This is a genomic window from Silvimonas amylolytica, from assembly GCF_014645555.1.
In the GTDB taxonomy this organism is placed as follows: Bacteria; Pseudomonadota; Gammaproteobacteria; order Burkholderiales; family Chitinibacteraceae; genus Silvimonas; species Silvimonas amylolytica.
Window position 1 is genome coordinate 383154 of the sequence record NZ_BMLY01000001.1, and the last position, 57671, is coordinate 440824.

Annotated in this window: 49 protein-coding genes and 1 pseudogene (2 of these 50 cut by a window edge); 21 read left to right on the forward strand and 29 right to left on the reverse strand. The window is 56.8% G+C overall.

The window, feature by feature from the left end:
* A protein-coding gene (locus IEX44_RS01735; RefSeq protein ID WP_188688091.1) for a [protein-PII] uridylyltransferase crosses the window boundary here: on the forward strand, nt 1-1701 show its 3' portion. The gene continues 867 nt to the left of window position 1, outside the view; only the last 1701 of its 2568 coding nucleotides appear in the window; its start codon lies beyond the left edge, outside the window; its stop codon occupies nt 1699-1701.
* A gap of 94 nt (nt 1702-1795) precedes the next feature.
* On the opposite strand, the gene IEX44_RS01740 is transcribed toward IEX44_RS01735, so the two are convergent.
* The 3 genes from IEX44_RS01740 to IEX44_RS01750 form a co-directional block, all read right to left on the reverse strand.
* Nucleotides 1796-3250: an MltF family protein gene (locus IEX44_RS01740; RefSeq protein ID WP_188688093.1), complete on the reverse strand. Its 1455-nt coding sequence runs from the start codon at nt 3248-3250 to the stop codon at nt 1796-1798.
* Nucleotides 3251-3390: 140 nt separating this feature from the next.
* A complete protein-coding gene (locus tag IEX44_RS01745) occupies nt 3391-3639 on the reverse strand; it encodes a hypothetical protein (RefSeq protein ID WP_188688095.1) in 249 nt (82 codons plus the stop codon).
* Nucleotides 3640-3763: 124 nt separating this feature from the next.
* A complete protein-coding gene (locus tag IEX44_RS01750; RefSeq protein WP_188688097.1) occupies nt 3764-4024 on the reverse strand; it encodes a hypothetical protein in 261 nt (86 codons plus the stop codon).
* A gap of 289 nt (nt 4025-4313) precedes the next feature.
* Between IEX44_RS01750 and IEX44_RS01755 the strand changes: the two genes are divergently transcribed.
* The 9 genes and pseudogenes from IEX44_RS01755 to IEX44_RS01795 all read left to right on the forward strand — a co-directional run bounded on the left by IEX44_RS01755 (nt 4314) and on the right by IEX44_RS01795 (nt 17622).
* Nucleotides 4314-6215 (forward strand): ATP-binding cassette domain-containing protein, encoded by a 1902-nt coding sequence (locus IEX44_RS01755; protein WP_188688098.1) that lies wholly within the window; start codon nt 4314-4316, stop codon nt 6213-6215.
* Nucleotides 6216-6222: 7 nt separating this feature from the next.
* Complete coding sequence (locus IEX44_RS01760; protein WP_188688100.1) at nt 6223-9129, forward strand: PAS domain S-box protein; 2907 nt, start codon at nt 6223-6225, stop codon at nt 9127-9129.
* A 56-nt stretch (nt 9130-9185) separates the two neighbouring features.
* Nucleotides 9186-10778, forward strand: a complete 1593-nt coding sequence (locus IEX44_RS01765) for a peptide chain release factor 3 (protein WP_188688102.1) — start codon at nt 9186-9188, stop codon at nt 10776-10778.
* Nucleotides 10779-11134: 356 nt separating this feature from the next.
* The gene (pflB, locus tag IEX44_RS01770) at nt 11135-13450 is read left to right on the forward strand and encodes a formate C-acetyltransferase (protein ID WP_188688103.1); all 2316 of its coding nucleotides are present in this window, start codon (nt 11135-11137) and stop codon (nt 13448-13450) included.
* Nucleotides 13451-13529: 79 nt separating this feature from the next.
* Nucleotides 13530-13703, forward strand: a pseudogene (locus IEX44_RS01775) (glycine radical domain-containing protein); the annotation flags it as partial.
* Between the two features lie 116 nt (nt 13704-13819).
* Nucleotides 13820-14611 (forward strand): pyruvate formate-lyase-activating protein, encoded by a 792-nt coding sequence (gene pflA / locus IEX44_RS01780; protein WP_188688107.1) that lies wholly within the window; start codon nt 13820-13822, stop codon nt 14609-14611.
* Nucleotides 14612-14744: 133 nt separating this feature from the next.
* Entirely contained in the window at nt 14745-15980 is a 1236-nt protein-coding gene (locus tag IEX44_RS01785) for a lipoprotein-releasing ABC transporter permease subunit (protein ID WP_188688108.1), read from the forward strand.
* A complete protein-coding gene (gene lolD, locus IEX44_RS01790; protein ID WP_188688110.1) occupies nt 15973-16698 on the forward strand; it encodes a lipoprotein-releasing ABC transporter ATP-binding protein LolD in 726 nt (241 codons plus the stop codon). The genes IEX44_RS01785 and lolD overlap by 8 nt, the downstream gene beginning before the upstream one ends.
* A 15-nt stretch (nt 16699-16713) precedes the next feature.
* Entirely contained in the window at nt 16714-17622 is a 909-nt protein-coding gene (locus IEX44_RS01795) for a histone deacetylase family protein (protein WP_188688113.1), read from the forward strand.
* A 7-nt stretch (nt 17623-17629) separates the two neighbouring features.
* On the opposite strand, the gene IEX44_RS01800 is transcribed toward IEX44_RS01795, so the two are convergent.
* Complete coding sequence (locus IEX44_RS01800) at nt 17630-17935, reverse strand: hypothetical protein (RefSeq protein WP_188688115.1); 306 nt, start codon at nt 17933-17935, stop codon at nt 17630-17632.
* A 166-nt stretch (nt 17936-18101) separates the two neighbouring features.
* Entirely contained in the window at nt 18102-19340 is a 1239-nt protein-coding gene (tyrS, locus tag IEX44_RS01805; protein WP_188688117.1) for a tyrosine--tRNA ligase, read from the reverse strand.
* Nucleotides 19341-19517: 177 nt separating this feature from the next.
* On the opposite strand from tyrS, the gene IEX44_RS01810 reads away from it, so the two are divergent.
* From IEX44_RS01810 to IEX44_RS01820, 3 genes are all read left to right on the forward strand, one after another.
* A complete protein-coding gene (locus tag IEX44_RS01810) occupies nt 19518-20621 on the forward strand; it encodes an anhydro-N-acetylmuramic acid kinase (protein ID WP_188688119.1) in 1104 nt (367 codons plus the stop codon).
* Between the two features lie 187 nt (nt 20622-20808).
* Complete coding sequence (locus IEX44_RS01815) at nt 20809-22848, forward strand: methyl-accepting chemotaxis protein (protein ID WP_188688121.1); 2040 nt, start codon at nt 20809-20811, stop codon at nt 22846-22848.
* A 107-nt stretch (nt 22849-22955) separates the two neighbouring features.
* Complete coding sequence (locus IEX44_RS01820) at nt 22956-24842, forward strand: MFS transporter (protein ID WP_188688123.1); 1887 nt, start codon at nt 22956-22958, stop codon at nt 24840-24842.
* Nucleotides 24843-24905: 63 nt separating this feature from the next.
* Here IEX44_RS01820 and nirD read toward each other — a convergent pair whose 3' ends face one another.
* From nirD to IEX44_RS01840, 4 genes are all read right to left on the reverse strand, one after another.
* Entirely contained in the window at nt 24906-25223 is a 318-nt protein-coding gene (nirD, locus tag IEX44_RS01825; RefSeq protein WP_188688125.1) for a nitrite reductase small subunit NirD, read from the reverse strand.
* A gap of 14 nt (nt 25224-25237) precedes the next feature.
* Nucleotides 25238-27655: a nitrite reductase large subunit NirB gene (nirB, locus tag IEX44_RS01830; protein ID WP_188688127.1), complete on the reverse strand. Its 2418-nt coding sequence runs from the start codon at nt 27653-27655 to the stop codon at nt 25238-25240.
* A gap of 347 nt (nt 27656-28002) precedes the next feature.
* Nucleotides 28003-28368: a YbdD/YjiX family protein gene (locus IEX44_RS21135; RefSeq protein ID WP_188688129.1), complete on the reverse strand. Its 366-nt coding sequence runs from the start codon at nt 28366-28368 to the stop codon at nt 28003-28005.
* Entirely contained in the window at nt 28361-30430 is a 2070-nt protein-coding gene (locus IEX44_RS01840) for a carbon starvation CstA family protein (RefSeq protein WP_188688131.1), read from the reverse strand. The genes IEX44_RS21135 and IEX44_RS01840 overlap by 8 nt, the downstream gene beginning before the upstream one ends.
* Before the next feature lie 246 nt (nt 30431-30676).
* On the opposite strand from IEX44_RS01840, the gene IEX44_RS01845 reads away from it, so the two are divergent.
* Nucleotides 30677-32437: a SulP family inorganic anion transporter gene (locus tag IEX44_RS01845; RefSeq protein WP_188688133.1), complete on the forward strand. Its 1761-nt coding sequence runs from the start codon at nt 30677-30679 to the stop codon at nt 32435-32437.
* A 14-nt stretch (nt 32438-32451) separates the two neighbouring features.
* On the forward strand, nt 32452-33267 hold the full coding sequence (gene ppk2 / locus IEX44_RS01850; protein WP_188688135.1) for a polyphosphate kinase 2: 816 nt from the start codon (nt 32452-32454) through the stop codon (nt 33265-33267).
* 18 nt (nt 33268-33285) lie between these two features.
* Here the strand turns inward: ppk2 and IEX44_RS01855 are convergent, their stop codons facing one another.
* From IEX44_RS01855 to gluQRS, 14 genes are all read right to left on the reverse strand, one after another.
* Nucleotides 33286-33615, reverse strand: coding sequence for a DMT family transporter (locus IEX44_RS01855; RefSeq protein WP_308423780.1), 330 nt, complete (start codon nt 33613-33615; stop codon nt 33286-33288).
* 188 nt (nt 33616-33803) lie between these two features.
* The gene (locus IEX44_RS01860; protein WP_188688136.1) at nt 33804-34988 is read right to left on the reverse strand and encodes an O-succinylhomoserine sulfhydrylase; all 1185 of its coding nucleotides are present in this window, start codon (nt 34986-34988) and stop codon (nt 33804-33806) included.
* A gap of 121 nt (nt 34989-35109) precedes the next feature.
* Complete coding sequence (purF, locus tag IEX44_RS01865; protein WP_188688138.1) at nt 35110-36642, reverse strand: amidophosphoribosyltransferase; 1533 nt, start codon at nt 36640-36642, stop codon at nt 35110-35112.
* Nucleotides 36643-36709: 67 nt separating this feature from the next.
* Nucleotides 36710-37201, reverse strand: a complete 492-nt coding sequence (locus tag IEX44_RS01870) for a CvpA family protein (RefSeq protein ID WP_188688140.1) — start codon at nt 37199-37201, stop codon at nt 36710-36712.
* Nucleotides 37202-37261: 60 nt separating this feature from the next.
* Complete coding sequence (locus IEX44_RS21140) at nt 37262-38104, reverse strand: SPOR domain-containing protein (RefSeq protein ID WP_188688142.1); 843 nt, start codon at nt 38102-38104, stop codon at nt 37262-37264.
* Nucleotides 38085-39374: a bifunctional tetrahydrofolate synthase/dihydrofolate synthase gene (gene folC, locus IEX44_RS01880; RefSeq protein WP_188688144.1), complete on the reverse strand. Its 1290-nt coding sequence runs from the start codon at nt 39372-39374 to the stop codon at nt 38085-38087. Before folC ends, IEX44_RS21140 begins: the two co-directional genes overlap by 20 nt.
* A 6-nt stretch (nt 39375-39380) precedes the next feature.
* Nucleotides 39381-40256, reverse strand: coding sequence for an acetyl-CoA carboxylase, carboxyltransferase subunit beta (gene accD, locus IEX44_RS01885; RefSeq protein ID WP_188688145.1), 876 nt, complete (start codon nt 40254-40256; stop codon nt 39381-39383).
* Between the two features lie 16 nt (nt 40257-40272).
* Nucleotides 40273-41076, reverse strand: a complete 804-nt coding sequence (gene trpA, locus IEX44_RS01890; protein WP_188688147.1) for a tryptophan synthase subunit alpha — start codon at nt 41074-41076, stop codon at nt 40273-40275.
* A gap of 94 nt (nt 41077-41170) precedes the next feature.
* Nucleotides 41171-42382 carry a tryptophan synthase subunit beta gene (gene trpB / locus IEX44_RS01895; protein ID WP_188688149.1) on the reverse strand — a complete coding sequence of 404 codons (1212 nt, stop codon included), beginning with the start codon at nt 42380-42382 and terminating at the stop codon, nt 41171-41173.
* Nucleotides 42379-43002: a phosphoribosylanthranilate isomerase gene (locus tag IEX44_RS01900; RefSeq protein WP_188688151.1), complete on the reverse strand. Its 624-nt coding sequence runs from the start codon at nt 43000-43002 to the stop codon at nt 42379-42381. Before IEX44_RS01900 ends, trpB begins: the two co-directional genes overlap by 4 nt.
* Nucleotides 43003-43072: 70 nt before the next feature.
* Entirely contained in the window at nt 43073-43855 is a 783-nt protein-coding gene (truA, locus tag IEX44_RS01905; RefSeq protein WP_188688153.1) for a tRNA pseudouridine(38-40) synthase TruA, read from the reverse strand.
* Nucleotides 43852-44400, reverse strand: coding sequence for a hypothetical protein (locus IEX44_RS01910; RefSeq protein ID WP_229678685.1), 549 nt, complete (start codon nt 44398-44400; stop codon nt 43852-43854). The genes truA and IEX44_RS01910 overlap by 4 nt, the downstream gene beginning before the upstream one ends.
* 121 nt (nt 44401-44521) lie before the next feature.
* Complete coding sequence (locus IEX44_RS01915) at nt 44522-47248, reverse strand: motility hub landmark protein FimV (RefSeq protein ID WP_229678786.1); 2727 nt, start codon at nt 47246-47248, stop codon at nt 44522-44524.
* A gap of 254 nt (nt 47249-47502) precedes the next feature.
* Nucleotides 47503-48474 carry a tRNA glutamyl-Q(34) synthetase GluQRS gene (gene gluQRS / locus IEX44_RS01920; protein WP_188688159.1) on the reverse strand — a complete coding sequence of 324 codons (972 nt, stop codon included), beginning with the start codon at nt 48472-48474 and terminating at the stop codon, nt 47503-47505.
* A gap of 166 nt (nt 48475-48640) precedes the next feature.
* Between gluQRS and fdxA the strand changes: the two genes are divergently transcribed.
* The 6 genes from fdxA (at nt 48641) to IEX44_RS01950 (ending at nt 52504) form a co-directional block, all read left to right on the forward strand.
* Nucleotides 48641-48964 (forward strand): ferredoxin FdxA, encoded by a 324-nt coding sequence (fdxA, locus tag IEX44_RS01925; protein ID WP_188688161.1) that lies wholly within the window; start codon nt 48641-48643, stop codon nt 48962-48964.
* 144 nt (nt 48965-49108) lie between these two features.
* The gene (gene rpsF, locus IEX44_RS01930) at nt 49109-49474 is read left to right on the forward strand and encodes a 30S ribosomal protein S6 (protein ID WP_188688163.1); all 366 of its coding nucleotides are present in this window, start codon (nt 49109-49111) and stop codon (nt 49472-49474) included.
* A gap of 24 nt (nt 49475-49498) precedes the next feature.
* Entirely contained in the window at nt 49499-49804 is a 306-nt protein-coding gene (priB, locus tag IEX44_RS01935; protein ID WP_188688165.1) for a primosomal replication protein N, read from the forward strand.
* Between the two features lie 12 nt (nt 49805-49816).
* Nucleotides 49817-50044: a 30S ribosomal protein S18 gene (rpsR, locus tag IEX44_RS01940; protein WP_184097521.1), complete on the forward strand. Its 228-nt coding sequence runs from the start codon at nt 49817-49819 to the stop codon at nt 50042-50044.
* Between the two features lie 16 nt (nt 50045-50060).
* Nucleotides 50061-50510: a 50S ribosomal protein L9 gene (gene rplI, locus IEX44_RS01945; RefSeq protein WP_188688167.1), complete on the forward strand. Its 450-nt coding sequence runs from the start codon at nt 50061-50063 to the stop codon at nt 50508-50510.
* Nucleotides 50511-50692: 182 nt separating this feature from the next.
* Nucleotides 50693-52504, forward strand: a complete 1812-nt coding sequence (locus IEX44_RS01950; protein ID WP_188688169.1) for a sensor domain-containing diguanylate cyclase — start codon at nt 50693-50695, stop codon at nt 52502-52504.
* A gap of 59 nt (nt 52505-52563) precedes the next feature.
* On the opposite strand, the gene rfaE1 is transcribed toward IEX44_RS01950, so the two are convergent.
* The 6 genes from rfaE1 to IEX44_RS01980 all read right to left on the reverse strand — a co-directional run.
* Nucleotides 52564-53529 carry a D-glycero-beta-D-manno-heptose-7-phosphate kinase gene (gene rfaE1, locus IEX44_RS01955; RefSeq protein WP_188688171.1) on the reverse strand — a complete coding sequence of 322 codons (966 nt, stop codon included), beginning with the start codon at nt 53527-53529 and terminating at the stop codon, nt 52564-52566.
* A complete protein-coding gene (locus tag IEX44_RS01960) occupies nt 53507-54823 on the reverse strand; it encodes a UDP-glucose dehydrogenase family protein (RefSeq protein ID WP_188688173.1) in 1317 nt (438 codons plus the stop codon). The genes rfaE1 and IEX44_RS01960 overlap by 23 nt, the downstream gene beginning before the upstream one ends.
* 3 nt (nt 54824-54826) lie before the next feature.
* Entirely contained in the window at nt 54827-55525 is a 699-nt protein-coding gene (pyrF, locus tag IEX44_RS01965; RefSeq protein WP_188688176.1) for an orotidine-5'-phosphate decarboxylase, read from the reverse strand.
* A 100-nt stretch (nt 55526-55625) separates the two neighbouring features.
* Nucleotides 55626-56801: a lipopolysaccharide assembly protein LapB gene (gene lapB / locus IEX44_RS01970; protein WP_188688178.1), complete on the reverse strand. Its 1176-nt coding sequence runs from the start codon at nt 56799-56801 to the stop codon at nt 55626-55628.
* A gap of 62 nt (nt 56802-56863) precedes the next feature.
* Nucleotides 56864-57172 carry a LapA family protein gene (locus IEX44_RS01975; RefSeq protein ID WP_188688180.1) on the reverse strand — a complete coding sequence of 103 codons (309 nt, stop codon included), beginning with the start codon at nt 57170-57172 and terminating at the stop codon, nt 56864-56866.
* Between the two features lie 284 nt (nt 57173-57456).
* Nucleotides 57457-57671 carry the 3' portion of an integration host factor subunit beta gene (locus IEX44_RS01980; RefSeq protein ID WP_184097507.1) on the reverse strand. The gene runs 70 nt beyond the window's last position, so 215 of the gene's 285 nt are visible here — the last part of the coding sequence; its start codon lies beyond the right edge, outside the window; its stop codon occupies nt 57457-57459.

Sequence of the window (57671 nt, forward strand, 5' to 3'; positions counted from 1 at the left end):
GCCGCGCGTATCGTTAGCCAATTAACGCCGTTGCTGGTGCGAGCGTTGCGTACGCAGATTTTTTCGCAGATTGGGGTTGAGGTCACGCCACTGAACGAGCGGTTCCAGTTGCGTGGTCCGGTGCTGGAAATCACCCGCCCGGATGTTTTCCAGCAAGACCCATCGGCCATTCTTGAATTGTTCCTCGTTTTCGAGCAAGAAAACTACGCGGCCGACATTGCGCCCGAGACGCTGCGCGCGCTGTGGCATGCCCGATCACGCATTGACGATGAATTCCGCGCCAATCCACGCAACAAAGAACTGTTTATCGATTTATTCCGTCAGCCTGCGGGGCTGACACGCATCATGCGGCGCATGAACCAGTACGGCGTGCTGGGGCGGTACATCCCCGAGTTTGGCAAGATTGTCGGGCGTATGCAGCATGACCTCTTTCACGTGTACACCGTGGACGAACACACGCTCATGGTGCTGCGTAACGTGCGCCGCTTTGCGGTTGCCGCATTCACGCACGAATATCCGTTCTGCTCCCGGCTGATTGCCGAGTTCGACCGACCCGAAACCCTTTATATTGCCGCCTTGTTCCATGATATCGGCAAAGGCCGTGGCGGCGACCACTCTGAACTGGGCGAGAAAATTGCCGCAGACTTCTGTAACGAGCACCCGATTGATCCGGAAGACCGCAAACTGATTCCGTGGTTGGTGAAGCATCATCTGGTTATGTCATCGTTCGCGCAGAAACGTGACGTGTACGATCCGGAAGTCGTGGAAGAATTTGCCAATCTGGTCGGCGATCAGCGCCACCTGGTTGCGCTCTATCTGCTGACGGTCGCCGATATTCGCGGCACCAGTCCCAAGGTGTGGAACGCCTGGAAAGCCAAGCTGCTGGAAGACCTGTACAAAGCCACCCAACGTTTCCTCTCTGCCCGCAGCATGCCTGTGCAATCCTGGCTGGAAGACCGCCAGGCCGAAGCGCTTCGCCTGTTACGCCTGTATGGGCTGCGTGATGACGCGCATCAGACGTTCTGGGATCAACTCGACACGATCTACTTCCTGCGCCATGACGCGCGCGAAATCGCCTGGCACACACGGCAGCTGTTCTCCCGTATTGATACCGACGTGCCGGTGGTGCGCGCCAAATTGTCAGAATCGGGTGAAGGTCTGCAAGTCCTGGTATACACCAAAGATGCCGCAGATCTGTTCGCACGCATTTGCGCTTTTTTTGAGAAAGCCGGTTACTCGATCTTTGATGCACACATCCACACCACACGCCACGGCTACGCGCTCGATAGCTTTTATGTGTACATCCCTGATCATCAGAAGGATGGCTATCGCGATCTGATCGGCTATGTCGAGTACGAACTGGCCAACCAGATTGCCCGCCAGGCCCCCCTGACGCCGCCCGGTAAAGCGCGCTTGTCACGGCAACTCAAACACTTTCCGATTCAACCACGTGTGGAAATCAGCGCGGATGAACGCGGCGGCAAATATCAGGTACTGTCAATCACCGCAGGTGACCGCACAGGTCTGTTGTCGACCATCGCCGGCATCCTGGCAGCCAACCGGATTGAGATCCAGTCGGCCAAGATCATGACGCTCGGTGAGCGGGCTGAGGATAACTTCCTTATTTCTGGGCAGATTCTGGGCGATGAGCGCTCCGTGCGACACCTCGAAGGTGATTTGCTGGCGGCACTGCAACTGTAGTCCAGCGGTCCAGCCGTCATTCAAGGCACAAACAAAAAAGCTGCATCACCCGATGCAGCTTTTTTGTTGATGGCGCAACCTTGGCCAATGATACTCAGCGATCTTTGTCCGCCACGGCCGAGGCAACTTCATCCTGGGGTACAGAAGCAGCATGAGAAGCCCCCTGGTACGCCAGGTAATAGCGGTTGACGGTAGAGACGTAATCCAGCAGCTTGCCGCCCATCGTTTGCCGGGCGACTTTCTCTACGTTGCCTGACCAGCGATTTGGATCCAGTCCCTGCGCTTGCGCTTTCTTGCGCAGTTGCTGAACGCGCCCTTCACCCGCATTGTATGCGGCAATCATGAACGCCAGCTGATCATCCGGTTCAATATCTGGCGATTTGAACATGTCGCGCAGGTACACCAGATAACGTGCCGCCGCAGTGACGTTTTGCTCATTGTCATGCGGATTGGTCACGCCCATTTTGCGCGCGGTAGACGGGTTGATCTGCATGATGCCAGTCGGGCCATTCTTGCGGATCACCGGATGCAGCGTGCTTTCACGCTGGCCAATGGCTGCCAGCAACATCCAGTCCATATTGTTGGCAGATGCCACCAACTGGAACATAGGCGCAAAAAAACCCAGTTTATCCACGGCACTCAACTGATTGGGGTTGCTGATCTTGGCATCACTGGACAAATACCGCTGGGTTACCTTGAGTGCACGTTGCGCCATGCCGGCACCGCTACCGCTAATGAAACGGTTGAGTTCTGCCAGCAACTGCGGCTTGCTCTGGTCGATCGCCCACGCTACGTCAATCGATGGCTGAATACAGGCATCGCCACGCAAGCGGGGGTATTTCTTGCCCCACAAATCAGAGACATAACGACTGGAAAGCGTGGCGATACTGTCATCGGTCTGGATGCTGCCCAATACGGCCTCTGCAGTCGTGCCGGCTGCGGCATCCCGCGTAATGACTTTGGGATAATCCAGCAACAGACGACGGGCATAGCTGCCGCTGGCCAGCGTCAGCGTTTTACCATCTGCATCTTTGATGTCACTCATGACCTGAGTATTCGGGTTTTGTACCACGCACCACTGGTCGCGCAGATAAGGCTGAGTGAAGGCGACCAGTTGTTTCGAGCCCTCATTCACCGGCATCAACCCGGCCGCGATATCTCCTTTGCCGGCCCGTAGCGAAGGAATAAGTTCACCGCTATCTACCGGCACAAACATCAATTTGAGCGGTGATGCGTTTTTGGACCGGTTACGGTTCAGGAATTTTTCCAGTTCCAGCAGCATGGCGTATTCCACGCCATGCGGACGACCGTTCTGGAAGAAAAAGGTGGAGGGCCCCAGCGCGACCAACACCCGCAACTGGCCAGGCGGGTTGGCTGGATCATAATCCTGGTCGCCCAGTTCGGTCTGACTGTTGAGCGCCGGGTGTTCACCTTTCTGGCTGGCCACAGCACGCGCTCTTTTGGGGCTGTGGTTAGCGGCAAGTGCATTGCCGCTGCCAATAACAAAGATAAACAGCAGTAGGTAAATCAGGGATTTGGCCTGGTTCATGCGCCGCATTTTAGGAGGCGATGTAAGTTTTATGCCAGTACCAAACTCACAAAAGGCCTGTTTTGCGGGATTGCCGCATGCCTTTTGCATGCACCCGACCCATCCGCACGCAGCCCGCAGGCCTGCGCTGATGTGCTTGCCTAGTGGGCAAAATCGACAGCAAAACGGTGCGCCCAGCCGGTATCTCCCTCATCAAAGGTATAACGGCCAGTCTTGCCATCAGCGCGGCGCTGGACGGTCAGCCGCGCCATTTGCCCGGCCACCCCGTCCAGCCAGGACTGGCCTTCCAGATGAAAATCGAAATCTTCGTGATCTTTGGAAAGCGTCTGCAACGCGACATCCAGCGCAATGCGCTGATCCCACGGCAAGTTTTCAACGACATCAGACATCCATCACTCCTTGGGCGGCAATCAGGCCTGGGTGGCCCGTTTTGCCGGACCGGATATGACATCACCGGCGCCCAGGCGGTGCGCCGGTGATGAGGTAACAACGCCTGAACGTCGCCGGGGTTGATCACATTTGCGAGAAACTACCCCGCGCCAGATCCGTTTCGAACTCGCGCAACCAGCCTATGGGGCCTTCACTGCCCAGATACATGCGGATGCGGTCAAATCGCGCCACGCTGATTTCGCGCTGGTGTTCACCTGCGCCATTGAGCAAGGCATCGTTTGCGACCACGTCAAAATCCTCGTACACATAACCATGACGCTCGCAAGCACTGATGAATTCATCCTGTTCGTTGGGATCGAATTGATAAAACAGTTTTTGGGGCATGGTGAGTCCTCCAGGTGGGCCATCGGGACCAGCATAGACTACCTGAGGGGTAGCCCGTTGCCCGACTTGCTGCGGGAGGAGGGTTTTATCCCTCGTCAGAGGGACAGCGACTACCCAGCGAGCTGCACCGGATAACCCGCTTTACCGCGTAAAAGCTTCAAGTGCGCGAGCGAACAGGTAAAATGGCCAGCCGTGCCTGCCTTGCCATCGCCGCCTGTCGCCTGATGCTGCTGGCCGACAACCGGAACCCGCCACCCATTCGGCACCCTTAGCTGTCCAGGAATCGTTCATGCCTTTGCTTTATGTAGAAAACGCCAGCCTTGCCTATGGCCACTGGCCCTTGCTTGATCACGCCACATTCGCTGTCGATGAAGGCGAGCGTGTGGGGCTGATTGGCCGTAATGGTCAGGGTAAATCCACGCTGCTCAAGGCCATTGCCGGGTTGGCGGTGCTGGACGATGGCGACATCCGGATCGCACAGAACGCGCGAATGGCCTTTGTCGCGCAAGAGCCGGAGTTCCAGCCTGGCCAGACCGTTTTTGAAGCGGTGGCTGAAGGCCTGGGGGACCTGCGCCAGTTGCTGGTCGACTACCACGCCGTCGCTGATGCCCAGGACGGCAGTGAAGAAAAACTGGCACACCTGATGCAACTACAGCATGACCTGGAAGCCAGGGATGGCTGGCGTTTCGATGTGTTGATCTCAGGGACACTCAGCCATCTTGGCCTGCCGCCGCAAACGCCCGTGGCAGATCTATCTGGCGGCTGGAAGAAACGCGTCGCCCTGGCACGCGCGCTGGTCAGCGAACCGCAGATTCTGCTTCTTGATGAACCCACCAACCATCTGGACGTTAGCGCCATCGAATGGCTGGAAGGCCTTTTGAACAATTTCACCGGCAGCGTACTGTTTATTACGCATGATCGACGCTTCCTGGATAACGTGGCCAACCGCATCATTGAACTGGATCGTGGCCATATCACCAGTTTTCCTGGCAATTTCTCGACCTTTGAAACGCGCAAGGCTGAACTGCTGGCCCAGGAAGAAACGGTCAATCGCAAGTTCGACAAATTCCTGGCGCAGGAAGAAGTATGGATTCGCAAAGGTGTTGAAGCCCGCCGCACCCGCAATGAAGGCCGCGTGCGTCGACTGGAGCAACTGCGCAGGGATCGTGCCGCACGGCGAGAGCGCATCGGTAATGTGTCGTTCCAGCTGGATGCAGGCGATCGGTCAGGCAAGCTGATTGCCGAGTTCGAGCAGGTCAACAAGGCCTTTGCCAATAAGGTCATCCTGAAAGATTTCAGTACACGCTTGATCCGTGGCGACAAGATTGGGCTGATTGGCCCCAATGGCGTGGGCAAGACCACTTTCTTGAAGCTGGTCCTGGGCGAACTTGAACCCGATACCGGCACGATCCAGCGCGGCACCAAGATTGAGGTCGCGTATTTTGACCAGTTCCGCGAGCAACTGGATGAAAACGCGACAGTCGCCGACGTCGTCAGTCAGGGTAACGAGTACGTTGAGATTGGTAACTCGCGCAAACACATCATGGGTTATCTGGAAGAGTTCCTGTTCCCGGCCGAACGTGCCCGCAGCCCGGTGCGCTCGCTCTCGGGCGGAGAGCGCAATCGCCTGTTGTTGGCGCGATTGTTCACACGCCCCGCCAACGTGCTGGTGCTGGATGAACCGACCAACGATCTGGACATCGATACGCTGGAGCTGCTGGAACAACTGTTGATTGATTATCCTGGTACCGTGTTTCTGGTGTCCCACGACCGGGCATTTCTTGATAACGTCGTCACACAAGTTGTTGCTTTTGAGGGTGAGGGTGTTCTGCTGGAAAACGCGGGCGGATATAGTGACTGGCAACAAGCGCGCGAACGCATGCTCAAAGCCCGCGCAGCAACGCAACAAGCGGCGGTCCGCAAAGAGCCTGTCGCTGAAAAATCACAAGAACGCAGCCGTCAGCGCCCTGCCCGGCTAAGCTTTAACGAACAGCGTGAGCTGGATCGGCTACCCGATGAGATTGCCGCGCTGGAACAAGAACAGACTCAGTTGAACGAAGCGCTGCTTAACCCGGACATTTACCGGACTGACCCACATAAGGCACGTGAGATGCAAATACGGGTAGAAACCATCGAGACCAGTCTGCTGGAAAAGCTGGAACGCTGGGAACAGCTGGAAGCACGACGCTAACCGGTTCATGGACTGGCCTTTTAGCTCACGCGGACAAACGTTGCCGCGCCAATCGTCGCTGCGCCCGATGCGAGTCGGGCTGGTGTCGTTTTACGTCATTCTGCTCTTGGGGTGCAGCATGGCGCTGGCGTGGCTTACCCTGCGTGATTACGACGCCAGTCTGGATGAAGCGCGCCGACAGAATCTTCTTCTGGCGCGCTCGCTGGACGAACAAACCACTCGCACATTCATCAGTGCAGAACAAGCCATTCAGGGTGCGGTAGACAAACTTGAGGTCGCAGGCGGTGTCACCAACGCCGACCCGCAAGATGTCTCGCGCGAATTGCGCAACCGGCTCCGGCTCACGCCGCAGGTCAGCGATATTGTGACCGTCGATGAACACGGCATGGTTCACAGCAGTGGCGCGCATCCGGGCATCCACGACATTGATTATTCGGATCGTGCCTGGCTGCAATACCATCGCGACAGTGCCGACCCGCGCTTTCTGGTTTCCGCCCCGGTTCTGGGCAAGATTTCAGATAGCTGGATGATCCCTGTGTCGCACCGCGTGGATCGTCCTGATGGCAGCTTTGGGGGTGTGGTCGCCGCCGGCGTGCAACCCGATTATTTCAATCGCTTTTACCGCTCGCTCAAGCTGCCGCCTGGCACGCATATCAAGCTCCTGCGCAGTGATGGCATCTTGCTGCTCAACTATCCGCTGGATGCACGCGAACTGGGCCGCAATCTGCGGGCGGGTGATGCCACGCGTTTTGATCAAAGCCGTCAGAACCACGGCGCGTTTTATACCGATAACACTCAGCCAGGTAGCGAAAAGCTGGTTACCTTCCTGGTGTCCGAGGGCGAATTACCGCTGATCGTCATGGTGACATCTGATCTGGATGTCGTGCTGGAGAAATTTCACAGCGACCTGCTGGGGCGTACTGTTTCGGCGCTACTGCTGATTCTGGTCGTCAGCGCCCTGCTGTTCTTGCTGCTGCGCCAAATCCGCCGGGTCGAGCAGATTGAATCCCGCCTCTATCTGACCCAGTTCACCGTCGATGAAGCACCGGATGTCATCTTGTGGGCAGACCGCCAGGCATTTGTGCGTTACGCCAACCGGGCCGCCTCTGCCATCACGGGTTATCACCACGACGAACTACTGCGGATGCGCTTTCTGGATCTGTATCCGCACATTACCGATCCACAGTGGCAAGAGTTCTGGCAGCGCCTGCGGCTGGAAAAACGCATGGTGCACATTACCCATCAACGTAACCAGGAAGGTGCGTTGCAACCGGTGGAAATCACGTTTAACTACGTTGAGTTTTTCCAGGAAGCGTATATCTGCAGCACGGTGCGTGATATCACCGAGCAACAAAATTCCGAGCGCGAACTGCGCCGCCACCGCGACCACTTGCAAGACCTGGTGCTGGAACGTACGGCAGAGATCCGGACCGTGCTGGATGCCAGCCCGCTGGCAATCATGCTGTCTGTGCGCAATACCATTCGACTTGTGAACCCCGCGTTTGAAATCCTGTTTGGGTACGCCGCCAGCGACATCATCGGCCTGCCTACGCGCGTCATTCATGCCTCCGAGGCGCGCTACAACGAACTGGCCACCACGATCTGGGCCCGTATCAATACAGGCGGCGTGTTCCGCGGAGAAATCGAACTGTTCCGCCGTGATCATTCCGGCTTCTGGGCCATGTTGTATGCCAAGGCACTGGTCCCAGGCGACCCTTCCAAAGGCATGATCATGGTGATCGAGGATGTCACCGCACAGCGAATCGCCGCCCAGGCACTACGTCAGTCCGAGCGACTGAAGCGGACAATTATTGATACCACGGCCGATGGTTTCATCCTGATCGATACGCACCGCCATATCGTCGATGTAAATCATGCGTTCTGCCAGGTATTGGGCCTGCGCCGCGAAGACCTGATTGGTGAGCAGCCTGCCGCCATCTGGGGTGAGCCGGCTGACCGGATTTTCCCGGCGCCGCTCTCCACCGAAAGCGCCAATGAAAACCGGCTCTCTGAAGTCACCCTGATTGATGCCAATGGCGAGCCGCTGCCGTTCCTCGTTAGCTCTGCGGCCATTCTGGATGACCAGCACAGACTGGAATATGCCTTTGCATTCCTGACCAACATCTCGCACCTCAAGGACATTGAACGGCGCCTGGTGGAGGCCAAAGACTCAGCCGAAGAAGCCAACATCTCCAAGTCGGCCTTCCTTGCCAATATGTCCCATGAATTGCGCACGCCGATGCACGCCATTCTGAGTTTCTCGGAAATGGGGATATCCAAGGCGCAGCGTGGTGAACCAGGCGCATTGGCCCGGTATTTCGAGCGCATTCACTCCAGTGGCAATCGTCTGCTGGTGCTGCTGAACGATCTGCTGGATATGTCGCGCCTGGAAGCCAACAAGATGCGCTATGACAAGTCCCGCCACTGCCTGCAGGTGGCGGTACAAGGTGCAGCGGCAGAAATCGCGCCATTGCTGAGCTCGCAAAATCTGCGCCTGGATATTGAAGAGGACACGCCAGCGCTCTATGCCGTTTTCGACCAGGCGCGCTTGATGCAGGTTGTGGTTAACCTGCTATCGAACGCGATCAAGTTCAGCCCGGCCGGGGGCGTCATTGAAATCCGCTTCCTTGGCGAAGCCATGCTGACCGGCGGCGCGTCGGCAGTCGGTTTGACGGTCCGGGATCATGGCCCGGGTATTCCAGAGGGTGAACTGGAATCCATTTTCGACAAATTCATCCAGAGCACGCGGGTGCGTGCCGAAGCAGGCGGGACTGGCCTGGGCCTGGCCATCAGCAAGCAGATCATGGAAGATCACGGCGGCACCGTCACCGCAGGCAATCACCCGGAGGGTGGCGCCGTCTTTACCGTGTTGCTGCAAACGGAACCACAACTGGCAGCGACCGCCGCCAGTTAGCCCTGACGGGGCGTTTGCAGTAGAATGCACGGTTTCGCTCCTCCACCTCGCAGACCATGCCCGATATTGCCCGCGAAGTAGCGCGCCGCCGCACTTTCGCCATCATCTCTCACCCTGATGCCGGTAAAACCACGCTCACTGAAAAGCTGCTGCTGTTCTCGGGCGCCATTCAGATGGCAGGTACCGTCAAGGGTAAAAAAGGCGGTAAGTTCGCTACCTCTGACTGGATGGATATCGAAAAGCAGCGCGGCATTTCGGTGGCCTCCTCCGTCATGCAGTTTGATTACCGCGAGCACGTGGTCAACCTGCTCGACACCCCGGGCCACCAGGACTTCTCTGAAGATACCTACCGCGTGCTGACGGCTGTGGACTCGGCCTTGATGGTAATCGATGCCGCCAAGGGTGTGGAAGATCAAACCATCAAGCTCTTGAACGTTTGCCGTTTGCGTCATACGCCTATCGTCACGTTCATGAACAAGTACGACCGCGAAGTGCGCGACAGCCTGGAACTGCTGGATGAAGTCGAGTCCGTGCTCAAGATTCGTTGTGCGCCGGTGACCTGGCCCATCGGTATGGGCAAGACTTTCCGCGGCGTGTATCACATCCTGAATGACCAGGTTTTGTTGTTCACTGCTGGTGCCGAACGTGATAGCGATGTCACGGAAGTCATCGACGGTCTGGACAACCCGCGCCTGGATGAACTCTTTCCGCTCGAAATCGAACAAACCCGCATGGAACTGGAACTGGTGCGTGGCGCCTCGCACCCGTTCAATCTGGAAGACTTTCTGGCGGGCACGTTGACGCCGGTGTTCTTTGGGTCTGCCATCAACAACTTTGGTGTGCGCGAGATTCTGAACGCACTGGTCGATTGGGCTCCCGCACCGGGCGCCCGGGATGCTACGGTGCGGCCGGTGGCACCCTCCGAGGGCAAGTTCTCTGCATTCGTGTTCAAGATCCAGGCCAATATGGATCCGAAACACCGCGACCGCATCGCATTCTTGCGCGTGTGTTCGGGCCACTTTGAGCGTGGCATGAAATTCAAACACCTGCGTCTTGGTCGTGACATCGCCGCCAACTCCGTGGTGACGTTTATGGCACAAGGCCGTGAGCAAGTCGAAGAAGCCTTTGCCGGTGACATTATCGGTCTGCCTAACCACGGCAACATCCAGATTGGCGACTCCTTCTCTGAGGGCGAAGCGCTGGCCTTTACCGGTATTCCATACTTTGCCCCGGAAATGTTCCGCGTGGTTCGTATCCGCAACCCGCTCAAGATCAAGCAACTGCAAAAAGGCTTGCAGCAGTTGGGTGAAGAAGGTGCGGTGCAGGTGTTCAAGCCACTGAATGGCGCAGATCTGATTCTGGGTGCGGTCGGCGTACTGCAGTTTGAAGTAGTTGCCAGCCGCCTGGCCAATGAATACGGCGTAGACGCCATGTTTGAACCGATCACGATCTACACCGCCCGCTGGGCTTCTTGCCCGGATGCCAAACGACTGGCGGAGTTTGAGCGTGCGCTGGAAAACAACCTGGCTCGCGATGCGGCTGACAGTCTTGCCTATCTGGCCACCAGTCGTGTGAACCTGGAATTGACCCAGGAGCGCTGGCCGGAGATCGTATTTCACGAAACCCGCGAACACGCAGTCACGCTCTAACCAGTCTGTTTTGTCTGAAATAAAAAAAGCACCGGCCATCCGGTGCTTTTTTTATTGCGCTTGCAATTTATCCAATCTGATCAAGCCTTAGAGAGGCGCAATAGAAAGTCAGTAAATTCCCGCAGCAAAACTACGAAACAAAACTACAGATTTATCTATTCTGCATCAAACTCCAAGCCAAAATTTTGATCTAGATCAAATATTTTCACAAGACATAAGCTATTGATCCGTGTAGATATTTGCCAGGATTCAAGTGTCTCGCGGTGCTATTCTAACTGCACCAAATCCCTGTGGCGAACCCAGAGGGAAACTGTGCAGGTCAATTGTCAAACAGGCAGTCACCAAGGAGCATCACCATGAACGCACCGGAAGTTAATCTGCAACTTGATGCATGGCGTGGTTTTTCCGCCGGCGAGTGGCAGAAGAAAGTCGCTGTACGCGACTTCATCCAGGAAAACTATACCCCGTACGAAGGTGATGACAGCTTCCTTGCTGGCCCGACTGAACGCACCACCCAACTGTGGGATGAACTATCTGTTCTTCTGAAGGAAGAACGCAAACGCGGCGTGCTGGAAGTCTCCGCCCAGGTTGGTTCGTCCATCACATCCCATGCCCCGGGTTATATCAACAAAGACCTGGAAACCATCGTTGGCCTGCAAACCGACGCCCCACTGCGCCGCGCGATCATGCCAAACGGTGGTCTGCGTATGGTGCAGAACTCGCTGGCTGCATACCACTTCGAAGAATCGCCGCTCATTGCCGAAATCTTCACCAAATACCGCAAAGATCACAACATGGGCGTGTTTGACGCCTATACCCCGGAAATTCTGGCCTGCCGTAAATCCGGGGTGATTACCGGCCTGCCGGATGCCTATGGCCGTGGCCGTATTATTGGCGACTACCGCCGCGTCGCACTGTACGGCGTTGACTTCCTGATCGCCGACAAGAAGCGCGAAAAAGCAGAGCTTGATGATGTTGCCTTCACCGAAGACGTGATCCGTCTGCGTGAAGAACTCTCTGAACAGATCAAGGCGCTGGGCGAACTCAAACAAATGGGCCAGTCCTACGGCTTTGACCTGGCTCGCCCGGCACAAACCGCACAAGAAGCTATCCAGTGGCTGTATCTGGGCTACCTGGCCGCCGTGAAGGAACAAAACGGCGCGGCCATGTCGATTGGCCGGACTTCCACTTTCCTTGACGTATATATCGAACGCGATATCAAGGAAGGTCGTATCACCGAAGCCCAAGCGCAAGAAATGATCGATCACATGGTCATGAAGCTGCGTATCGTGCGTTTCCTGCGCACGCCGGAATACGATGAACTGTTCTCCGGTGATCCGACCTGGGTTACTGAATCCATCGGCGGCGTTGGCAAAGATGGTCGTTCGCTGGTCACCAAATCCAGCTTCCGCGTGTTGCACACCCTGTACAACCTGGGCCCGGCTCCGGAACCAAACCTGACCGTGTTGTGGTCCACCGCGTTCCCGCAAGGCTTCAAGGAGTTCTGCGCCAAGGTCTCGATCGACACCTCCGCCATCCAGTACGAAAACGACGATCTAATGCGCCCGGAATGGGGTGACGACTACGCGATTGCATGTTGCGTATCCGCCATGGCCGTCGGCAAGCAAATGCAGTTCTTTGGTGCCCGTGTGAACGTGGCCAAGGCCATGCTGTATGCCATCAATGGCGGCGTGGACGAAAAGAGCGGTAAGGTCGTCGCCAAGGGCTTTGAACCGATCAAGGGTGACGTGCTTAACTATGACGAAGTCGTCGCCAGTTACGACAAGATGCTCGACTGGCTGGCCAAGACCTATGTCACAGCGCTGAACTGCATCCACTACATGCACGACAAGTACGCTTACGAGCGTGTCGAAATGGCGCTGCATGATCGCGACATCCTGCGCACCATGGCGTGCGGTATCGCCGGTCTGTCGGTGGCTGCGGATTCACTGTCTGCCATCAAGCACGCCAAGGTGCACGTGATCCGCAACGAACAAGGTCTGGCTGTTGATTACAAGATCGAGGGCAGCTACCCGGCTTACGGTAACAACGACGACCGTGTTGATGACATCGCCGTCTGGATCACCGAAGCCATGATGGCCAAGATCAAGGCTCAGCCAGCGTTCTACCGCAATGCCATGCCGACCCAGTCAGTACTGACCATCACTTCCAACGTGGTGTATGGCAAGAAGACCGGCAATACGCCAGATGGCCGCCGCGCAGGTGCCCCGTTCTCTCCAGGTGCCAACCCCATGAACGGTCGTGATGAAAACGGCTTTATTGCTGCCGGTTTCTCGGTATCCAAGATTCCGTACGAAGCTGCACTGGACGGGATTTCCTGGACGGCCTCAATGACACCTGATTCGCTGGGCCACAACCAGAAAGATCGTGTGCGTACGCTGGCAGCCTCGATTGATGGTCTGTTCGGTCCGCATGGTGAGGGTGGCGGCTCTGTCTGCAAGGCCACCGAAGCCGTAGAAAGTGCGATGGATCAACTGTTCCATCTGAACATGAACGTACTCAACCGCGACACGCTGACGGACGCGATGGAACACCCGGAAAACTATCCGCAACTAACGGTGCGTGTATCCGGTTACGCCGTGAACTTCGTGAAGCTGACCCGCGAACAGCAACTTGACGTGATCAGCCGTACTTTCCACGAACGCGTGTAATCGTGGTATCCCGGGCGGTGCAACCCTGCCGCCCGGTTCTCAGGTAACAAGCAACAAGGCAATTATCATGGCTCAACTGTTTCATCTGAACATGAACGTACTCAACCGCGAAATGCTGGAAGACGCGATGGCAAACCCGGAGAAGTATCCGCAACTGACCGTTCGCGTGTCCGGTTACGCGGTGAACTTCGTCAAGCTCACTCGTGAGCAACAACTGGACGTGATCAGCCGTACATTCCACGAAAAAATCTGAAAAAAATCTGATACTCAATGTATGTCGGCAATGCCGGCAGCATGAGACCCATGACGGACCGGTGGAGCCCATGCCTGCCGGTCCGTTTTTATTGATACCACTGGCAGAACATCATCATGGAAACCATCGAGCTGAAAAAGGTGGGCGAAATTGCACCGCCGCTCTTTAACGACGCCGGTCTGCCGGCGGGGTTTGTGCATTCAATCGAAACCGGTGCTGCGGTAGACGGCCCCGGCATGCGTTTTGCATTGTTTGTGAGTGGCTGTCAGTTCAGGTGTCTGTATTGCCACAATCCGGACACCTGGAAGCTGCATAACGGCAAGTTCTACACAGTGGATGAAATCATTGCCGAAATCCGTAAATACGCCAGTTTCCTGCGCGTGGCGGGCGGCCTGACCATCTCTGGTGGTGAACCAATGATGCAGGCCCACTTCACAGGAGAGATATTCCGCCGTGCCAAGCATGAACTGGGTTTGCATACAGCGATCGATACCCAGGGCTATCTGTCTGGCAACCTGCCTGATGAATGGTTTGAACCGATTGACCTGGTGCTGCTGGACATCAAGGAATTCAACAGTGAACGCCATGAACGGCTGACCGGCAAACCCAATGAACCGACACTGCTCTTCGCCAGGCGCCTTGCCGCTATGAAAAAACCAGTCTGGTTGCGATATGTACTGCTGCCAGGTTTTTCAGACTTTGAAGAAGATGTCGAAGGTCTGGCGAAGTTTGTCGCCGGACTGGGGAATGTGGAACGGGTTGAAGTGCTGCCCTTTCACAAATTGGGTGAGTCCAAATGGCAAGAACTCGGCCTTGCTTACGAATTGACCGAGGTGCGTCCGCCTTCACCCGAACTCGTCCACCGCGTGCGCGAACAGTTCCGTAGCCACGGGCTGGAGACCTACTAAACCAGCCTGTTCATTGCACTGCACAAAAATCTGCCGGAAAAACCGACCAGACGCCTTGCCAGGCGCGGTTTTCTGGCAGATTTATGGTCTTGACGTGGTACACTCGCCAAGCCTTGAACAAGTCCCCCTCCTCATGTACGAATTCCTCATCGGACTACGTTACACCCGCGCCCGGCGACGTAACGGTTTTATCTCTTTTATCTCTCTGATTTCCATTCTTGGCATCGCGCTGGGTGTTGCCGCACTCATCATCGTGCTCTCCGTCATGAATGGGTTTCAGGGCGAAGTGCGTGATCGCATTCTCGCCATGGCTGCGCATGTGCAGATCAGTGGCGCGGACAACCATCTGACAGACTGGCCTGCGGTAGCACAACAAGCAGCCAAAAACCCTCACGTAAAAGCCACCGCCCCTTACGTGCTGGGCCAGGGACTGCTAACGGCGGGTGGCCAGGTCAAGGGCGCGCTGATCCGTGGGATTGACCCGGCCCAGGAGCCGGGGGTGAGCCCGGTCATCGCCAATGTCGCTGGCGGGCAGCTCACAGACCTTGTGCCAGGCCGTTTTGGTGTAGTGCTGGGTTGGCAACTCGCTAACGATCTGGGCGTACGCTCTGGCGACAAGGTCACACTGATCACACCTGACGGTCAGGTGACGCCAGCCGGTATGATCCCGCGGTTTCGCCAGTTCACTGTGGTCGGTGTATTTCGGGCTGACTACTACCCTTATGACGCTGGCGTCGCGCTGATCCAGATCGGCGATGCGCAAAAACTGTTCCGGATGGGCGATTCAGTTTCTGGTGTACGCTTGCGCCTGGATGATCCGCTGCTCGCGCGTAATGTGGCTATTGATCTGGGTAATCAGATGACCAATGCCTATGTCAGCGACTGGAGCATGGAAAACCCGACGTATTTCCGCGCGGTGGAAATCGAAAAACGCATGATGTTCCTGATTCTGACCCTGATTGTTGCAGTGGCCGCTTTCAATCTGGTGTCTACGCTGGTGATGGTTGTGACGGACAAGCAGGCCGACATTGCCATTTTGCGCACCCTGGGTGCGTCGCCCGGTTCAATCATGAAGATATTCATGGTGCAAGGCGCGGTATCCGGTTTCGTTGGCACCTTCACGGGCGTATTTGGCGGCGTCATCATTGCGCTCAACATTGGCACCATCGTGCCGTTTATTGAACGGGTGCTGGGTACACATATTCTTTCGCCAGATGTGTACTTGATCGCGGAACTGCCTTCCAAGGTGGAATGGAGTGACGTCAGCAGCATTGGCCTGATCTCTCTGGTTCTGGCTTTGCTGGCCACTATTTATCCAAGCTGGCGCGCGTCACGTATCAACCCGGCCGAGGCACTCCGTTATGAATAATCCGGCTATCAATGACCCGGCAAGCGACGTCGTACTGCAAGCAATCGGGCTGTCCAGGCGTTACACCGCGGGCAAACTTGAAACCCCGGTGCTGCATGAGGTTGACCTGACTCTGGGCAAAGGCGAAACGGTTGCCATCGTCGGGGCATCGGGCTCCGGTAAATCAACGCTGTTGCATTTGCTCGGCGCCCTGGATCAGCCCAGCAATGGTCAGGTGCGTATTCTGGGTCAGGACCCATTCACCCTGCCGGACGCCAAACGTGGTGAACTGCGTAACAAACACCTCGGTTTTGTTTATCAATTTCACCATCTGTTGCCAGAATTCACCGCCGCAGAAAACGTTGCCATGCCGTTGATGATCCGCCGCATGCCCAAAGAAGCGGCGCTTCTGCAGGCGCAAACCATGCTGGAGCAAGTTGGCCTTGGCAAGCGCAGTCATCACAAACCCGGCGAGATGTCCGGTGGTGAGCGCCAACGTGCCGCCATAGCACGGGCATTGGTCACCAGCCCTGCCTGCGTATTGGCCGACGAACCAACCGGTAATCTGGATCGCGGTACAGCGGAGACCGTGTTCGGGCTGATGCTGGAACTCAATCGGCAACTGCAGACCAGCTTCATCATCGTCACCCATGATGTGACTTTGGCGCAGCGCTGTCAGCGCCAGTTGCAATTGACTGATGGCCATCTGCACGAATTGGTCAGCGGACCGGCTCTGTAGCCGGCAGACCCAGCCGTGCTGATCTACCGCACCGATCAGTACCCGCTCCCGCTACCGCCGGGGCATCGTTTTCCAGCCAGCAAATATGCACTTTTGCGCGACGAAGTAAGCAATTTCGCCGCGCATTTGCTCGAAGACGCGCCCGCCGCCACCGATTACGAAATCCTCACCGCACATACCAGTGCATATCTGGACAAACTCAAGAACGGCACCCTGTCAGAAGCAGAGCAACGGGTCATCGGGCTACCCTGGTCGGCGGCATTGGTAGAGCGCTCCCGTCGCTCCACGGGCGCTACGCTGGCCGCTTGCAGAACCGCGCTGTTGCAAGGGTGCGGCGTCAATCTGGCTGGCGGCACGCATCATGCCTGCGCGGATCACGGTAGTGGCTTTTGCGTGTTCAATGATAGCGCTGTCGCACTCCGCGTATTGCAAGCAGAAGGTGCGCTTCGTCGCGCGTTGATCATTGATCTGGATGTGCATCAGGGCAACGGTACGGCACTGATGCTGGCCGGCGAGGCCACCTTGTTCACCCTCTCAGTACATGGCGCCAACAACTTTCCGTTCCGCAAGGTTGAGGGCGATCTGGATATTGAACTGGCCGATGGCACAACGGATGCCGCGTATCTGGAGATCTTGCAAAGCACCCTGCCCGCCGTGCTGCAAAAGCAGCGGCCGGACCTGGTGATTTATCTTGCCGGTGCGGATGCCTGGGAGGGAGACCGTCTGGGCCGCCTGGCACTGACACCGCAAGGGCTGCAAACACGGGATGAGTATGTGCTGCGACTATGCTTGCAAGCAGATATCCCGGTTGCAGTGACCATGGGCGGCGGCTACGGGCGGGACATCCAGGGCACGGTGGCGATCCATGCGGCCACGGTCAAAACGGCGGTGAGTCTGTTTGATGCGCAGCGTGCGAAGGGTTAGTCGTTAGTCAGCCAAAAAAATGGACATACAAACGCTGCGACCAACTCAAGCGTTGCCACCAGCGCTCGCCTTCTTCAAGCACCAATGTTCCTTTCTCAGAGAGATCCCAGGCGCGAACACCGTTGGTCCATTCGTGGCTTTCCACCCACCCGTAGTGATTGAAGAAACTCAACCACATGGCCGCTTCCTGGCCACAACCATCCTGCCAGGTCGTCAGGGAGGAAGGCCCGGCCTCCAGGATTGGAAACCCGTCTTTCATGCGACGCATGACGCCCAAGGCGCGGCGTGGGCGAGGAATGGAGAGCGAACTCATGATGCATAACCGCTGTTTGTTAGTTAACTACAATAATACTCTTGATAAATTCGTAGTTAAGTAACAAAATACACAACTGTCATATATGTAAAAGCCCATGACTGCGGTCGTCAGACATAAAAAAAGCGGAGGAAATCCTCCGCTTTTTTTATGTCAGATCAGCAACTTACTGAACGGTCACTTTGGCAAACTTGCGCTTGCCCACTTGCAGCACGACGGTTTCGCCTTTTGCCAGCAAGAGATTCTTGTCGGACACCTTCTCGCCATTAAGTTTGACTGCGCCCGCCTGGATATCCCGGAATGCCTGGGAAGTCGAAGGGCAAAGCTGGGTTTCTTTCAGCACGGTACCGATCGCCATACCCTCGCCTTCGGCGTTCAGCGTGAACTCAGGGATGTCATCCGGAATCGCACCCTTCTGGAAGCGCGTTTCGAAGTCTGCCAGGGCCGCTTCCGCAGCCGCTTGCGAATGGAATCGCGCCACCAGTTCCTGTGCCAGCAGCACTTTGATATCACGCGGATTACGGCCGCCTTCGATATCGGTCTTGAACTGTTCGATCTCTGTCATCGGACGGAACGACAACAGTTCAAAGTAACGCCACATCAGCGTGTCAGATACGCTCATGACCTTGCCGAAAATCTCGTTGGCCGGCTCGTCGATGCCGATGTAGTTGCCCAGCGACTTGGACATCTTGTTAACGCCATCCAGGCCTTCCAGCAACGGCATCATCAACACTACTTGCGGCGCTTTGCCATGTTGCTGTTGCAGCATGCGGCCCATCAACAAGTTGAACTTCTGGTCGGTGCCCCCCAGTTCCATGTCGGCATCCATCGCCACCGAGTCATAACCTTGCAACAGCGGGTACATGAATTCGTGCACGGCAATGGGCTGATTGTTGGCAAAACGCTTGGAGAAATCATCCCGCTCCAGCATCCGCGCCACAGTGATCGAGGCTGCCAGCTTGAGCATGCCGGCCGCGCCCAGTTCGTTGTGCCAGGTCGAATTGAACATCACTTGTGTCTTTTCGCGATCCAGAATCTTGAAGACCTGACGCTCATAAGTCTCGGCATTCCGTTTGACGTCTTCTTCCGTCAACGGCGGTCGCGTCGTGTTCTTGCCTGTCGGGTCTCCAATACGGCCGGTGAAGTCTCCAATCAAGAACTGCGCCGTATGGCCAAGATCTTGCAACTGACGCATCTTGTTAATCAGCACGGTATGGCCCAGATGCAGATCAGGCGCTGTCGGATCAAAGCCGGCCTTGATCTTCAGTGGCACGCCAGTGGTGCGACTTTTTTCCAGCTTCTTGATCAGTTCATCTTCCGGCAGGATTTCATCCGCGCCGCGCTTGATAATCTGCAGCGCAGCCAGAGTGTCCGGATGCAAAGGCGCTTTGTCTTGTTCAGTCATGGTGTTCGATCTGCTGTCCGGAAAAACCGGTTGATTGGCACAGGCAGGCGGCTTTGCTACGCTGTGGCTGCGACGCCTGCCGGGAAATTCGGCAAAGGCGTGATTTTAGCGCAAAAATAAACCATTACGCATTTACAGATTCCCGCCGTTTTTCCCGGCTTTTGAAGCACACCGCTCATGACCCAGACTCCCGAGTACTACATTGGCTTGATGACCGGCACCAGCCTGGACGGTGTTGACGCCGCGCTGGTTGATTTTGCAGGCGAAAAACCACACTTGGCCGCAGCACTATCGCTCCCTCTGCCTGGCCCCTTGCGCGCGCAATTGATGCAGCTACAAAGCCAGTCGCCCGATGAATTGCATCTTGCGCAACTGGCCAGTAACGCGCTGGCAGATCTGTATGCAGAAGCCGTTGCGCGCTTGCTGGTGGAATCTGACCTGGCTGCCGGCAATATCCGCGCCATTGGCAACCACGGGCAAACCGTGCGCCACAGGCCAGAACTTGGTTACACAGTGCAACTGGGGAACAATGCGCGTCTTGCCGAACTGACCGGCATTGCCGTCATTGGCGACTTCCGTAGTCGTGACGTCGCAGCGGGTGGCCAGGGCGCACCGCTGGTCCCGGCCTTCCATCAGGCCATTTTTGGCCACACCGGCGAACCCTGCGTCGTGGCCAATATTGGCGGCATTGCCAATATCACTATTCTGGCCGCAGATGGCGAAGTCACGGGCTTTGATACCGGCCCCGGCAATGTGCTGATGGATCTCTGGATGCTCCAGCATAAAGGTGAGCACTACGACACCGGTGGTGCGTGGGCTGCGCAAGGCCATTTGCAGGCCGACTTGCTGCAAGCCATGCTCTCCGAACCTTACTTTGCCCTGTTGCCGCCCAAATCAACCGGGCGCGATTTGTTTCACGGCGAATGGCTGCAAAAGCACTTGGGGAACGCACGCCGCGAACCGGTTAACGTGCAGGCCACACTCAACACCCTGACGGCCAGAACCATCGCAGACGCCATCCGTCTGCATGCGCCGCAGGCCAGGGCGGTGTATTTGTGCGGCGGTGGCGCGCACAACGCCCATTTGCAGAGCCAGCTACAACAATGGCTCCCCGGCCAGCAAGTCATGACCACCGCGGCACTTGGCGTTGATCCGGATTGGGTCGAGGCGTATGCCTTTGCATGGCTCGCCTGGCGTTGTGAACACCGCATGCCAGGTAATTTGCCAGGCGTCACGGGCGCACATGGCACGCGGGTTCTGGGCGCCATCTGGCCAGCTTGATCCGGTGGCTCTATCGGTCATCAACGCTCAAACATCAACGGTAGTGGCGCAAGCCCTGCCGTTTTTCTTTCTGTCGCCTGCAAATACGTGTTGATGCCAATTGGGTTTTTGCCGAGCCGATATATAGTGAACTGAATCAAACAGAAAAAAGTGTGCCTGCAACGGGCACACCAAGGAGGCTCTGCGCATGATCTCCATTCAACGTCGCCCGCTGGTGACCCAGTTCCTGATACTTGGCACCCTGGTGTGCCTGGTGGTTTTCGGCAGCCTGGTGATCTTTACCAGCATCAGCGTACAGCAAACAGCGCGCTCCATTGCCGAGAGCAACCTCAACACGCAACTGGTTCTGGTGAAAGACATGTTCCAGTTGGCTTATCGCGATGCGCAGAATCGGAGCAAAGGCCTGCTGGATCAGTTTGAACGGCAGTTAGGCACCGACATGGTGGTCACCGGCGACAAAACCGAGGCTGGGCTGCCTGTCGTCAAATCCGGTGACAAAGTGCTGGATGCCGACATCGCCCTCTTGACCCAGTTCAAGGAACACACGGGCGCTGAACCCGCCATCGTTGCCAAAAACGACGCTGGCGCATTTGTGCGCGTCAATACGCTGCTCAAGGACCCATCCGGTAAGTCCATGCTCGGCTCCGTGATCAAGAGTGATGATCCAATCGCCAAAACGATCAGCGCCGGCGACAACTTTGTCGGCATGGTCATTCGCAATGGCCATTACTACATGACCAACGCCAGCCCGATCAAAAACAGCGCAGGCCAGATTGCCGGCTGGGTACAAACGCGTACTGACCTGACGCCGGAAATCGCCACGCTCAAACAAATGCTCAGCAGTCTGAAAATTGGTGAGACCGGTTACGTTTACGCCGTCGTCCCGACCGGGGATGACGGCATTGCCCGCTTTGTCATTCACCCCAAATACGAAGGCAAGCTGGTCACGGAAACCAACGGCGGTCAGCACAACGACATGTACCAGAAAATGATCGCCGATAAGGAAGGTCTGGTGCATTACACCCTCGCCAATCCGGCGCACGGTGGATCGGTAGAAGACAAGATGGCCGCCTTTGCGTTGATTCCGGACTGGAACTGGATTGTCGCCAGCGGCAGCTATACCGAAGAATTTACCGGCCACAGTACCCAATTGCGCAATCGGCTGATCATCATGTGCCTGGCGTTGGCACTGATTACACTGGGGCTGCTGTACATCGGGCTGAAACGCCAACTGGGGCCCCTGGCGCTGGTGGTGCAGGCCATTGAGCGCTTTGGCCAGGGGGACCTGACTGCACGCATTGCCATTGCTCATGCTGGCAAGAGTGAGAACGAGATGGACCGGATCAGTGCAGAGTTCAACCAGGCCGCACAATCGCTGCAAGGGTTGATGCACGATGTAAGCCATACAGCCAGCGAGGTTGATCAGGCCACCGGGGAGTTTGATAACGCCATTACCCGTATCGCCACAGACAGCCGGCAGCAGAGTGAATCGGCCTCCAGCATGGCGGCGACAGTGGAAGAAATCACCGTCAGCATCACGCATATTGCTGATCATGCCAACGATGCCGCCAGCACCGCGCGCGATGCGCAAGGCTCCTCGCACGCTGGCACCACCGTTGTCGGACGCATGGAAGAACAAATGCACACACTCTCTGATGCCTCCCGCGTGGCCGCTGAACGCATCGCCGGGCTGGGCGAGCGCTCTACCGAGATTTCGGGCATCGTGCGGGTGATCCGGGAGATTGCGGACCAAACCAACCTGCTGGCCCTGAACGCCGCGATTGAAGCCGCCCGCGCCGGCGAACAAGGCCGTGGTTTTGCGGTAGTCGCCGATGAAGTGCGCAAACTGGCCGAGCGCACGGGTAACGCCACGCAAGAAATCAGCTCACTGATCAACGCCATGGTCAGCGATACCCATGCCGTCGCCAATGAAATCGTCGCGGTATCGGAGCAAATGAAGAGCGGCGTTGAACTGGCTGGTGAAACCGGGAATGCGCTGACCACCATCTCGGAACACACCGAGCGGACCGCAGGTATTGTCAACGACATTGCCCACGCCACGCGGGAGCAGTCTTCCGCCAGCGCAGCGCTGGCACAGAATGTCGAATCTGTCGCACAAACAGCGCAAAGCAATGCCTCGCTGGTCGAAACCAACCGGGCTGCAGCCCGTCAGTTGCGTCAACAAGCCCAGACGCTGCGCAGCAAGCTGGCGCAGTTTCAGATGTAAAGCCGCGCAAGTTTACCGTCGGACTTTTTTACCACGACCCAACGGGCGGCTTCTCTCAGAATGCAGGCATTCCGGTAGACTACGGCCGGACCAGCCTGGAGAGCGCCATGTCGCAACAACAACACAGCCAGTTTGCCCTGTTCGGAAGCCGCCGTTTTTTGCCGCTGTTTATTACGCAGTTTTTCGGGGCATTCAACGACAACCTGTTCAAGAATGCCATGTTGGTCATGGTGGTGTTTCATGGGCTATCGCTGTCTGGACTCGATGCCAAGACACTGGTCAGCGCCGCCGCTGGTGTGTTTATCCTGCCGTTTTTCCTGTTTTCAGCCATTTCCGGGCAACTGGCTGAAAAATTTGACAAGGCCATGCTGGCGCAGCGCGTCAAGCAACTCGAAATTCTCATCATGCTGGCGGCTGGCTACGGTTTCTGGGCCCACAATGCCGGTATATTGATGGCCTGTCTCTTCATGATGGGCGTGCACTCCACCCTGTTCGGCCCGCTCAAGTACTCTGTCTTGCCGCAATATCTGCAGCCCCATGAACTCATGGGCGGCAATGGCCTGATCGAAGGGGGTACGTTTGTTGCGATCTTGTTGGGTCAGATTGCCGGTACGCTGATCGTGCAACATCAGCCACATGGCGAAACACTCATCATCTACGCCTGCCTCGGCGTGGCAATTCTGGGCTGGTTGTCCAGTCGCAGAATGCCTGCCGCCCCGGCCCCGGCGCCTGATCTGAAGATCTCCTGGAATGTGCTGGGCCAGACGTTCAAGATCATTGGCCAGGCGCGTGGCAACAAGACCGTGTTCAATAGCTTGCTCGGCCTCTCCTGGTTCTGGTTTCTGGGCTCGATCTATTTGATCTATCTGCCGGTGATGGCCAGCGAAATCCTGCATGGTGATCCGACGGTCTACACCTTGCTGATTACGCTGTTCTCTGTGGGCATCGGCGTAGGCTCTGTGCTGTGCGAAAAACTCTCCGGACACCGCGTTGAACTAGGCCTGGTGCCGTTTGGCTCCATCGGCCTGTCGCTGTTTGGCATTGATCTTTACTTTGCCTTGCAAAACATGCCGGTCGGTCCATTTGATGTGAGCACGTTTATCAGCAATCACAGCCATTGGCGCGTGATGCTTGATCTGGCGCTGTTAGGTGTATTTGGCGGCTTTTACACAGTGCCCCTGTATGCGCTGATCCAGACCCGTGCCGACAAGACATTTGTGTCTCGTGCCATTGCAGCCAACAACATCCTGAACTCGCTGTTCATGGTGGTCGCCTCCGTCATGGGTATTTTGCTGATCAAGTTCGGGATGTCCGTGCCTGGATTGCTGCTGACAGTGGCACTCTTGAACGTAGTGGTCGCGCTGTACATCTACTCTCTGATTCCCGAATTCCTGATGCGCTTCCTAGTGTGGATCATGACCCACCTCTTGTACCGCGTGCGCTCGCAAGGTGTGCAGAACATTCCGGACGAAGGCCCGGTGGTGCTGGTGTGTAATCACGTCAGTTTTATGGATGCGCTGATCCTGGCCGGCGCCGTACGCCGCCCGGTGCGCTTCATCATGGACCATCGCATTTTCAAGATTCCACTGCTGAATTTCATCTTCAAAACCGCTGGCGCAATTCCCATCGCCCCGGCCAAAGAAGACCCGACCCTGAAAACCAAAGCCTTCGATCGTGCTGCGCAGTATCTGGCTGAAGGCGAAGTGCTGTGCATTTTCCCCGAGGGCGGCATCACCCGTGATGGCGAAATCCAGACTTTCCGGCCGGGCATTGACGAGATCATTCGCCGTACGCCGGTTCCGGTGATCCCTATGGCGCTACAAGGCTTGTGGGGCAGTTTTTTCAGCCGCAAAGATGGCGCCGCCATGATGAAAATGCCGCGCCGCGCGTTCTCGAAAATCGGCTTCATCGTTGGCACCCCGATAGCGCCGGAAGAAGTCACCCGCAAGCGCCTGGAGGACGAAGTTCGCAAGCTGCGTGGGGAGTGGCAGTAACACTCGCTACCCTTGCAGATAAAAAAACGGGCCGACAGGCCCGTTTTTTTATCTCAAACTGACTCAACTCACAGCCAGCCACACTTCTCCATCCCGTACTTCCACGGTATGACACGGCACCTGGCCCTGCTCCGGTGCCATGGCGCCACCTGTTGCCAGATCAACCTTGAAGTTATGCAGCGGACAGGCCACCGCGCCACCGAATACGAGGCCATGAGATAACGCGCCGCCTTTGTGCGGGCAGTGATCATCCAGTGCATACACTTTGTCGTCTGCAGTCCGGAACAAGGCAATGGCTTGCGACTGGCGATCTGTATTGACCACGCGCGCGCCTTGCGACGGGATCTCATGCAAGGCGCAGATTTTCTGGAATTGTTTCATTGGTTTCTCCTTGCTCAAGCTGGCAATGCGGCAAATTGATCAGCATCAACACCATCACGTGCGCGCCATGGATCGGGCTCCAGCGCCAGGGATTGCTGCAAGCGGGCCCACAATGCCTTGCGGCCGGTGTCGTCTTCCAGCACCCGTTCCTTGATGTAATCCAGACCAACGCGTTGCATGAAGTGCACGGTGCGTTCAAGGTAATGTGCTTCTTCACGGTACAACTGCAAGAAGGCACCGCTGTACTCCATGACTTCAGTCGCGGTTTTCACTTTGATCAGGAACTCGGCCACTTCGGTTTTGATGCCGCCATTGCCGCCGATATAGAGTTCCCAGCCGCTATCCACAGCAATGATCCCGACATCCTTGATCCCGGCTTCGGCACAGTTGCGCGGACAACCCGAAACGGCCAGCTTGACCTTGTGCGGCGCCCACATGCGGTCCAGCGCTTTTTCTAGCTCAATCCCCATGCCGGTGGAGTCTTGTGTGCCAAAGCGGCAGAACTGTTTGCCAACGCAGGTTTTCACCGTTCGCAGCCCCTTGGAGTAGCCCATACCACTTGGCATTTCCAGGTCTTTCCAGATTGCGGGCAAATCACTCCCCTTCACGCCCAGCAAGTCCAGCCGCTGGCCGCCAGTCACCTTGACCATGCGTACTTCGTACTTCTCTGCCACATCAGCAATGCGACGCAGTTCCGCCGGGCTGGTCACACCACCCCACATGCGCGGGATCACGCTGAAGGTAGAGTCTTTCTGGATATTGGCGTGCATGCGCTCGTTGACGAGACGCGATTGCGGGTCGTCTTTGGCTTCGCCAGGCCAAGTGGAAATCAGGTAGTAGTTGAGCGCCGGGCGACACGTCGGGCAACCGTCTGCGGTGCGCCATTGCAACTTTCGCATCACCTGATCCATTGAGGTCAAGTGCTGGTTGCGGATGGCTTCGCGCACTTCGGCATGGGTATGCGTCGTGCAATCACACAGCGGTTTTTGTTTGGGTGCAGCCTGGAAAGAACTGCCCACGGTGCTCATCAGAATCTGTTCGACCAGCCCAGTACAAGAACCACACGACGCGCCAGCGCGAGTGTGCTTTTTGACCTCATCCACCGTAAACAGGCCATGTTCGGTAATTGCCTTGACGATGGTACCTTTGCTCACGCCATTGCAGCCGCAGACTTCCGCGTCCATCGGCAGCGCCCCGGCGCGGTTGGCCCCTGCGGTACCGGCGTCGCCGACTTCACGCGGGCCGGACAGCAAGTCGCGGCGCATATCGGCCACGTTGCGGCCTTCACGCAGCAATTGGTAGTACCAGGCACCCTCGCCCGTATCACCGTACAGGCAGGCACCGACCAGCACGTCATCCTTGAGGACCAGTTTTTTGTAGACTCCGCCCTTGGGGTCAGACACGACAATCTGGTCGTAATCTGCGCCGCCCATAAAGTCACCCGCTGAAAAAAGGTCGATGCCGGTCACTTTGAGCTTGGTGGACGTAGTGGTGCCGGCGTACCGCTGCTTGCCACAGCCGGCCAATTGGTTGGCCAGTACCTTACCCATCTCGAACAACGGGGCCACAAGGCCATAACTGATGCCACGATGGCTCACGCACTCGCCCACAGCGTAGATAAACGGGTCACTGGTTTTGAGGGTGTCATCCACCACAATGCCCTGCTGTACTTTCAGCCCGGCCGCGCGGGCCAATCCGTCATTGGGGACTATGCCGGCAGCCATGATCACCAGATCAGCCGGCAATACCGTACCGTCACCCAGTTCGACACCCGTCACGCGCTGGTCGCCCACGAGCCGGCTGGCAGTCTGGCCCAGATACAACGCAAGGCCGTGATCGCACATGGCCTGTTCCAGCATGTGTCCGGCTTGTTCATCCAGCTGGCGATTCAACAGCCACTCCCCGAGATGAACCACGCTGACCGTCATGCCGCGCTGCTTGAGCCCATGCGCCGCTTCCAGCCCCAGCAAGCCGCCACCAATCACGACCGCATGCTGATATCTGGCAGAGGCCTCAATCATTGCGGTCGTGTCTTTGATGTCCCTGAAGCCCAATACACCATCCAGTTGCGCGCCCGGGATTGGCAGCATGAAAGGACGCGAGCCAGTCGCGATGATCAGCTTGTCATAGGCGACGGCCTCGCCGGTGGCGAGACTGACAGTACGCTGGACCCGGTCGATGCCGGTCGCCGCGATGCCCTTGATCAAGCGGATACCATTGGCGTCGTACCAGTCTTCACTATTCAGGATGATGTCTGACAGTGTTTGTTCGCCAGCCAGTACGGGGGAAAGCTGAATGCGGTTGTAGTTGCCACAGGGTTCATCGCCAATGATGGTGATGTCATAGCGTTGCGGGTCGTGGCGCAGGATTTCTTCCAGCGTACGCACACCAGCCATGCCATTGCCAATCAGTACCAATCGTTGCTTGCGCATGGGTTGCTCCAGGCCGGCGCGCGCCGGCGGTTTCTATTTGATCAGGCACTATGTTGGGCAATCTGCTGCGCGCGGACGAGGTAAATAGGCTGGCTTAATGGTTTGATCTAAATCAATGCGTTATCAGGAAAATATGCATTTTGTATAAATGCGAAAAACTACCAGGTGTGCGTGCGGAAAATTAATGCTGATGGACTATTGCACCTGCCGTGCTTTCTACTTCAATACATTGAATTGATGCAGGTATCCGCAAAATTCACATGCCTTACCGGCGGCGATTCAGACCAACGAGACCAATAAAAAGCCGGCATTCAAGCCGGCTTTGTGCAGACACCTTCACTCCCTCATTAACAAGGGCATTTACCGCCACCAGGACGATCTGCACTGGGATAACGGGCTTCCAGGCAATACCGGTAAAAGTCCTCGCGGCTCATCGGTTGCGCGTCTGGATGTTTTTCACGCATGTGCTGCAAGTAGTACTCATAGTCATGCACCCCCACCATCAAGCGGCAGGTTTGCACCACCTTTTTGGCAGCATCTTTCAGCCCGGCCAGCCAGTCTGAACCCAGGCTGTAACGTTCAAACATGCTCTGGCTCATGGGCATGCCGGCTTGATGATGCACGGCGTGTTCGTCCACATAACGCGCGTAGGCATCATCCGGGTGTTGCGGCGGGCTGGCATGGCGCCCGGTAAAGCTGGATAGATCAAGCATGGCTGGCGGCCTCCCCGCGCCATTGGGCATCTGCTTCGCGCGCGGTCGGTTGCCGCGATGCCAGTGCCTTGCGAATGTTGAGGAATGCAGAGATCAGCATGACCACCGCAACCAGCATGAAGAACCCGCACAACGCAGCATTGATCTGGTTGTTGAAGGCAATCCGTTGCATGTCTTCGACGGTTTTGGCCGGCGCAATCAAAGTGCCCTGCGCGGCCGCAGCGTTGAATTTGTTGGCCACCGCAAGGAAACCGATCTTGGGATTGGCGCTGAAGATTTTTTCCCAGCCCGCCGCCATCGATGTAATGAACAACCAGGCCGTTGGCAGAATGGTGACCCAGGCGTAGCGCTCTTTTTTCATTTTAAAGAGCACGACCGTACCCAGAATCAGTGCCATGGACGCCAGCATCTGGTTGCCGATGCCGAACAACGGCCACAAGGTGTTGATGCCGCCCAACGGATCGACCACGCCTTGGTACACAAAGTAACCCCACCCGGCCACAGCCACCGTGGTCCCGATCAGGTTGCCAATCCACGACCGGCTCTTGCCAAGGCCCGGGATCGCCACGCCAGCGAGATCCTGCACCATAAAGCGGCAAGCACGCGTACCGGCATCAACCGCGGTCAGAATGAATAGCGCTTCAAACAGGATGGCAAAGTGGTACCAGAACGCCATAAGCGCACGGCTGTTGAAGATCTCTGAAATGATGTGCGCCATCCCGACGGCAAACGTGGGTGCGCCTCCCGCGCGGGACAGAATGGACTTCTCACCTACTTCCTGCGCAATGGTAGACAAGGTGTCGGGCGTAATCGTGAAACCCCAGCTGTTGATCACAGTAGAGGCCTCAACTACCGTCTTGCCGATCAGCGCCGCTGGCGAATTCATTGCAAAGTACACGCCCGGATCAATCACGCTGGCGCAGATCAGCGCCATGATGGCGACGAAAGATTCCATCAGCATGGCGCCATAGCCAATCATGCGCATATGGCTTTCGCGCTCAACCAGCTTGGGCGTCGTGCCAGACGCCACCAGCGCATGAAAGCCAGAGATCGACCCACATGCAATGGTGATAAACAGGAACGGGAACAAGCTGCCGGCAAAGACGGGGCCCGAACCATCGATAAACCTGGAGACTGCCGGCATTTTCAACTCTGGCGCAGCAAACACGATACCGATGGCCAGGCCGACAATCACGCCGATTTTGAGGAAGGTCGACAGGTAGTCACGCGGGGCCAGCAACAACCACACAGGCAGGACCGAGGCAATAAAACCATAGATGACCAGTGCCCAGGTCATTTGTGGGCCGGTCAGCGTGAAGATCGGGCCCCAGGTTGGGTCTTTGGCAATGTCGCCACCGTACACAATCGCCAGCATCATCAGTACAAAGCCAATCACCGAGATTTCTGCAATGCGGCCCGGCCGGATGTAACGCATGTAAATGCCCATAAACAGCGCGATGGGAATCGTCGCCGCAATGGTAAAGGCGCCCCACGGGCTGTCCGCCAGGGCTTTGACCACCACGAGGGCCAGCGCCGACAAAATGATGATCATCACGCCCAGCGCGCCCAACATAACCACCACACCCGCAAACGGGCCGAGCTCTTGCTTGGCCATTTCGCCCAGAGAGCGACCATCCCGGCGGGTAGAAATAAACAGAACCAGAAAATCCTGCACCGCACCGGCCAGCATCACGCCGACCAGAATCCAGAGGGTGCCAGGCAGATAGCCCATCTGCGCAGCCAGGATGGGCCCCACCAGCGGCCCGGCGCCGGCAATGGCAGCAAAATGGTGACCAAACAGCACCCACTTGTTTGTGGGGACGTAGTCCAGACCATCGTTACGACGCTCGGCTGGCGTCATACGGCGGTCATCAAGTTCAAACACCTTGTTCGCAATGAACCGACTGTAGAACCGATAGGCAATGGCATAGCACGCGACCGCTGCCGTCACCATCCATACAGCGTTGACATGCTCTCCGCGGCTTAAAGCCAGCATGCCAAAACCGATGGCACCCAGGATTGCCACCACAATCCAGATTAACCATTCCTTGCTACGACTCATGAAAGTCCCCTTTTTATATTCTGCCGGCGAATGCAGTCGGCGCAGAGCGTATGACGCCTTCATTGCTTATGGCGTAATGTAGTTTATCAATAGCCACTACATTCTTCATCCTCTACAACCCTGATAGATGGATGAATGAAGGCTGCCCTTATTCGTGATCGGCTTTCAATTTCGTCAGCGGCTGCAATAATGATGAAATAACAATCGGCAGTCTGTTGCCGGACACATCTTCAGACCAAGGAATTCATGTCCCGCCTGTATTCCCGCGCTTCGCGGCTGACCGTGTCTTTGGCACGCTGGGCGCCCGGCTTGCCGGAATTGCTTCACTATTCCCGTGCCAATGTGCGGGCTGATTTGATTGCCGGTGTGTCGGTGGCGACGGTGGCCTTGCCTGTTTGCATTGCCTACGCGCAATTGGCCGGCTTCAGCCCGGTGGTGGGCCTGTATAGCGCTATTCTGCCCATGATTGCGTACGCGTTATTTGGTTCATCCCGCCAATTGATTGTTGGGCCAGATGCGGCCACTTGCGCGATGATCGCCGCGACACTGGTCCCCCTGGCGCAGGGTGATCCCGAGCGCTATCACGCACTGGCGATTTCGCTCACGCTCTTTACCGGGCTGTTTTGTTTGCTGGCCGGCAAACTGCGGCTGGGGTTTCTGGCCGATTTGCTCTCAAGGCCAATTCTGACCGGGCTGTTAAACGGGGTGGCGATCACCATCATCGTGGGTCAACTGGGCAAACTCACTGGCGTGACGTTGATCGGGCGCGATGTGGTCGGACAGGCCATTTCTTTTGTCCGGCAATTACCAGATGCCCACATTCCAACTGTCGTTGTTTCAGCTGGACTGATTGTGCTGTACGCCGTTTTGCGCAAAATCTGGCGGAACGGACCGGTGGCTCTGGTGGTGGCGGTGGCAGCCGTGCTGGCCAGCGTATTGTTCGGATTAGAGGCACGCGCAGTCGTCACCATCGGCGATATCCCCTCCTCGGTGCCCCGTCTGCACTGGCCGGCGCTGCCGCATGAAGACTGGGGGGACATTATTCCTTCCGCCGCGCTGCTGGCGTTTATCAGTTTCTCTAGCGGCATGCTGACTGCGCGAAGCTTTGCGGCCAAGAACGGTTATCAGGTCGATGGCAATCAAGAGTTCATCGCCTTTGGCGTAGTGGATATTGTCTCCGCGATGTCGCAAGGATTTGCGGTCACCGGGGCGGACTCCCGCACTGCGGTAAATGATGCCGCTGGCGGCCGCACACGCATGGCGCAGGTGTTTGCGTCACTCGCCATCTTGCTGGCTCTACTGTTGTTTGCGACACCCATGGCCGCACTGCCCACTGCGGCATTGGCGGTGATCCTTATTTTCAGTTCCTGGGGGCTGACGGACTGGCGTGCCTACATCAATCTGTGGCACATGAGCCGGGCCGAGTTTGCCATCGCGCTAGGCACTTTTCTGGCCGTGCTTGTGGTGGGCGTCATGCCGGGCATTCTGTTTGCCATTGCCATTGCCTTGCTGCGTTTCCTTGGCCAGGTTGCACGGCCGAGCAATTACGTACTGGGGCTGGCTGACGACGGTGACTTTCACGGCGCCATGTTCTACCCCACTGCGCAACCCGTGCCTGGTTTGATTGTCTACCGCTTTGAAGCGCCCCTGATTTTCTTCAACGCGGGTTATTTCCGGCAGCGAATTGAACAATTGATTGATGAGGCCACCAGCACGGTGCACTGGGTGTTGATCGACAGTCACGTGATCAGCATGGTCGATTTAACCGGCGCGCTGACCATCATGGAGCTGGACAACACGCTGCATGCAAAGGGCATCAATCTGGCCTTTTGCGGGCACCGCTACCTGATTGAGCAGTGGCTTGATGCACATCATGTAGAACTCCACGGGCCGCGTGAATACAAACTCTTCAATACCCGTCGCACCGCACTGGCGGCCTGGCGTCAGCTTCATCCCGACGTCGAGATGCCCGTCACTTCCCCGCCTGCCCCCAACGCGGGCACCTGAACCGAGAGGCCGATATGTCCAGCAGCAAGAAAAAAACGCCTGACGTGACGACGTCAGAAAAAATGGGCAACAAGGAATATGAACGCGCCCTGCATGATTTGCAGATTGAACTGGTTCACCTGCAGGAATGGGTCAAACAAAAAGGGCTCAAAGTCTGCATTTTGTTTGAAGGACGCGATGGCGCCGGTAAAGGCGGTGTGATCAAGGCACTCACAGAACGAGTGAGCCCGCGCGTATTCCGGGTGATCGCCTTACCAGCGCCCACCGAGCGGGAAAAAAGCCAGATCTATATGCAGCGGTATATTCCACACCTGCCTGCAGCGGGCGAAATCGTGATCTTTGATCGCAGCTGGTACAACCGTGCTGGCGTTGAACGCGTGATGGGGTTTTGTACACCGGAACAGACCGAGGCCTTCTTGCATGGCGCACCCATTATCGAAAAAGCCATGGTGCACGACGACATCATCTTGCTGAAATACTGGCTGGAGGTGAGCATGGACGAACAAACGCGCCGCCTGAAAGACCGTATTGATGATGGTCGCAAAACCTGGAAACTCTCACCCATGGATGTCGCGTCGTACAGCCGCTGGTACGACTATTCCAGGGCGCGGGACGAGATGTTCGAGAAATCCAGCAGCGAATGGGCGCCGTGGTATGTGATCCACTCTGACGACAAGAAGCGCACACGCCTCAATATCATCAACCATATTCTGTCGAAGATTCCGTACAAGAAAATACCGGCGCAGAAGATTGTGCTACCCAAACGCCAGAAACCAGATGGCTACAAAGAAGCGGAAATCACTTGCCCGCAAGTTGACCTGCGCTACTGAAACCCGCGAGTGGGGCGATCAGGCGGTCAGCTTGAGCCCCACCATCCCCGCCAGCAGCAAGATCACCGAGATGGCTCGCAACAACGAAAGTGGCTCGCCCCAGAGCAAGACACCACACAGCACTGACCCCAAAACCCCGATCCCGGTCCACAACGCGTAGGCCGTGCCCAGTGGCAGGGTACGAATGGCATAGGCCAGCAAACCCATACTCCCCAGCAGCAAAACGACAAAGGCCAGCGAAGGCCCAAGCCGGCTGAACCCGGCGGAAGATTTGAGTGCGATGGCCCAACCGACCTCAAGCAGGCCGGCAACAATAAGGGCAATCCAGGAAATAACAGCAGAAGACATGAAAACGGCCTCAAAGAATGAGGCCGTCCTCAGTGATGTTGCGCTACGGGGTCGTCCCCGCAGGGGCTGCGGGCGATGCGTTGGAGATCGCCGCTCTATGCCAGCCAGATAAAAAGTAAGTGTGCCGGGGCTGGATGTTTACGTCAGCGCAAATATTGCCGCCGCAAGCCTGCAGTCCCCCAAAGACATCAGTCCGCGAAACCGCGCTCCAGATCGGCGATCAGATCGCCAATATGTTCCAGGCCCACCGAAATACGGATCAGGCCATCGCCAATGCCAGCACGCGCGCGCGCTTCTGGCGTCAGGCGCCCATGCGAGGTCGTGGCCGGATGACTAATGGTGGTACGCACATCACCCAGATTGGCGGTGCGCGACATCAGTTCCACACGGTCAATCACGCGCCAGGCCACATCTTTGCCACCCTTCACATCAAATGACACCACGCCGCCATGGCCCGTTTGCTGGCGCTCGGCCAGTTCATGCTGCGGGTGCGACTTCAGCCCAGAGTAATAGACTTTGGCTACTTTCGGGTGCGCTTCGAGCCAGGTTGCCAGCTTCATGGCATTTTCAGAATGAGCCTTCATGCGGATACCGAGTGTTTCAAGGCCCTTCAACAGCACCCAGGCGTTAAATGGGGATAGCGTCGGCCCCGCTGTACGCAGGAAAAGATACACCGGCTCAATCAGGGCATTACTGCCCACGACCGCACCACCCAGCACGCGCCCCTGACCATCGATGTACTTGGTGGCCGAGTGCACGACAATATCCGCCCCAAACTTCAAGGGTTGTTGCAACGCAGGTGAGCAAAAACAATTGTCAACGGCCAGGATCGCGCCGGCAGCGTGTGCAACATCGGCCACTGCACGAATATCCGCCACATCGACCAGCGGGTTGGATGGCGTTTCCAGGAAGAACAGCTTGGTGTTCGATTTAACGGCCGCTTTCCACTCAGCAATATCAACCGGTGAGGCGTACGTGACTTCAACACCAAACTTGCTCATATAGTTGTTGAAGAACTGCATGGTCGAGCCAAACAGCACGCTGGAGGCCACAATGTGATCGCCGGCCTTCAGGTGAGCCAGGCACAGCGACATGATTGCGCTCATGCCAGACGCCGTAGCCACTGCGCTCTCGCCGCCTTCCATGGCTGCAAGGCGCTCTTCAAACGCGCTGACGGTCGGGTTGGTAAAGCGGGAATAGATAAAGCCCGGCACCTGGCCAGTGAACTTGAGTTGGGCTTCTTCGGCACTGCCCACCACAAAGCTGGAGGTCAGGAACATGGCATCTGAATGCTCGCCAAAATGCGTGCGTTCAGTACCGGCGCGCACTGCCAGCGTATCCGGGTGCAATTTGCTGTAATCAAGATCTGCCATGAAATGCCCTCACCTATCTTTTGTGTATGCGTATCTGTTTGATTGTGCCTTGAACCTGAGATGTCGCACAGACACAAAAGGGGCGCTAAAAGCCCCCCTTTTGTTATCTTGCCGGCCCGGTTCAGACCAGGTTTTGCTCTGCCACACCAATATTCATGTCGAGCAAACCGCCATCACTGGTTTTGGTCGACAACGGCGACAAGCGCTTGGCTTCAAGCTGATCAAGGTAGTCATCGGTGATGTCACCGGTGATGTATTTGCCGTCAAAACAAGAGGTTTCAAACTCCTGGATACGGCCACCACTGGCTTCGCGACAGGCAGAGATCAGATCAGTCAGGTCCTGGTAGATCACCGCATCGGCGCCAACTTCTTCAGCAATCTGTGCATCGGTGCGGTCAGTGGCGATCAGTTCGGCCCGGGTCGGCATATCAATGCCGTAAACGTGCGGGAACTTCACGGGCGGCGCAGCCGATGCCAGATACACCTTGCGCGCACCCGCTTCACGGGCCATTTGCACAATTTCTTTAGATGTCGTACCCCGTACGATGGAGTCATCCACCAGCAACACGCTGCGACCGGCGAACTCCACGCCGATCGGGTTGAGTTTCTGGCGTACCGATTTTCTGCGTGATGCCTGACCAGGCATGATGAAGGTTCGGCCGATATAACGGTTCTTGATGAAGCCTTCGCGATACGGCAGATTCAGCTTGATGGCCAGCTGCAACGCTGAGGCACGGCTGGTATCCGGAATCGGGATGACCACGTCGATATCCAGATCAGGAATGGTCGAGCGTATACGTTCGGCCAGATAGTCACCCATCTTCAGGCGCGCTTCATATACCGAAATACCATCAATCACGCTATCTGGACGGGCGAAATAAACGTGCTCGAAAATACACGGCACCAGATTCGGGTTCGGGTGGCACTGACGGTTGTGCAGTTCGCCAGCAAAGCTGATGTAAACGGCCTCGCCCGGATCAATGTCGCGCATACGCTTGAAACCCAGGGTATCGAGCGCTACCGACTCCGAAGCAACCAGGTATTCGGTGCCTTCTTCGGTTTCGTGCGCGCCAATGGTCAGCGGGCGGATACCATGCGGATCACGGAATGCCACCAGACCGTAGCCGGCGATGATCGCCACAACGGCATAAGCGCCCTTCACACGTTTGTGAACAGCGGCAACGGCTTCAAAAATGATATCAGCGTTCAGTTTGAAACCCTGGGCACGGTTTTGCAGTTCATGTGCAAACACGTTCAGCAGCGCTTCAGAATCAGAATTGGTGTTGATGTGCCGCAGGTCAGTGCGATACATCTCATCCTTGAGCTGGGCGTCGTTGGTCAGGTTGCCGTTGTGGGCCAGCACGATACCAAACGGGCTGTTCACGTAGAAAGGCTGGGATTCAGCGAGGCTGGATGCAGAGCCCGCCGTCGGGTAGCGCACGTGGCCAATGCCAGTATTGCCCCAGAGCGAGCGCATATTGCGGGTACGGAAGACATCGCGTACCAGGCCTTGGCCCTTGTGCATATGCATCCGCTGGTCTTCAGCGGTGACAATGCCCGCTGCGTCCTGACCGCGGTGCTGCAGAACCAGCAAGCCATCGTACAAGAGCTGGTTGACTGGAGTTTTGGCGACTATGCCCAGAATGCCACACATGCTGAATGCCTCTCGAAACGTGCAAAACCACTACCAGGTTTAACCGACCTGTCCTTTTAACCGGACTTCAGTCGTAATGAATATGCCGGGCGAGATCCTGGGGTAGCCAGGGCAACGCCATCACAGCAGCTTGCTCAAATAACGGGCTGAACATTGCATTGCGCCAGAGCGGGCTTCTGGGCACGTCAGTCAGACCGGCAATCAGCACGATCATCAACGTGAACAAAAAACCACGTGCCAGGCCAAATACTGCACCCAGCAAACGATCCAGTGGCCGCAAGCCACTCACTTTGAGGAACTGGGCCAGCGTCAGACGCAGCAATGAACAAATAATCCAGGATGCAAAAAACAGCAAAACCACCGCCGCCAGGTAACGCAATTCCGGAGAAGGAACTGCCTGTGGCATATAAGGTGTGGTCAAGGTCGAATAATGAAAGGCCACCCAGGCCGAGATAGCCCAACCGGCCAGTGCCATGATCTCTTGCACCAGCCCGCGCATGACGGAAAGCAGAATGGATAAGCCCAGAATGCCGAGAACGATGTAATCGAACCCGGTCACGGTCTGCTCCCGCTCGTCATGACTTCGGCGCGCATGGGTTTCATGGTTCTCATGTCGGGGTTATTTGCTCACCACCTGACCCTGATAGCCCATGGCACTGAGCTTTTTGGCCACGCTGTAGGCTTCTGAGGAAACGACTGGCCCCACTCGTACGCGGGTCAGAGTACCTGTGGAGGTCGTCACTTTTTCAGCATAAGCCGGCAAACCGGCCGCTTTGAGTTTGCCTACCACTTCATGTGCTTTGTCGGCGTTGCCAAAAGCACCCAATTGCACGTAGTGGCGCGGCGCATTGTCAGCCGCTTTGTCCCCTGCGGGCGCTGCAGCTGCAGCGCTGTCCGCCGTGCCGTTCAGGATAGCTTCGGGATCGGGCGTAGCCTTGGGTTTGGGCGTGGGCTTAACGTCAGCTGCTTTGGGCTTGGCAGTCGCCAGCTTTTCGGGCGCAGGCGTCGGCGTGACATGCGGTTTGGGCGTGGGGGCTGGTGCATCAGCACCTTGCACACGCTGCAGCTTGCCGGGCAATGACTGCGGGGCATGCGTAGTTTCATCGGCGGACCTGGGTGCAACCGCAGGCGCTGGCGTGGCGTTGGCAGCCACGACAGGGGCCGGCGTTGCAGTTACTGCCGCAGGCGTCAGTCCATCGGGCTGAGAGGCCATTGTCACACTGCCATCTGGCGTCACCGTGGAGGTCAGCGCCACGGCAGAGGCATTGCCCGCACTGGGTGCGCTGGCAATGATCTCTACTGGATGCTGCGCCGCCAGATTCGCCGGTGGCTGTGAATCAAGCACTGTCCACAAGACAGTGAGCGAAAACAGAACCAGGGCTACTGCGCCGACAAGTCGACGACGGGCGCGTTTGCGCAGATGCTGGAGTTCGTCCGGGATGTTATCTCGAGCCATTGCCATGCTGGGCAGCCATCACTTCCGCGACAGTGTAGAAGGAACCAAAGACCAGGATTCTATCAGTTTCAGCAGCCTGCTCACAGGCCGCTTTCCATGCTTGCTCGACACTGCCATATGCGCTAGTGAGTGCCTGCGGTGCAGTCTGTAAAACGGCGGTTTGCAGTTGTTCCACGGGGGCTGCGCGCGGCAATTGCGGCGCAGCCAGATACCAGTGATCAATACGATCGGCCAGTGCGCTGACCACACCCCCAATATCCTTGTCACCCATGGCCCCGAATACAGCGTGGGTTTTGGCGGCATAGCCCATTTGATCGAGTGCCAGACGCAAGGCACGTGCAGCGTGCGGATTATGCGCAACGTCCAGCACGGTTTGCGGCCGGCCTGGCAAGACCTGGCAACGTGCGGGCCATTCCACTTCAAGCAAACCGCGCTTGATATCGCCAATGCCAACCGGCAGTTGCGAGCGCACTTCATCGAGCATCGCAATCGCCAGCGTGGCATTACCCATCTGGTAGGAGCCACGCAATGCGGGAATCGGCAAGGCATGATGTTTGCCCTGGGCACCCCAGAACATCCACTGATTACCCTCACCTTCTTTCATGAAGCCGAAATCACGCCCAACCAGTTGCAGCGGTGCGCCGACTCGAGCGGCGACGTCAATCACGGATTGCGGCGGATCTGGATCAGCGCACAGCGCTGGCTTGCCCGCACGGAAAATACCGGCTTTTTCGGCACCGATCGCCTCACGGGTATCGCCCAGATAAGACTGGTGATCCAGATCAATACTGACTACGCCCGCGACATCCGGATCGAACACATTGACGGCATCCAGCCGCCCGCCGAGGCCAACTTCCATGATCGCGACATCAACGCCTGCGTCGATGAACTGGCGCATGGCAGCCAGCGTACCGAACTCGAAGTAAGTCAGCGTGGTCTCGCCGCGGGCAGTTTCAATGGCGCGAAAACTGGCGACCAGTTCTGCATCATCAGCCGGTTGCATATTGATGCGAACGCGCTCGTTGTACTCAAGCAAGTGCGGCGAGGTATACGTGCCCACCTTGTACCCGGCTGCACGGAACATGCTGGAAAGCATGGCGCAGACCGAGCCCTTGCCATTGGTACCGGCAACGGTAAGAACGGGGAAGGAAGGCGTCAGGCCCAATGCATCGCGGACTGCTGCAACGCGTGCAAGGCCCATGTCGATGGCCGACGGATGCAACCCCTCAAGGTGTTGCAACCAATCGGCCAGAGTATCGGCATCAAAAAGCGGCATTAACGATCAATTCACCTGGGTCACGGCGGGCTGGCGCGAGAACAGCGTCACCAGCGAGGCAATTTTCTGACGCAATTCGCGGCGATCAACGATCATGTCGATGGCGCCCTTTTGCAGCAGGAACTCTGAACGCTGGAAGCCTTCCGGCAGCGTTTCGCGCACGGTTTGCTCAATCACGCGCGGACCGGCAAAGCCGATCAAGGCACCTGGCTCAGCCAGCACGGCATCACCCAGGAAAGCAAACGATGCCGATACGCCACCCATTGTCGGGTCAGTCAGCAGCGAAATGAATGGCAGGCCCTCTTCCGACAATCGAGTCAGGATGGCGCTGGTCTTGGCCATCTGCATCAACGAGTTCAGACCTTCCTGCATACGGGCGCCGCCCGAAGCAGATACACATACAAACGGCAGCTTGTTCTCGATTGCGGTGCGCACGCCGCGTACAAAACGCTCACCCACCACGGAACCCATGGAGCCGCCAATGAACTTGTATTCAAATGCAGCGACCACGAGCGGTACAGTCAGGATCGAGCCTTGCATCACCACGAGCGCATCGTCTTCGCCGGTGCTCTCCCGTGCGGCGACCAGTTGGTCACCATAACGCTTGATGGCTTTGAACTTGAGCGGATCGACAGGCTGAACCTCTGCGCCGATCTCGAAACGACCTTCCGGATCCAGCAGCAAATCAAGGCGACGACGGGCCGATACCGGATTATGAAAGTTGCACTTGGGGCAAACGTCGAGGTTCTTTTCAAGGTCGGTGCGATACAGCACAGCGCCACAGGCGGAACACTTGTGCCACAAGCCTTCCGGCACGGCCGACTTGCCCGGTTCACGCGGTTTGTTGATCTTTGGCGGAAGCAGTTTTTGCAGCCAACTCATGGGTATTACTCCTTACTCAGGCGCGGGCGGTATCAATGGCGGCACGGATGCCGGAAAGGAACGTGGTCAGGCGTTCAGCCAGGCCTTCCTCACCCGCTTCCACTTCCTGGACGAGACGCGAACCAATCACCACGGCATCGGCAAATTTTGCCATGCTGCGGGCGGTTTCTGCATCGCGGATACCAAAACCCACGCCAACAGGCACGGTCAGGTGCTGTTTGATCACAGCAACCCGTTCGGCCACGTTGGAAACATCAAGGTGTGACGCACCGGTCACGCCCTTGAGCGAAACATAATAAGCGTAGCCGCTGGCCAACCGTTCTACCGCCTGAATGCGCGAAACCGGTGTGGTCGGGGCCAGCAGGAAAATTGGATCAATCTGATTGGCCTTGAAAATGCGGGCCAGATCTTCGGCTTCTTCGGGCGGCATGTCTACCGTCAGCACACCGTCAACGCCAGCTGCATGCGCGGCTGCGGCGAAAGATTCATAGCCCCAGCGCTCAACCGGATTGGCATAGCCCATCAGCACAACCGGCGTTTTGTCGTCGATTTTGCGAAACTCGGCCACCATTTCCAGCACGTTGCGCAAGCTCACATTGTGCTTGAGGGCACGCTCACTGGCCCGCTGAATGACCGGACCATCCGCCATCGGGTCAGAAAACGGTACCCCGAGTTCAATAATATCGGCCCCGCCCTTGACCAGCGCGTGCATCAGTTCGACGGTGATGCCAGGGCGCGGATCGCCCGCAGTGATGAAAGGAATCAAAGCCTGCCGGTTTTGCTGTTGGAGTGCGCCAAGCGTGGTCTGGATTCGGGACATGATTTTGTAATATAAAAGTTGGGAGGATTGTGCGGCATCGGCCGGTTAAAGCCAATGCCGCATGTCGTCGCAGCCACAGGGGCTCGCGCGACCCTTACAGTTCGATGCCTGCGAGGCGGGCCATCGTCGGGATATCTTTATCGCCACGACCAGACAAGTTCACCAGAATGACTTTGTCCTTAGGCAGCGTCGGCGCCAGTTTTTTGGCATGAGCCAAGGCATGACTGGACTCCAGCGCCGGGATAATACCCTCAAACCGGCTCAGTTCGTGGAAGGCCTCGATCGCTTGCTGGTCTGTGGCAGCCACGTATTCAGCGCGATGAATATCCTTCAGGTAGCAGTGTTCCGGGCCAACGCCAGGATAATCCAGACCCGCAGAGATCGAGTGGGTATCAGCCACCTGGCCATTTTCGTCCTGCATCAGATACATGCGGTTGCCGTGCAACACACCGGTACCGACATTGGCCGTCAATGGCGCTGCATGACGACCGGTTTCAACGCCGTCGCCACCTGCTTCAACACCGATCAGGCGCACATCCGGCACCTTGATGTAGGGGTGGAAAATACCAATAGCATTGGAGCCACCGCCAACGCAGGCGACCACGTAATCAGGCTGGCGACCCAGCATTTCATCCATTTGCACCTTGGCTTCTTCACCAATCACGCACTGGAAATCACGGACCAGCATCGGGTATGGGTGCGGGCCGGCGCAGGTGCCGATGATGTAATAGGTAGAATCGACGTTGGTCACCCAGTCGCGCATGGCTTCGTTCATGGCGTCTTTCAGGGTTTTGGAGCCGGACTCCACGGCAACAACGGTTGCCCCCAGCAGCTTCATGCGGAACACATTGGGAGACTGACGCTTGACGTCTTCAGCCCCCATGTAAACCACGCATTCAAGGCCATAACGGGCTGCAACGGTTGCCGTCGCCACGCCATGCTGACCGGCACCGGTCTCAGCAATCACGCGCTTTTTGCCCATGCGGCGTGCCAGCAAAGCCTGGCCGATCGTGTTGTTTACCTTGTGCGCGCCAGTATGGTTCAGGTCTTCACGCTTGAGGTAAATCTGCGCACCACCCAGGGCTTCGGACCAGCGCTTGGCGTGGTAAATCGGGGATGGGCGGCCTACATAGTGTGCCAGTTCGTAATTGAACTCAGCCTGGAAAGCCGGATCGACCTTGGCTTTTTCGTATTCGGCACGCAATTCGTCGAGTGCGGGCATTAGTGTTTCGGCAACGTACAAACCGCCAAACTGGCCAAAATGGCCTTTCAGATCGGGTTCTTGATACTGCAGAAAATCGTTCATGCGTGTCTCGCTGCCTTGATGAATTGTGCAACCTTGTTCAGGTCTTTGACGCCACGGGTGCTTTCAACACCACTGGACACATCGACGGCCCATGGCACTACGGCCGCCACGGCCTCGCTCACATTAACCGGATTCAACCCGCCAGAAAGAATAAGCGGCAGAGGTAAATCCTTTGGAATCAACGACCAGTCAAACGCTTCGCCAGTCCCCCCCGGGGTGCCTTCGACAAAGGCATCGACCAGCAAACCGCGCGCATCGTGAAATTGCGCGGCATATTCTAACAAATTTGTGTCCTGTTTTACGCGAACTGCCTTGATCCATGGTTTACCAAAGCTGCGGCAGTACTCTGGCGACTCATCACCATGAAATTGCAAAAGATCCAGCGGCAATACACGTAACAGGTCTCGCAGCCAATCCGGATCTGCATTGACAAACAAACCCACACTGGTCACAAACGCTGGCAAAGCCGCCAGAACGGCCTGCGCTTCTTCTATGGACACGTTGCGCGGACTTGGCTCGTAGAATACCAGTCCAATCGCATCTGCCCCCATTTGCGCGGCGGCACGGGCGGTTGCGGCATCACGCAGACCACAAATCTTGATTCTTACCTGCTGATTCATCCGGCGGGGTTCCTGTCCATCACGCGGTAGATTGTCGCTGACATTGCAACTTGTTGCCTGAATGACTTTGTCAGATCAGGCCGTAACGAGGATCGGGCTCACTGGCAAGGCCGTATTCTTCAGGGTAGCTGACCCCAGCCAGATAAAGGCCATCGGGCATAAAGGTAGGCGGTGCCAGACTGCGGTCACGCCAGCTTAATGCTTCCAGAATCCATTCTGGTTTCTCATTGCCTTTCGCCACATGCAACAAGGCACCCATCAAATTGCGCACCATGTGATGCAAAAAAGCATCGGCCGAAAAATCAACCGTCAACAAGGTGCCATGCTGAGCCAATTCTACCTTGCGCAGGGTTTTGACCGGCGTTTTAGCCTGACATTCCGCCGCACGGAAGCTGGAAAAGTCATGCGTCCCCAGCAACAACTCACCGGCCTGCCGGAAGGCGTCCAGGTCAAGCGGATTGTGTATCCACCCTACCCGACCAGCCCACAGGGCTGGCCGCACCGGATGATTGAGCAACATGTAGCGATAATGCCGCGCTGTGGCAGAAAAGCGCGAATGAAACGAATCGGGCACCGGTTGAGCCCAGCGGACAGCCACGCCATCGGGCAAGAAGCTGTTCACTCCGCGCACCCAGGCAGTCAAAGGTCGGTTGACGTCAGTTTCAAAGTGGGCGATCTGGCCACTCGCGTGCACACCAGCGTCAGTGCGGCCTGCCGCGTGGATACGCAACTCATGGCCCGCCATGCGCGAAACCGCAGCCTCAACCTCACCTTGCACCGTGCGTTGATCAGGCTGGATTTGCCAGCCAGCGAAGGCACGGCCGTCATATTCAATGGCAAGAGCGTATTTCACGGCAGAATCTGGTGGAAAAATACCAAGGTTAGCACGATGAGCACCAACAACAGCATCAGCAGTGCGCGCTGCGGCACAGAGAGGGGCCGGATTTGCAAGGTGACATCCATCGGTTCCAGCCAGGCGCGATCAAGTGGTTGCGAGATATGCGCCCAAAGCGCGCGCCAGTCCTGACGCTCAGCCAGCAAGCGTTCGGCAAAATCCATCGTTAGCGTCATCCGCAACGCCCAGCGCTGCCGGTTTACGCCCAGCAACCCAAGCGGTGCTGCCAGCAGATAAATGCCACCAAACATGGCCTCGCGAGCGAGTGACCGCAGCAACCATTGCAAGCTGGTTAGCACGCCAACCAGTCGCACCACCTGCAAAAACCCCAGCCACAACCCTTCCCGCGTCGGCGAGAATCCGCCCGACCACAGGTACAACCCGGGTGTGGACCAGCCGTAGACCAGCAAAATCGCAAGTAGCAGCACGCGCATGCGCCGCAGCATACGGGTCATGCGCGCAGCTTCAATGGCGAAAGTAACCAGCACCAGAACGGTGGTCACAATGACAAGTGGCGTGGGTTGCAACATTTGCAACCAGCACGCCACCCAGATCCAGCACAGTATCGCGTTGGCGGGATGCAATCAGCCACCCCGCCCGTACGCGCTACTGCCTTGGCAGATATTACAACCCATTCAACAGACCGCGGATTTCCTGTTTCTGTTGCGCACTGCCTTCAACCTCGGCTTCATGCAGAATCTCCCGGGCACCCTCGATATCACCCATGTCGATGTAAGCACGAGCCAGGTCGATCTTGGTTTGCACCGGATCGTCCGCGCCGAAATCTGCGCTGGATTCAGCATCGCCAGAAGACAGTTCGCCGAACGACGTATCCAGATCATGGATTTCAGCCTCTGCGCCCGTTGCAGGTTCAGCGGCCGATTCGTTCAGATCAAAACTGAAATCGAGACCCAGATCATCCGCCGGCTCTGCAACAGGCGTCGCTGCTGCTGGAGCATCCGCTTCCAGCGCAGGCAGATCCAGATCGAGATCCGTGCCGGACATCTCAGGCAGAGAAGCACTCAGGCTTTCATCCGCAGCGGCTTCCGGCGGAAAGCTCAGATCATCCAGTTCATTGTGGGCGATATCCAGACCCGAAACCGCTGACTCAACCGGACCAGCATGACTGGACGTGGCCGGGGCATCGAACGAATCCAGATCAAAATCCAGCGACGAAGCCAGATCTTCATGAGCCGGCGCAGCTTCGACCGGTGCTACGACGGGTGCCGGCGCTGGTGTGTCCAGCCCCATATCCAGGTCAGCCAGCGGATCAATCATCGGTGCGGGTTCAGCCGCAGGTTGCACAGCCGGAGCCGGTGCGGCAGCGTCAAGACCCAGGTCAAAATCCAGATCGTCTTTCGGCTGTTCATGATGATGTACGGCTTCTGCTGCGGCCAGACCAGCCACCGCAGCACCCGCCGCCGCAATACCAGCCACCGCGCCACCACTTACAGCTGGAGCATGGTTTTCAGCAGCACGTGCGGCACTTTCGGTCCGCAGATACAACGGGTTTTCCGGATCAAGATTGTGACCGATATAAGCCGCTTGCTCCCACACCGGGCCACGACCATTTTGAGTGGCGTACAGCTCGGAAGCGATTTCCTCAAACGAAGTTTTATCCTTGCGGGCTGCGTGGATTTCCAGCAGCTTCAGGCGAATCTCGTTGCGGGATGGGTCTTTAGCGAGCGCGTCCTTGAGAATTTCCTCCGCCTGGGCGTCACGGCCATAGGCCATGTACACCTCAGCCTCAGCAATTGGATCCACCTCGTCGGTATCGATGGTGCCCAAGCCCTGGCGGCTAAAATCAGTCAGGAATGAATTCTCGGTCGGTTGCGTGCTGATCACGGCACCGCCAGTCTGACCAAGAACGGTATTTGGCTTCAGGTCGCCGCCAGTGATGATGCTGTCATCAAACGCAGCCGGTTTTTTGCGACGGCGGTTGTAAACAAACGCGCCAGCACCCAGCAACAGCACCAGAAGGCCTGCGCCCGGGATCAGCGGGTTGTCCATCAGCGAATCAAAGAAAGATGGCTCTGGGGCCGGAGCCGGAGCAACCGGCACAACGTGGTGACGCGGCTTGCTGGCAGCAACCCGCGCAGCGGCGGGCTCACTGGCTACGGCACTGGCTTCAGAAGCAACAACCGCCGCAACAGGCGCAGATGCGGCAGCAGAAGCAGCCACAACCGGAGCCGGAGTTGGAGCCGGCGTTGGCGTCGCAGCTTGCGAGGCAGCCTTGCCCTGCATAGCCAGCAGCCCCTTCATGTCCTTCACATTCTTTTGCAGTGCATCGACACGACCTTGCGCATCTTTGAGCGCTTTGTCATGGCCGATCTTGTCTTCTTCGTTGCTGCCACCGGTGCCAGCATTACCCGCTTTGGCGCCATTGGAAAGTTTCAGCACGTCCTTGTTCGACTGACCGGACGTGGCGCCCTTGTCTTCAACCTTGGCACCAATCTTGCCGCTGGCACCCTGATTCTGCGCTGTTTCTTCCGCCGGATTGGCGGCAGCATTTTCGGCGACCTTCTGACGATAGGAATGCCAGTTCTGCGACTGCAGATGGATTTCCTTCGAAGCTTCCGCACGAGAAAGCTGATTCATCTGATCGGCAGATGGAATCTGCAGGATCTTGCCGCGCTTCAGGCGATTCATATTGCCGTTGAAGGCATCGCTGTTATTGCGGTACAGCGCGACCAGCACCTGATCCAGACTCACACCATCAGGCTGGACCTGATGCGCAATACTGGAAAGCGTGTCGCCGGACTTGACCGTGTAGCTATCCACGCCCGCCTGCGCACCCGCAGAAGGGGCCGGTGCTGCAGTAGCCGCTTTTTCTGTGGCCTGGGCGGCTGGTGCCGACGCAGTCGCAGTACGACCCTTGTGCCCGCGACGCGCGGACGGTGCAGCAACCGGACGGGCCGGTGTGATGGCGCCAGGCAAAGCACGTGGCGCTGTGCTACCCGCTGCATTCACGTTATTCGTGTTGTTGCCATAACCGACCGGATCGATCAGCGCTGTATATTCGCGCTGAATGCGGCCAGAGGCCCAGTTCAAGTCGACCAGCAACTCAAGTACAGGCTCACTGACAGCCTGACTGGAGGTAATGGTAACGAAGTACTGACCATTGGGGCGCTTGTCGATATTGAAACGCAGACCCAGCGAGGACGAAGGGTACGGCACTTGTGCAGCGCCATAGGCATCAGGCGGAGCCAGGCTCACGACCAGTGAATCAGCCTCTTCCGGTTGCACGGCAACCAGATCGATTTCCCCGCGGAACGGCTGTCCAAGACCGGACAAGACATTCAAACGTCCCAGCCCCGCCGCATGAACACTCCACGGCGCTGCAAGCATCATTGCCAGCACGCAGGCTTTGACTCCAGGTTTGATAGGCACAGCTTCCCCCAATTTCTTTCACGTAAACCGACACCTGACATGTGTCGGCAATTTCACGAATTCCGGGTCGCGAACATAACACTCACGCCCAAAAAAGCGCAAGGCGACCCAACGGTTACATCGATTATATGTTGTGGATTATGCGAAAAATCGCGAATTCAATAAGAATTGTCAAATTTAAAAAGTGGATTGTTATTTTTCAGACAACAGATGATTTACCCGTACTGCCGATCATCGGTCTGAATGCCCCGTCCAACCGACACTGCGGATAATTTCCAATTGGCCACCGCCCAAACCCAGAATTCATCCCGGGATGCATCAAGCAGCGTCTTGTCCGGTTGCTGACCCAGCAACCCGAGAGCACGCCACAATACCGGCACCGGATTTTTTTCCGCCACAACCGCAGGTGCCTGCGTCTGCTTGCTTAACTTTTCGCCGGCCGAATTGACCAGCACCGGAATATGCGCATATTCAGGAGACGGGTAATTAAGTAAAGTCTGCAAATATCGCTGACGGGGGGTCGAATCAAGCAGATCAGCGCCGCGCACGATATGAGTTATTCCCTGCAACGCGTCATCGACGACCACTGCCAATTGATAGGCAAACAATCCGTCGGCGCGCTTCAATACAAAATCGCCAACATCGTTCGGCAGCGACTGACACTGCAGTCCTTGTATCCGATCGGTATAGCAAACCGGTGCAATTTCTTCCGTATTGATGCGCCAGGCCCGGGCCTGCCCTCCGGATTTAAGCCCATGCCGGCAAGTGCCCGGATAGACCGGCCCATCCACGCCGGCATGCGCCACACTGGCAATCTCGCGTCGGGTACAGGAACACGGGTAGACAAGGCCGGTGTGCTGCAATTGCTGCATCGCGAGGTCATAATGCGCATCGCGCTGGCTTTGGTAAATCACCTCGCCATCCCAATGCATGCCCCAACTTTCCAGTTGCCGTAAAATCTCGTCGGCTGCGCCGGATATGCAGCGTGGCCGATCCAGATCTTCCATGCGCACCCGCCATTCCCCATCTGCCGCGCGCGCATCCAGATAACTGGCCATCGCCGCCAGCAATGAGCCGGCGTGCAGCACGCCTGTTGGGCTGGGGGCGAAACGCCCGCGATAACGCGTTGCAGTTTTGTCAGTCAATGCGTGAGCAACTGCAGAAGCCGGATTTTCAACAGATTTCATCGTCATACAACACAATGGACGCTCACCAGGACCGAAGCAAATACATCGGAATAGTTCTGCCTGAGCGCTGCTTGTTATAAAATGGTGACAGTTTATATCACCACCCGGTCCGCAAAGCGCACCGAAACCGATTGCCTACCCGCTCCGATCTCTAAAAGGAAACGCCATGACCTATGTTGTCACCGACGCCTGTGTGAAGTGCAAGTACACCGACTGTGTAGACGTCTGCCCGGTTGACTGCTTTCGCGAAGGCCCGAATTTTCTGGTGATTGATCCGGACGAGTGCATCGACTGCACCCTTTGCGTGGCCGAATGCCCGGTAGAGGCGATCTACGCCGAAGATGACGTACCTGCAGACATGCAGGACTTCATTGCCCTGAACGCCGAGCTGTCCAAGAGCTGGACACCGATCGTTGAAAAGAAAGACCCGTTGCCGGACCACGAAACGTGGGCTGGCGTGACCGGCAAGTTCGATCAGATCGAGCGCTGATCTGCGTATCAAAATACGCTGAACAGCCAGCAACCCGGCGGCGCAGCTTGCGTTACGCCGGGTTTTTCGTTTATAGTTGCGAGTTCACCCCTTGCCTGACCGGCGTCGCACCTGGCAGGCTGTTATAAACCGCAAGGAGCACACATGCGACACTATGAAATTGTATTCATCGTGCACCCGGATCAAAGCGAGCAAGTGCCCGCAATGATCGAGCGCTACAAAGCACTGATCGCAACCGGTAACGGCACGATCCATCGTCTGGAAGACTGGGGCCGCCGCCAACTGGCTTACCCGATCCAGAAGATCCACAAGGCTCACTACGTTCTGCTGAACGTTGAAATCGCTCAGGAAACCCTGGACGAACTCGAACATGCCTTCAAGTTCAACGACGCCGTACTGCGCCATCTGACGACCAAGATGGAACACGCAGTGACTGAACCTTCCCCGATGATGAAGGAAGAGAAGTCCAAGTCGTTGGCCGCTCCGGCACAAGAAGGCCAGGCTGTCTAAGCCGGCACTTTTGCCTACAACGACGTGACGAAAAGCAACCGGGTTCTGCTTTATGGAACCCTGATCGAATTGCAGGCTTTACGCGTCACCCCTGCTGGCATACCGGTTCTGGAGTTTGTTCTCCTGCATGAATCGGAACAGCTGGAAAACGAAGTGCCAAGGCGAGTTACGCTGGAAGCACCGGCAAGGGCCACTGGCCCGGTCGCACAAGCGTTAAGTAAATTGCAAATTGGTCAGGAACTCAAAGTGGCTGGATTTCTGGTCAGCATGGGACAAAAGTTCCGTCGCCGGCTCGTGTTGCATATCGAACAGTACGAATTGTTGAATTAAAGGATAGATACCATGTCTCGCCATCTCTTCAAGCGGAAGAAATTCTGCCGCTTTACCGCCGAAGGCATCAAGGAAATCGACTACAAGGACATCGCGCTCCTGAAAGATTTCATTGCTGAAAACGGCAAGATCATCCCGGCCCGCATCACTGGCACCAAGGCCAAGTACCAACGTCAACTGTCGGCTGCCATCAAGCGCGCTCGTCTGCTCGCGCTGCTGCCGTACACCGACCTGCACTAAGTCGGGGAATTAGAACATGCAAATCATTCTGCTCGAAAAAGTAGCTAACCTGGGTAACCTGGGTGATGTGGTCAAGGTTAAAGACGGTTTCGCCCGCAACTTCCTGATCCCGCAAGGCAAAGCCAAGCGTGCGACTGAAGCCAACCTGAAAGACTTTGAAGCACGCCGTGCTGACCTGGAAAAGGCACAAGCCGAAATCCTGGTTGGCGCTCAAGCCCGTGCCGAGAAGCTGCAAGACGCTTCCGTGACCATCGCCCAGAAGGCTGGTGTTGACGGCCGTCTGTTCGGTTCCGTTGGCAATGCCGACATCGCCGAAGCGTTCACCGCTGCTGGCCATCCGGTCAAGAAGTTCGAAGTACGTCTGCCGAACGGCGCCTTCAAGGCAATCGGCGAATACGACGTTTCCCTGGCGCTGCACCACGATGTTGTGGTTGACGTCAAGGTTCTGGTCGTCGCTGAGCAGTAATCTGCTTGCCCGCTCCGGTGGGAACAGCATAAAAAAAGGGAAGCTGAGGCTTCCCTTTTTTTGCGTCTGTCGCCCACTTGTACCATTCTGTGGATTGGTCACATATGAGGCGCACCAAACCTGGCGCCGCTCATTATAATGAGACCCTTATCTGCGCCCCGGCACCCAAGGACAGCACCCGCATGAGCTCCAGTATCAATCCAACCGATGTTGCCCGGGAAACGCTCAAGCAGCTTGCCATTCGCCGGATTGCTCCAACACCCGATCACTACGAAGAGATTTATCACAGCATTGCAGGCACGCCCGAAGAGCAGCGCCTGCACCCGCTAGCGCGTCTACTGGAAGCACGCATCGCCGAACTGCCACGACAGTCACCCGAACTATTGCGCAACCTGGATCAGTTCAAGCGTGCGATCCGCGCTGGCGATTGGGAACGCGCACCTGAACTGATTTTTCGCTGCGTCGATTTACAAGGCGGCCAGACCCGGCTCAGCCGCAGCTGGGCAGAACTGTTGCGTGAGTTTATCCGCCAATGGGATCTGCGCAATCCGGCTTACCCTTCAACGCGCAAACAGGATTCTTTTGAGAAAGTCCTGATCCATTTTGGCAATGATCCAGCTGCATTGAATGAAAAGCTGGACGGGCTCGTACGGGCATGGTCCGAAACAAACTCAACCTCCGAAGCTGTTGAAGAAATCCTGCCTGCTGGCGCCATAGCAGCAGAGATTACGCCAACGAGCGGAGAAACCAGCCTCGGCCATTGGGAAGAATGGCGCGAGTCACTGGCGCAGGCACTGGATCTGGGGCTGGCAGCTCGCCTGACGCACTACCCGGACCTCGCCATTGATGCATCTGCTCTGGCGCGTGAAGCCGAAGGCGTGCAGACCGAAAACGACCTGCGCAAGTTTATTCCGCGGCTAAAAAAATTCTGGATCAAGCTTGAACTCACCAATGATCAAGAAGAGCGCCTGTGTGATGGCCTGCTGAATCTGCTGCGTTTGCTGACCGATAACATCAGTGAAATCATCGTCGATGAAGAATGGGTCCATGGTCAGATCGCGGTGATCCAGAACATCATGTCGCAGCCACTGGACATGCGGCTGATTTACGATGCCGAAGCCGGGCTGAAAGAAGTGATCTACAAACAGAGCGTACTCAAACAGGGTCTGCGTGAAGCACAAACTTCACTCAAATCAGTGTTGACGTCGTTCATTGATCGCCTGGGCACCATCGCCGACAGCACCGACCAATATCAATCTCGTATCAGCCTGTATAGCGATCAGATTGAACGCAGCAACAATCTGGCCGACCTGAAGACCGTTCTGGACAATTTGACCCAGGACACACGCTCCATGCAACTGGATGTCGTGCGCACTCGGGATGAACTTCTTCAGGCACGTGCACAAGCAGAAGAGGCACAGTCGCGCGTCAATCAACTGGAAGGCGAATTACGCGCGGTGAGTGAGAAAATCCGTGAAGATCAACTCACCGGCGCATTGAACCGCCGCGGCCTGGAAGAAAGCATCCTGATCGAAACCGCCCGCGCCCAACGCAGCGGTAACCCTCTGGCGCTGGTCCTCCTCGATCTGGATGACTTCAAACGACTGAACGACACCAGAGGGCATAGCGCTGGAGACAAGGCGTTGATTCACCTGGTCGCCGTCGTGAAGGCGTTGCTGCGCCCTACTGATCGCATTGCGCGGTATGGCGGCGAGGAATTTGTACTGCTCCTTCCCGATACACCGTTGCAGGAGGCCGCTCTGGCCATGATGCGATTGCAGCGCGAACTCACCCGCCGCTTCTTCCTGCACAACAACGAGAAGGTGCTGATCACGTTCAGCGCAGGTGTAACGTTGCTGCAGCAAGGAGAGCCTGGCAACAAGGCCATTGATCGCGCTGACGCAGCCATGTACCGCGCCAAAAAGGCCGGCAAAAACCGTGTAGAAGTGGAATCCCCGATGCCCTCAGAGACTGGCCCCGGCGCTACCGTGTGAACCCAACAAAAAGGACGGCAGAAGCCGTCCTTTTTGTTTGCACCGACAATCAACAGCAATCAGACAAACAGTTCATCCGGATTACAAACTGCGGTGCCGAGCTTGCCGACAACAATGCCTGCGGCACGATTAGCCCACAGCATGGCATCCGGCAAATCCTGTCCTGCAGCCAGCATCAAACCCAGTGTACCGATGACGGTATCGCCAGCGCCGGAAACATCAAATACCTCTCGCGCTACCGTAGGCATATGGGCTACGCCCTGTTTACGGAACAGGGTCATACCCTCTTCGCTACGCGTCACCAGGAGCGCATCAAGATCAAGGTGCTCGCGCATGGATTGCGCCTTGGCCACCAGATCAGCCTCGTCCCGCCATTCGCCAGCCACTTGCCGGAATTCGGACCGATTAGGTGTCAGCAATGTGGCGCCGCGATAGCGCGAATAATCATCCCCCTTCGGGTCGATCAACACCGGCTTGCCCGCATTGCGCGCCGCCGCAATCATGTCGAACACATGATGCAAGCCACCTTTGCCGTAATCGGACAAGATAACCACATCGTGGTCGGGCAGCATCCGGCAGAAATCATCCAGCTTGGATGCCAGAATTTCATAGCCAGGCGATTCTTCAAAATCAATGCGCAGTAATTGTTGTTGTCTGGCCAGAACACGCAACTTCACGGTAGTGGCGATGTTCGGATCACGATAAAGCGAGGTGCTGACGCCATCTTCGTGCATCAGGCGTTCCAGCGTCTCCCCTGCCTCATCCTGCCCCACTACGCCAAGCAACGTAGCCTTCCCACCCAGTGCGGCGATATTGCGCGCGACGTTTGCCGCACCACCGGCGCGCTCTTCCGTTTTGCGGATATGCGCCACCGGGACGGGTGCCTCGGGTGAAATACGCTTTACGTCACCAAACCAGTAACGGTCCAGCATGACATCGCCCACAACCAGCACCCGCGCGTGGCGCATGGCCTCACGCAGGTCTGCCTGGTCTACCGCTGAATCAGAGACGACCGATTGCGTCATATTCAAATCCGTTGTCACGAACAATGGCAGGGTCGAACAGATTACGACCGTCGATCACCAGCGGCTGCTTCAGGCGCGCTTTGATAGCACCAAAATCAGGCACCTGGAATTCCTTCCACTCGGTGACAATCAACAATGCGTCGGCATTATCCAGCACATCCATCAGTGTCTTGCCGTAATTGACCTTGTCACCAAGGATACGCTGGGCTTCATGCATGGCGACCGGGTCAAATGCGCTCACTGTCGCACCGCGCGCCAGCAGGCCGTCAATCACGACCAGGCTCGGGGCTTCACGCATGTCATCGGTTTTGGGCTTGAATGCCAGACCCCAAATAGCAAAGTGACGGCCCTTGAGGTCTTCACCAAAGCGCTGGGTCACCTTCTTGACCAGCAGGCTCTTCTGGGTGTCGTTCACTTCTTCGACAGCCTCAAGCACTTTCAGCGTCATGCCGTACTCGTTGGCCGTCTTGCACAGCGCCTTCACATCCTTGGGGAAGCAGGAGCCACCATAACCGGCACCTGGATACAAAAAGCTGTAGCCAATACGAGGGTCAGAGCCAATACCCTTGCGCACCAACTCAATATCAGCGCCGAGTTTTTCTGCCAGGTTCGCCAGTTCGTTCATGAACGAAATACGCGTGGCCAGCATCGCGTTCGCGGCGTATTTGGTCAGTTCGGCAGAGCGGATATCCATAACAAGCATACGCTCATGATTGCGCTGGAACGGCTGATAAATGGTGCGCATGATGCGGATGGCGCGGTCATCTTCAGCGCCGACCACGATACGATCCGGACGCATGAAGTCTTCAATTGCAGCGCCCTCTTTGAGAAACTCAGGATTGGAGGCCACCGAGAACTCGATACTGGCGCCACGCTTTTCCAGTTCTTCAGCGACAGCAGCCTTGACCTTGTCTGCAGTGCCAACCGGCACTGTCGATTTGTCGACAATGACTTTGTATTCAGTCATTGCACGGCCAATGTTGCGGGCTGCTGCCAGAACGTACTGCAAGTCAGCAGAACCATCTTCATCAGGCGGCGTGCCCACCGCGATGAACTGTACGGTGCCGTGCGCGACCGATTCATTGATGTCGGTCGTGAAGCGCAAGCGTCCTGCTTGCACGTTGCGGGCCACGATATCATCGAGACCCGGTTCAAAAATGGGGATGCCGCCAGCGCGCAGCATGTCGATCTTGCGTTGGTCAAGATCCAGACACACCACGTCATTGCCGTACTCAGCAAGGCAAGCCCCCGTGACCAGGCCAACATAGCCGGTACCTACCACTGTGATTTTCATGAATCAGGCTTCCTTGATTTGTTGATTGAATTGTTGCAGCGTCGCAAATGGATCTTTGCTTTGCGTAATCGGACGCCCCATGACGAGATAATCTGCCCCGGCAGCAATGGCAGCAACGGGCGTCATGACACGGCTCTGGTCATCGGCGGCTGCATCGGCCGGCCGGATACCCGGGGTAACCAGCTTGAATTGCGCACCGCACGCTGTTTTGAGCATGGCCGCTTCCTGAGCCGAACAGACCACGCCATCCAGGCCACTATCTCTGGTCAGTCGAGCCAGACGCGCCACCTGCACCTGCGGTTCCGGCAGACCAATTTCAGCCAGCTGCGCGGCATCCATACTGGTCAGCACGGTGACCGCAATAAGGAGCGGGCGCTGGGGAAGTGCTTCCAGCGCTTCCCGCGTGGTTTCCATCATTTTGCGCCCGCCCGAGGCGTGCACGTTGACCATCCATACCCCCATCTGTGCAGCAACCTTGCAGGCTTGCGCCACGGTATTGGGGATATCGTGAAACTTGAGGTCCAGGAATACGTCAAAACCGCGCTTGACCAACCCCTCCACCACCGTCGGACCGGCACTGGTGAAAAGCTCTTTGCCCACCTTCAGGCGACATTGTTCCGGGGTTACGCGATCGGCAAAGGCAAAAGCGGAAGCCGCATCCGCGTAATCCAGCGCTACAACGATTCTTGGGTCTTGAGACATGGGTTCCTGTCTTTGATATGGGTGTTTCTAATAGCAAATAACGAGATCATGGCCGGCAGACCATGCGCCACCAGGCGCCGCCCGCTCCGGCCAATAATCCTTATTGCGAATTACGGTTGCGTTTACCTCGCACAGGCGCAAACGATTCCCAGCTTGTGCAGGCCGGGCAATGCCAAAAATATTGCCGGGCCTTGAAACCACAATGGCTGCAGTAATACATGGATTGCTCTCGAGTGGCCTCATTGAGCAATTTAACAATAATTTCCAGATCGGATTTTTGATCATCCGGCGCGATCAGTAGATGGGTTTCCAGAACACGGCGCAAACCCGGCATGGTCGGATGATTGCGCAAACGCTCACGCACAAAGGCATACGCCTCATCCATGCCGTTTTTGGACATCATGCGCTCGTAGATCAGCTCCAGCACATCCAGATCCGGATACTGGCTCAGGAGGCGCACCAGAAGATTGGTACCTTCGTCAGCACGCCCGGTGGAGTCATAGGCGGCCAGCAAGGGTCGGGCCACCAGCGCCAGGTAGTGCGGATCCTGGGATTCAATCGCCAGCCAGTATTCAATCGCCTCTGCCGGATTACCCGCCTGGATTGCCAACTCACCCTGCAGCGAACGGGCGCGAGCGCATTGGCGATTCGCTACCAATGCAGCCTCCAGTTCACCGCGGGCCTCTTCAGGCTGTGAGCGTGCCATGGCTTGCTCGGCCAGTTCGCAATGGAACTGGGCAATTTCATGCTGATAGGTGTGGCTGTCATCGCGCAATTGCTGGGCAATCTCGATCGCTTTACGCCAGGCTTTTTCCTGCTGGTACACACCTAGAAGTTCGGTGCGGGCCTGACGGGCGTAATCGGTGTGCTGCAGTTCGGTCAGGATGGCTTCTGCGCGGTCATACAGACCGGCTGCCATAAAATCTTGCGCCAGTTCAAACTGGGCCTGCTGACGTTGTGCATCGTTGAGTTCTGGCCGGGCAAGCAGCTTTTGGTGCATGCGGATCGCACGCTCCAGTTCACCGCGACGGCGGAACAAGTGGCCCAGCGTAAATTGCAGCTCAACGGTTTCTGCATGATGACGGGCAACTTCAACGTACACATCCACGGCGCGGTTTGTTTCGCCGTTGAGCAAGTAGTTCAGGCCTTTGAAGTACGCAGCAGGCAAGGAACGCGTTTCGGAAAGAACGTGCTTGATGTCGATGCGAGCCGCCAGCCAGCCAAGGCCAAAGAAAGCAGGGAATGCAATCAACCACCAGTATTGTGAATCAACCATTGGACTTAACCTGGCCAGTACGAGCCGGCATTATCATTATTCTTGAAATGAAACTGTACAACTTAGAGCATGTCGCGCGGCGGCTCTACTGCGACCGCCTCCGCCGTGGCAACGGGCGCGATGTTGCTACGTGCGCGCAACTCTTTGCGCAAGCTGACAAGTTCACGGCGCATACGCACAACACGCGTCAGTGAGGCGAGCAACCCCAAGGCCACGCCAGCGACGAAGAACACCAGCAGGATCATGGACAGTGGCGCGGTCCATTCGTACCCGGCAAAGAAATGCAGAGAAGTGGCATCCCCATTGCGCATGGCGAAACCCAGCAAGACCACGAACACGATCAGCTTGATAAGCCCGTAAACATATCGCATCTTTATTCCACGCTATCCGGAGTATTTATGGCGGTATTGTAGCCGATTCAGGCATGGGGGCCATGTCAGGAATTTCCGTGCATTTGTTTCAGGCAAGTAGCACGATCTTTGCCGCTACATCACCATAAAACCTTTTCGCTGCCTGACGGCGTCCAAATACGAATGTAGCAGTCCAGATTGGGGCTACATCGGCTTTTTTCCAGATTCGTATTCGCGGCGAATCTACGTAAAAAAACGGCTCCCAAAGGAGCCGTTTTCTATTGCGGGCCATTAAAGCCAGGACATCACAGGAGCTCGTCTACACGCTCGCGCAATTCCTTGCCAGCCTTGAAGTGCGGCACGAACTTTTCCGGAACCTCGACACGCGTGCCGGATTTCGGATTGCGCCCCACCCGCGGTGGGCGGTAATTGAGGTCAAAGCTGCCAAAACCGCGGATCTCGATGCGCTGGCCTTGAGCCAGGCTCTTGCCCATCGCATCGAGAATGGTTTTGACGGCCA

Bases quoted from the DNA above. Each gene is read 5' to 3' on its own strand.
- nirD (WP_188688125.1), bottom strand. From the start codon at position 25,223: ATGAAACAATTCCAGAAAATCTGCGCCTTGCATGAGATCCCGTCGCAA.
- IEX44_RS21140 (WP_188688142.1), bottom strand. From the start codon at position 38,104: ATGGCAATGGCTCGAGATAACATCCCGGACGAACTCCAGCATCTGCGC.
- rfaE1 (WP_188688171.1), bottom strand. From the start codon at position 53,529: ATGACGCAATCGGTCGTCTCTGATTCAGCGGTAGACCAGGCAGACCTG.
- IEX44_RS01900 (WP_188688151.1), bottom strand. From the start codon at position 43,002: ATGAATCAGCAGGTAAGAATCAAGATTTGTGGTCTGCGTGATGCCGCA.
- rplI (WP_188688167.1), top strand. From the start codon at position 50,061: ATGCAAATCATTCTGCTCGAAAAAGTAGCTAACCTGGGTAACCTGGGT.
- IEX44_RS01915 (WP_229678786.1), bottom strand. From the start codon at position 47,248: ATGATGCTTGCAGCGCCGTGGAGTGTTCATGCGGCGGGGCTGGGACGT.
- IEX44_RS01750 (WP_188688097.1), bottom strand. From the start codon at position 4,024: ATGCCCCAAAAACTGTTTTATCAATTCGATCCCAACGAACAGGATGAA.
- IEX44_RS01810 (WP_188688119.1), top strand. From the start codon at position 19,518: ATGACCCAGACTCCCGAGTACTACATTGGCTTGATGACCGGCACCAGC.
- IEX44_RS01975 (WP_188688180.1), bottom strand. From the start codon at position 57,172: ATGCGATATGTTTACGGGCTTATCAAGCTGATCGTGTTCGTGGTCTTG.
- pyrF (WP_188688176.1), bottom strand. From the start codon at position 55,525: ATGTCTCAAGACCCAAGAATCGTTGTAGCGCTGGATTACGCGGATGCG.
- IEX44_RS01745 (WP_188688095.1), bottom strand. From the start codon at position 3,639: ATGTCTGATGTCGTTGAAAACTTGCCGTGGGATCAGCGCATTGCGCTG.
- IEX44_RS01755 (WP_188688098.1), top strand. From the start codon at position 4,314: ATGCCTTTGCTTTATGTAGAAAACGCCAGCCTTGCCTATGGCCACTGG.
- lolD (WP_188688110.1), top strand. From the start codon at position 15,973: ATGAATAATCCGGCTATCAATGACCCGGCAAGCGACGTCGTACTGCAA.
- IEX44_RS01960 (WP_188688173.1), bottom strand. From the start codon at position 54,823: ATGAAAATCACAGTGGTAGGTACCGGCTATGTTGGCCTGGTCACGGGG.
- IEX44_RS01765 (WP_188688102.1), top strand. From the start codon at position 9,186: ATGCCCGATATTGCCCGCGAAGTAGCGCGCCGCCGCACTTTCGCCATC.
- ppk2 (WP_188688135.1), top strand. From the start codon at position 32,452: ATGTCCAGCAGCAAGAAAAAAACGCCTGACGTGACGACGTCAGAAAAA.
- tyrS (WP_188688117.1), bottom strand. From the start codon at position 19,340: ATGACTGAACAAGACAAAGCGCCTTTGCATCCGGACACTCTGGCTGCG.
- pflB (WP_188688103.1), top strand. From the start codon at position 11,135: ATGAACGCACCGGAAGTTAATCTGCAACTTGATGCATGGCGTGGTTTT.
- IEX44_RS01820 (WP_188688123.1), top strand. From the start codon at position 22,956: ATGTCGCAACAACAACACAGCCAGTTTGCCCTGTTCGGAAGCCGCCGT.
- IEX44_RS01855 (WP_308423780.1), bottom strand. From the start codon at position 33,615: ATGTCTTCTGCTGTTATTTCCTGGATTGCCCTTATTGTTGCCGGCCTG.
- IEX44_RS01845 (WP_188688133.1), top strand. From the start codon at position 30,677: ATGTCCCGCCTGTATTCCCGCGCTTCGCGGCTGACCGTGTCTTTGGCA.
- accD (WP_188688145.1), bottom strand. From the start codon at position 40,256: ATGAGTTGGCTGCAAAAACTGCTTCCGCCAAAGATCAACAAACCGCGT.
- IEX44_RS01740 (WP_188688093.1), bottom strand. From the start codon at position 3,250: ATGAACCAGGCCAAATCCCTGATTTACCTACTGCTGTTTATCTTTGTT.
- trpA (WP_188688147.1), bottom strand. From the start codon at position 41,076: ATGTCCCGAATCCAGACCACGCTTGGCGCACTCCAACAGCAAAACCGG.
- nirB (WP_188688127.1), bottom strand. From the start codon at position 27,655: ATGCGCAAGCAACGATTGGTACTGATTGGCAATGGCATGGCTGGTGTG.
- IEX44_RS01760 (WP_188688100.1), top strand. From the start codon at position 6,223: ATGGACTGGCCTTTTAGCTCACGCGGACAAACGTTGCCGCGCCAATCG.
- IEX44_RS21135 (WP_188688129.1), bottom strand. From the start codon at position 28,368: ATGCTTGATCTATCCAGCTTTACCGGGCGCCATGCCAGCCCGCCGCAA.
- IEX44_RS01815 (WP_188688121.1), top strand. From the start codon at position 20,809: ATGATCTCCATTCAACGTCGCCCGCTGGTGACCCAGTTCCTGATACTT.
- pflA (WP_188688107.1), top strand. From the start codon at position 13,820: ATGGAAACCATCGAGCTGAAAAAGGTGGGCGAAATTGCACCGCCGCTC.
- IEX44_RS01800 (WP_188688115.1), bottom strand. From the start codon at position 17,935: ATGAGTTCGCTCTCCATTCCTCGCCCACGCCGCGCCTTGGGCGTCATG.
- rpsR (WP_184097521.1), top strand. From the start codon at position 49,817: ATGTCTCGCCATCTCTTCAAGCGGAAGAAATTCTGCCGCTTTACCGCC.
- lapB (WP_188688178.1), bottom strand. From the start codon at position 56,801: ATGGTTGATTCACAATACTGGTGGTTGATTGCATTCCCTGCTTTCTTT.
- gluQRS (WP_188688159.1), bottom strand. From the start codon at position 48,474: ATGAAATCTGTTGAAAATCCGGCTTCTGCAGTTGCTCACGCATTGACT.
- purF (WP_188688138.1), bottom strand. From the start codon at position 36,642: ATGTGTGGCATTCTGGGCATAGTCGCCAAAACTCCAGTCAACCAGCTC.
- folC (WP_188688144.1), bottom strand. From the start codon at position 39,374: ATGCCGCTTTTTGATGCCGATACTCTGGCCGATTGGTTGCAACACCTT.
- IEX44_RS01840 (WP_188688131.1), bottom strand. From the start codon at position 30,430: ATGAGTCGTAGCAAGGAATGGTTAATCTGGATTGTGGTGGCAATCCTG.
- IEX44_RS01860 (WP_188688136.1), bottom strand. From the start codon at position 34,988: ATGGCAGATCTTGATTACAGCAAATTGCACCCGGATACGCTGGCAGTG.
- trpB (WP_188688149.1), bottom strand. From the start codon at position 42,382: ATGAACGATTTTCTGCAGTATCAAGAACCCGATCTGAAAGGCCATTTT.
- fdxA (WP_188688161.1), top strand. From the start codon at position 48,641: ATGACCTATGTTGTCACCGACGCCTGTGTGAAGTGCAAGTACACCGAC.
- IEX44_RS01950 (WP_188688169.1), top strand. From the start codon at position 50,693: ATGAGCTCCAGTATCAATCCAACCGATGTTGCCCGGGAAACGCTCAAG.
- rpsF (WP_188688163.1), top strand. From the start codon at position 49,109: ATGCGACACTATGAAATTGTATTCATCGTGCACCCGGATCAAAGCGAG.
- IEX44_RS01785 (WP_188688108.1), top strand. From the start codon at position 14,745: ATGTACGAATTCCTCATCGGACTACGTTACACCCGCGCCCGGCGACGT.